The sequence below is a fragment of the Corallococcus sp. M7 genome (assembly GCF_054512695.1).
Genome location: NZ_CM137252.1, coordinates 4,782,746 through 4,838,581 on the forward strand (window position 1 = coordinate 4,782,746; position 55,836 = coordinate 4,838,581).

Genomic DNA, 55,836 nt, shown 5'->3' on the forward strand with positions numbered 1-55,836 from the left:
GACAGGCCCACCGCGACGTCCAGGCCGTGGTCGCCATTGGCGAGCCGGCGCGGTCCGACCTGGAGGTCGAGCTGGGGGTTCTCGCGCAGGAGCGGCGCGGCGCTCGCCAGGGGCCCCTGGGCGGCGCGCACGCGGGCCCGGGCCTCGACCAGCGCCGGGGCGTGCTCGCGCGCCAGGGCGAAGACGTCCTGGAGGGTGATGCGGGAGGGCTCCGCGCCACCAGGGCGCGGCCAGAGCATGACGGCGGCCAGCCCGAGGGCGGCCGTCGCGGAACGGATGGACACGGCAGAAGACCTCTTCGGAAGAAGGCGGCCGCGCGCACCCATGAACCCGGGCAGGAGGCCGGGTACACCGGTGGCGGGGCGCGTGCGAACGACGGCGGACGCGGGCCTTAAACGAGAGGGGCTATCGGGGGATGGAGGATGTCATCCGCGTCGGCGGAGGACGGCTCCGAGGCTTCGGGTGCGAAAGGTGGCTCCCGGAACACGGAGTCCACCAGGCCCGGCAGCGGTACGGCGACGGCCAGGGGTTTCACGTGCGAGCAGCAGGCGCAGTCCACGCAGGTGGGGGCGCACTGGCCCTGCGCGTCGTCATCCGCGCAGCCCGTGAGGCATGTCTCCGCCTGCTGCGCCGGCCCGAAGGCATGCGCGAGCCCGCCCCCGATGGGAGCGAGCAGCATCAGGCAGATGAAGAGCCAGAGTCGGAGCACTGGAGCGGTCTTCTAGCACGCTCCGGTGCAAGTGCACACGTCGTGAGGGCAGGGCGGGCGGCGCGAGGAGCGCTGCTCAGCCGCCAATGCCCTTGCGCAGCCGGGCCCAGTCGAAGTTGGCCGCCGGGTCGTCCTTGCGGCCCTTGGGCACGGCCACGTCCTTGTGCCCGAGGATGTTCTTCATGGGCACGTCGTACTCCTGCTTCAGGTAGCCCACGAGCTTCGTCAGCGACTTGTACTGCGCCTCCGTGAAGGCCGTCTTGCCGCTGCCGTCGTTGACGATCTCGATGCCGATGGAGCGCGCGTTCACGTCCGTGGGCACGCCGTGCAGCTCTCCCTTGCCCGCGTGCCACGCGCGCTTGTCGTCACCGACCAGCTGGTAGATCTTCCCATCGCGGTCCAGCATGTAGTGCGCGGACACCTTGCTGTCCTTGTTGCGCATCCACGACAGGTCCCCGGTGCCGTTGTTGGTGCCGGTGTGGTGCAGCACGATGGTGTCGATGTCCGCGCCGTTGCGCGAGTCGCTGTTGGGCGAGGGCGCGCTGATGACCGCGGGCTTGGTGAACTTCCCGGGCTCCGTGGGCGGAGGCGTCGTCGTCTTGAGCGCCTTCGTCAGCGCCGCCGCCGTCTGCGTCCCGTAGTAGCCGGTGGCGGAGATCTTGTGGTCCGTCTGGAACTTCTTCACCGCCGCCTCGGTCGCCGGCCCGAAGGAGCCGGTGCCCGTGTTCATCTGCGCCTGCGTCATGTAGCCCAGCTTCACCAGCCCCTGCTGCAACTGCTTCACCTTCGCCCCGGAGTCACCCTTGCCCAGGCCGGCCGGAGGCGCCGTGAGGGCCGTGGACGCAGCGGCGGCGCGAGTGGGCGCGGCGGTGCGGGGGGCCGTGGCGGCGGTGCTCGCGGGCGCGGTGGCGGTGGCGCGGGTAGGCGTGGCGCGGACGGTCATGGTGTAAGATTCCAGGAATAGTGGATAGCTGCTGCTTTCGCGATTATCGGCCTCGTGTGCGGGAAGTTGTGTGCCGGAAGTGAAACGAACCGGTCAGCCGCCGGCGGCGCGGCGCGGAGACTCGGCGCGCCCGGCCACGTCGCCCCGCACCTGCGAGTACGGATCCAGCGGGTCCCCACCCAGCGCCTCCAGCGCCACCAGGGTGCCCAGGCCCATGCGCCGCGCGTGATCCAGCAGCAGGCGCGTCACCACGTGGTCCTCCAGCGCGTGGCCGGTGGAGTCGAACACCGTGTTGCGCTCGCGCCAGCCCTCGAACTCCTCCGGCTGCTGCACCACGGTGGCCAGGTCCGGGCCAATCTGGTCCGGGTGGAGCTGCTGGCACTCGCCCTCCAGGCGCGCCTGGGCGGGGAAGTCCGGCACGACGAGGCTGCGTCGCAGGAGCGCCAGGGGCAGCTCCGCCTTGCCCGGCTGGTCCGCGCCCACGGCGTTGACGTGCGCGTGTGGCCGGAGCGCGTGGCCGGAGATGACGGCCCCCGCGCCCGGGGCGACGGTGGTCGCGGTGCAGAGGATGTCCGAGCGCATCTCCAGGTCCGGCAGCAGCGTGGGCCGCACGTCCAGTCCCAGGAACGCCACGCGCCGCACGAAGGAGCGCGCCGCGTCCGGGTCGATGTCGTGCACCAGCACCTGCTCCAACCGGAACACGCGGCTGAGCGCATGCAACTGGGACACGGCCTGCGCGCCGCAGCCCACCAGCCCCAGCACCCGGCTGTCCGGTGACGCCAGGTAGCGGCTGGCCACCGCCGACGCCGCGCCGGTGCGCAGCGCCGTGGCGAACACGCCGTCCATCACCGCCACCAGGTGGCCCGTCTTCACGTCATAGACGCTGTGGGACGCGACCAGCGTGGGCAGCCCCGAGTCCCCCCGGTTGCCAGGGAGGGAGGCGGACACCCTCACGGTCAGACTGTCCCCGCGCCGCAGGGCGGGCATCCAACCCATCGTCCCGGAGGGGCGCGAGTCGCTCACCACCTGGAAGCCCTCCCGCTTGGGGACCTGCAGGACGGACTCGTCGAATTCCCGCAATGCCACGGTGAGCGCGTGGATGAGTTCGTCCATCAGGACGTCCAGCCCCACGCTCTCCACGAGCGTGCGCAAGTCAGTGGGACCGAGCAGGAGGGTGCGAGGAGCCGGGAGCGTCATGTGCGCGGAGTCTACGCCCCTGACAGGAATTGCAACGGGTCAGTTTTGATTTCGAATTCCTGTCTTGCTGTGGCTTTTGGATACAGGTGCAGGGAACAAGGTGGCGAGGGGGCCATGTTGGAAGCGGGCGCTCGAGAACCACGGAAACACGCCGCTCCAGCCGCTCCACCCCAACGCCCGAGTGAACGCCGCCTTGAAGCCCTCTGGTCCCAGGACGCCCGTACTCACCGCCGTCGCCGACCTGTCCCACCGCCGCGCAGATGAATCGCCGGATGCGCCTCGCGCGCGCGTCCTCCTGGTGGATGACACGCCGTCGAACCTGCTCGCCCTGGAGGCCATCCTGGAGCCGCTCGGCCAGCAGCTGGTGTCGGTGCGCTCTGGCGACGAGGCGCTGAAGGCGCTGCTGTTGGACGAGTACGCGTGCGTGCTGATGGACGTGCAGATGCCGGGGCTGGACGGCCTGGAGACGGCGCGACTGGTGCGCACCCGCGAGCGCACGAAGCACCTGCCCATCCTCTTCGTCACCGCGCTCAGCCGCGAGGCGGCCTACGTCACCCGGGGCTACGAATACGGCGCGGTGGACTACCTGCTCAAGCCCGTGGACCCGGACATCCTGCGCGCCAAGGTGTCGGTGTTCGTGGAGCTGTACCTGCGCGGAGAGAAGCTGCGGCAGCAGGCGCTGGAGCTGGCGGAGCGCCGGCGCGTGGAGGAGGAGATGCAGCGCGCGACGGAGCTCGAGCAGCAGCTGGTGGGAATCGTGGGGCACGACATCCGCACGCCGCTCGCGGCCATCCTCACCACGGCCAACGCCCAGTTGTCGCGCGAGGTGCTGCCGGACGCCCAGCGCAAGGCCTTCGAGCGCGTGGCCCGGGGCGGCGAGCGCATCCAGCGCATCGTGGACCAGTTGCTGGACTTCACCCGCGCGCGCGTGGGCGGCGGCATCCCGGTGGTGCCGGGCGCGGGCGACCTCAACGAGCTGTGCCGCAAGCTGGTGGACGAGCTGCGCGCGGCGAAACCCGAGCGCTCCATCCTGTGTGACTTCGCCCGCGACAGCCTCCCGGGCGTGTGGGACCTGGACCGGCTGGCGCAGGCGGTGGCCAACCTGCTGGACAACGCGCTCAAGTACAGCCCGAAAGACACGCCCGTGCGCCTGCGCACCTTCGAGCAGGGCGCGGACACCGTCTATCTGGAGGTCCAGAACGCCGGGGCTCCCATCCCCGCGCATCTTCTGCCCACGCTCTTCCAGCCCTTCCGCCGCGGCGACGGCGCGGACCCGCGCGAGAGCCTGGGGCTGGGGCTCTACATCGCGCGCAGCATCGTGGAGGCGCACGGCGGGACCCTCCGGGTGGAATCCACCCCGGACGTCGGGACGATCTTCTCTCTGTGTCTTCCGCGTCAGGCTTTGGTTGAGACGCGCGCGCACTCCGCGTGCGCGGGCGTCCCCGAGCCGATGACGGCTTGAAACACAAGGCGGCTCGCGTCACGGACAGCGCATTGCAGTGGTGGCTGATTACTCCAGGCAAAGCCATACAACAATCCATCCACATCAAAACCTCTCATAAGTTGAGGCAAGCATGTGGAGGGTTTGCTACAATGCCAGACGTCCGGGAGGCAGTCCGTCCGGGCGCAAATAGTGTCCGCTTTGGGGAGGGTGCGCGACAAATGAACGACAACTCGACGTGGATTCCCGTGGATGGAAGCGACCCGATGCGTGCGTGGGTGCGACGCCCCGCCTCTGGAACGGGTCCGGCCCTGCTGTTGCTGATGGTGGAGGCGTTCGAGGGAAACGCCCACCTGAAGCTGATGGCCGAGCGCTTCAGTGAAGAGGGCTACGTGGTGGTGGTGCCGGACCTCGCCTCTCGCGGGGAGCCCGAAGAGGTGGACCTGAAGCCCGTGGTGGCCTGGGCGCGTTCGCTTCCGGAGGTGGTGGGACTCCGGGGGAAGAAGCAGGTCGGCGCGCTGGGCTACGGGCTGGGTGGGACGCTGGCCGCGCAGCTGGCGGCGCACGCGCACGTGGACTGCGCGGTGGCCTACTGCGCGCCCGGCATGGAGGACGTGCTCGCCCAGGCGGGTGAGAGCGCGGCCCCCATGGTGCTCCACTACGCGGAGTGGGACGGCTTCGTGCCCCCGGCCGCGGTGGCGCGGGTGAAGCAGCACGTGAGCGTGGACGTGGAGCTGTACGTGTACCAGGGCGTGCGTCACGGGTTCTTCCGCGAGGGGTCGCCGGCCTGGAACCGCCCCTCGATGATGACGGCGCACACGCGCACGATCGCGCTGCTCAAGCGCGTGATGGGGCCGCGCTACGACCTGGCCGCGCTGTGGGACAAGCACACGGAGCTGGAGTTCGCCGTCCGGGACGCCGCCGCGACCATGAAGACCATGGTGGCGCACCCGTACGTCAACAGCGTCCCGGTGATGACGGGCGGCGTGGGCGCGGAGTACCTGCACCGCTTCTACGAGCACCACTTCGTGCACTCGAATCCCAAGGACACGAAGATGTCCCTGCTGTCTCGCACCGTGGGCGCGGACCGCGTGGTGGACGAGTTCATCCTCAGCTTCACCCACGACATCGAGATGGACTGGATGCTCCCGGGCATCCCGCCCACCGGGAAGTTCGTGGAGGCGGCCTTCGTCGCGGTGGTGAACTTCCGCGGCGACAAGCTCTATCACGAGCACATCTACTGGGATCAGGCGTCGGTGCTGGTGCAGCTGGGCCTGCTGGACCCCAAGGGCCTGCCCGTCACCGGCGTCGAGGCCGCGCGCAAGCTGCTGGATGAGACCCTCCCGTCCAACACCCTGATGGAGAAGTGGGACGAGAGCTCGCAGGACAGCCGCAAGGCCGGCTGACGCCGGGGTGACGCCCGCGCCCCGGGTTCGTCATTACCCAGGGCGCGGTGTCTGACTTTCAAGGGCTTTCGATGCGCGGAGCCATTGCGCCGGCTCCTCTGGAATGTCCACAATGAGCCACCTCGCTGGATGGTCCAGGGGGGCTTCGTTTCCCAGACTTCCTCTGGACTTGGCGCCGCTCTCGGATGCGACTCTCCCTTTCCCAGAAGCTCACGTTGGCGCCGCTGCTCGTGGCGCTGTTCTTCACCGTACTCTTCTTCGGGTACCTCATCCCGCGCGTCAGCTCCGCCTTCGAGGAGCAGGGCCGGGACGTGGGCGGCGCGCTGCCCGCGGCGCTGGCGGCCACGCTGCCCGCGGCGATGCCCGGGGGCCAGACGGAGGCGCTCCAGACGGTGCTGGAGCAGGCGGTGCGCCACCACCAGGTGGCCTACGTGGCCGTCTTCGACGGGACCGGGCAGATGCGCGCGGTGGCGGGCGAGTACGCCACGGCGATGCGGGAGCTGCGCGACCGGCTGGGCCGCGCGCAGGGTGAAGCGACGTTCTACGTCCGCGACGCGGAGCTGCTGGACGTGAGCTCGCGCTTCGCGAACGGGGCGGGCACCGTGCACGTGGGCTTCAACCGCACGGCGGCGCGCGCGCAGGTGCGGGCCATCACCACCGGGGTGAGCGTGGTGATCATCCTGGCGCTCTCGCTCTTCGTCGTGGTGGGCATCCTGCTGGCGCGCCGGGTGGCGGCGCCGCTGGTGCAGCTGACGGAGGCGGCCCAGCGCATCGCGGAGCACGGCGACCTGCGCGAGACGGTGCGCGTGGACGGCTCCGACGAGGTGGCCCAGCTGTCGAAGGCCTTCAACATGATGGTGTCCAAGGTGAAGGACCTCTTGCAGCAGCTGCAGGGCTCGTCGGACCTGCTGCGCGGCTCGGTGGACCACCTGAACGACTCCGCGAGCCGGCAGAACGAGATGGTCTCCCGCCACGCCGCCGCGCTCCAGGAGACGCAGGTGACGGCGCAGGAGATCCGCCAGACGTCGGTGGTGGCGTCCCGCGCGGCGGAGACGGTCATCGACGTGGCGGAGCGCGCGGAGGTGCTGGGCAAGACGGGCGAGATCGCCATCACCGAGAGCATCGAGGGCATGGTGGCCCTGCGTGCGCAGGTGGAGCAGATCGCCGAGCGCATCATGGCCCTGGGCGAGCGCACCGAGCAGATCTCCGGCATCACGGAGACGGTGAAGGACCTGGCGGACCAGTCCCACCTGCTCGCGGTGAACGCGGCCATCGAGGCGGCGCGCTCCGGGGAGCACGGCAAGGGCTTCGCGGTGGTGGCCCGGGAGATCCGCGGTCTCGCGGACCAGTCCATCCGCGCGACGAACCAGGTGCGCGGCATCCTGGCGGACATCAGCACCGCCATCTTCGCCACGGTCGAAATCACCGCCGCGGGCACGCAGCGCATGGAGACGGGCCTGGCCCAGGTGCGCACGTCCGGGGACACGCTGCGCCAGCTGTCCTCCATCGTCCGGGACAGCGTGGTGTCCGCCCGTCAGATCTCCAACACGGTGAACCAGCAGGCCACCGGCATCGAGCAGATCTTCACCGCCGTCAACGAGCTCAACACGGTGATGGGCGACACGGTGAAGCGCATCGCCACCACCAGCGAGTCCGCCGTGTCGCTCAAGCTCCTGTCGGAGCGCGTGGCGGCGATGGTGCGCGACTACCGGCTGTAGCCGGGCGGAGGCGGGGCAGGAACCGCTCCACCACCTGGGCCACGGTGCGCGTGGTGGCGGCGCCGGGTTCGTTCACCCGGGCCGCGAGGAAGGCGGCCCCCAGCCGGGCCACCGACGACACGACGAAGAGCACGTGCAGGTTCACCCAGAGGTGGCCGCCCAGCATGAACTGCTGGGGCACGCGTGCCGCCAGCGCCCCACCCAGGGCCGCCGCCGCCGCGTAGGCCAGCCCGCCCGCGGTGGCGAACGCCGCCAGGTAGAAGGGCCGGCCGTGGCGCGGCGCCACCGTGAGGGGCAGCGCGAAGATGGCCAGGCCGTGGCCGCTCCACAGCGCGCCCGCCAGGAGCACGTCGAACAGCAGCGGCCAGAGCGTCCCCGCGGAGGGCAACAGCCACAGCATGGGGATGGCGCTGATGCCCAGCGAGCAGAGCATCAGCACCGGCTGCGCGCCCAGCCGGTCGATGGCGCGGCCCCACAGGGGCGCCGTCAGCACGCGCACCCCCGCCACCGCCGCCGCGTGCAGGGCCATGATGACGAAGGTCATCTTGAGGTTCTGCAGGCTGTGCAGCGCGAAGAAGGGCGCGGACACGCCCACCGCCGCGTTCCACGCCACCTGGTACAGGAGCACCCGCCGGGCCCCGTCGTCCTTCCAGGGCAGCAGCGCCGCCTTGAGCTCCAGCTTCGGCGCGGTGCCCGGGGGCGCCGGGTCATGCTGCGCGGCCATCATCAGCGTGGTGACGACGCCCATGACGCACGCGGCGAGCGCCAGCAGCGGCAGCGCCATGCCCACCCCGTCCAGCCCCTTCAGCCGGTCCATCAGCAGTCCCGCGGTGAGCGACGCGCCGGTGCCCATCAGCGTGGTGAGCGCGGTGCGCTTGCCGAAAAAGCGGCCCCGCACGGCGCCGGGGACGAGCTCCCCCATCCACGCCACCCACGCGTTGTTGCCCACCACCGCCAGCACCGCGGACGCCCCGGCCACGGCGAGCAGCAGGTGCTGCTGCCCCTCCAGGGACAGGCCCAGCCACGGCAACAGCGCCAGGGGCAGCAGGGACAGGCGGGACAGGCACACCGCAGTCAGCGCCACCCGCCGGTGACCGAAGCAGAGGGTGAGCCAGGCGGCGGGGAACTGCACGAACTGCGCGAAGAACGGCAGCGCCGTCATCACGCCCACCAGGAAGGGCCCCAGCTTCAGCGCGATGGCCCACGCGGTGAGCACGGTGGGACCCGCGCACGCGGTGAACACCTCCGCGAACATCCCCTCCACGATGGACACCTTCAGCGACGCCCTCAGGCGCCGGTGCAGGGGCGGCCCCGGTGGCCGTCCGGCGGCGGAGGGGCCCCCAAGAGGGGCGCGGACGAGCCGGGCAGCGAGGCGCCAGGGCGGAAGAGGGGGACGCCGGTGGCGAGGGAAGCGAAGCTCTGGACGAGGCGGCGACGGAGGGCGGCGGACACTGGGATTCGTTTCCCACGGGCTCGCATTCCCTCTCAATCGGACCTCCAAGGAGTCTCCCGGGCCCGGCCGGACACCAACCGGCCTTATTCGTCGCTTTCCGCTGACTGTCCGCCCGCTTGGTGGGCAGGAGGGATTCAGGTGCAGTTCACGCGGTCTTGAACTATATGAACGGCCCGGAAGGAGACCGCGCACATGGATGTCGCTCACGAGCTGACGGAGTTTCTGGGGCAGGTGGAGCAGCGTCTGACCGAATTGCTCGCGGATGGCGACGTCGGCCCGGACGTGAAGGGCGACACGCTGATGGATGCGGCGCGCCATCTGTGCCTGGGGGCCGGGGGCAAGCGGGCCCGCCCCATGCTCGTCCGCCTCTTCGGTGGCGTGGTGGGAGTGCCGGCCGCCCGGCTGGTGGATGTGGGTGTGGCGGCGGAGATGATCCACTCGGCCAGCCTGCTGCATGACGACGTGGTGGACGCGGGCATGTTCCGCCGGGGCCGCCCGACGGTGAACGCGCGCTGGGGCAACATCGTCGCGGTGATGAGCGGCGACCTCATCCTGTCCACGGCGCTGTCGCGGCTGTCCCTCCTGGACGCGCGCCTGGTGCAGAGCGGCCTGGCCATCGTCACGGAGATGACCCGCGCGGCCATCGCGGAGGTGGAGGCGCGCGGCGACATGAACCTGCCGCTCACGCGGCTGCGCTACATCGCCGAGGGCAAGACGGGCTCGCTGTTCGGCTGGTGCGGCAAGGCCGCGGCGACGCTGGCGGATCAGCCGGAGGCGCAGGCGCGCTTCGACGCGTTCGGCCGGCACCTGGGCGTGGCGTTCCAGATCGCCGACGACATCCGGGACATCCTGGGCACGGACGTGGGCAAGCCCCGGTACGCGGACGTGCACTCGCGCACGCCGTCGCTGCCCATCCTGCTGGCGGTGTCGCGGGACGAGTCCCTGCGCCGCAAGCTCAAGGACGCGTGGGCGTTCTCCGTCATCACCCCGGAGCGCACCCGGGAGATTGGCGCCGCCATCGAGGCCACCGGCGCGGTGGAGGCGTCCATGGAGAAGATGAACGTCGAGATCGAAGCGGCGCTCGACAAGCTGGGGCCCTTCGCGAACGACGCCGCGGGCGCGGAGCTGATGAGCTGGGCGCACCGGCTGTCGGAGGGCATCGCGGAGCAGGTGAAGGGGCGCGCTGCATGAAGGGCTACCTGTGGACAGGGGGGGATCCCGGGAGCCAGAAGACCGTCGCGCCGCCGGTGAATGGCCGGCTGGCGCCATGGGAAGCCATCGCGGTGGAAGCGGTGGGCAACGTCATCGAGTTCTGGGGCTTCAAGCGCAACCAGGGCCGCGTCTGGGGCCTGCTCTACCTGCGCGGTGAGCCCCTGACCGCCGGCGAGATCGAGCGCGAGCTCGACCTGTCCAAGGGCGGCGTGTCCATGCTGCTGCGCGACCTGGAGCACTGGGGCGTCATCCAGCGGGTGCGCGTGCCGCAGGACACGGTGTGGCGCTACGCGGCGGAGACGGACCTGGTGCGGATGGTGACGCACGTGGTGGAGGAGCGCGAGGCGGCCTTCGTCACCCGCATCCGCGCGGACCTGTCCGAGGCGCGCCGGTTGGCCGAGGGCGCTGGCGGCGTGCAGGCGGAGAAGCTGCGGCGGCTGGAGCGCATGGCCGTGCTGGCCGACCACGTGGAGCGCGCGCTGCGGCTGTTCATCAAGACGTCGCGCCTGGACGTGGGCGGGGTGCTGGGCGCGTTCCGCGACGGCGCCCTGGCTCGTACCAAGGGCGAGCGGTAGAGGCGGGAGGACACGCAATGGATTCGCACTACGACCAGGTGATGAAGGCGCGCGAGCAGGCGGACGCGAACGCGCCCCGGCGCTACTTCGCGTACTCGACCATCCTGGACCGGGCCGCCTTCGACGAGTGGAAGCACCAGCACAGCTACGGCTTCTTCGAGCTGCCGGAAGGCCGGCTCGCCGAGGCGCTGGACGTGGACCTCGTCTATGACTTCCCGTCGCGCTGGTGGGGCGGCCGGGTGGCGGGCCTGACGGACGCGCCGGGTGCGCGGGTGTACGGCCGGCTCTTCGAGATCCCCGGCAAGGACTGGCCCATCGTCCAGCACAAGGAAGGCTTCGTCACCAGCATGTGCGTGGAGCGCACGGTGCGCGTGCGCGTGGATGGCCAGGAGGTGGAGGCCACCGCGTTCGTGACCAACCCGCGCCGCGCGTCGTCGGACGGTCCGGTGAGCCCGCGCTTCGTGGAGGCGCTGGTGCGCGGCGCGAAGAGCGCGGGGCTGCCCGCGGACTACGTGGAGAAGCTGGCGCGCGGCGAGTCCCGCTGAGTGATGGCCAGGCGGTCGGGGCGATGCGGTAGCGCGCCCCGGTCTGGTCGTCATTGACGTTCCGGCCCCACACCTCCCCAATGTCGATGAACGTCAGGCCCAGGGCGCCAGGTGCGCCTGGGCCCTGATCCGTTTTTGCCCGACGCGGCGCGGTCCGCCCTGGTGCACGGAGGCGAGGGCCTCCGGCGGGTGTTTGTCCACGTCCCCTGAAATCACCTTGCCGGACTTCCCTGAGCCGTCGTCGGCCTGATGGGATGTTCAGTGAGTTCCGCGCGTCGAGCGGGGGCCCCCGCATGCCCTTCGGAGCCTTCTCCTGCGTTATCCGGAGGCGCCAGGTGACACGCTGCCGACCCGCGTCCATCACGCCTGAGCCCGAAGGCGCTGGCCGGGTTGGACTTGCCAGGGTCCTCTTTTTTCCAGCCGCGTTTTCCGACTGAACCGGACCTGAACAAACCTTCAGCCAGTTTTTTCCGCCCCCTGAGCACCCCTGAACGGACCTGAACAAACCTTCAGGGAGTTTTGCCGCATCGGCAAATGGTCATGCCTACATGAACAAAAGGGCAGCCAGTCGTCCCCGGGTGATACATGAAACAAATAAAGACATATGCATGTAATTGATTGCATTGTTTGTCTTTGTTTTGCGTGTTTCATGTCTGTCTTTGGATTGTTGACCACTGGCCTCCGGATCAGAACGGCATGGACCGGGCTTGACGGCGGAAGGGCGTTGTGGCCTCATGAATTTGATTTCGATAATCAAAATCAACTGGAGGACGCGATGCTCGGTCAGGGATGCTGCAGGGCGGTGCTGGCGCGAGGCCCGTGCGCTGAAGTGACGCGGTGCAGCTGTGGGCATATCCATCTGGCGGTGGGGCCGGTGACGCTTCGCCTGGAGGAGGACGTCCTGCGCGCGCTGGGCCACACCCTGGTGGAGGCCATCCACCAGTTGGAGTTGCCGCACGCGCCCGCGCACGAGGCGGAAGCGCAGGAGCCGGCCCCCTCCGCTGCCCATGGGGCGCCCACCGGAGGGTGGAAGCAGTGAGCAGCGTCCGGGGGACGATCCGCTGGGGCGGCTTCGAGCGCTCCGCGCGGGACAAGCGCCTGTCGTCCGCGTCCACGGCCCCCGCGGGCCTTCCGTCCACGCAGCGGCTGTCGCTGCGGCTGGAGGAGGGGACGGGGATCGCCCGGCGCCAGGCGGAGCAGTCCACGTTCCTGGAGGCGCTCTTCCACGGTTCATGGAACGGCGGCGTCTATGGCCAGTTCGTGCGCGCGCGCCACTACGTGAACCACCTGCGCCAGCTGCACGTCGTCTACGAGGCGCTGGAGTCCGTGCTGCCGGCGCTGAAGGACGGCCCGCTCACGCGCGTGCTGCGGCTGCCGGAGCTGCGGCGGGCCTCCGCGCTCCTGGCGGATCTGGACTGGTTCTGCGGCGACACGCGCACCAGGCCCTTCGCCTGCGCGGAGACGCGGCTGCACGCCGAGCGGATCCGCGAGGTGGCGGCGGAGGTCCCGCACCTGCTCATCGCCCATGCCTGGGCCCGCTGCGTCCAGGACCTCTACACCGCGCCCCGGCGCTCGGAGCTCATCGCGCGGGCGTTCGAGCTGGAGAACGGCCGGGGCACGGCCTTCTACAACGCGGTGTCCGCCGCGGAGCTGCTCGCCTTCCAGGGCCGGCTCGTGGCCCGTCTGGACGAGGTCTCGCTGACGGAAGGGGAGGCCCAGGAGGTGGTGCAGGAGGCGCGGCTGGCCTTCCGCATCCAATCGCTCATCTGCGACGAGCTGGCGCGGGACGCGCCGGAGCTGGATGGGCTGGGCGGTACCCCTGGGTAGGGTTGCCCCAAACCCACGGAGGAGGTGGTCCGACCCACCGGCCCGCCTCCTCGCCTGGGAGGGCGATGTGCCGTTTCGTGACAGGCACGTTAGGATGGCGGAACGTGACACTCCAGATGACCTCTCCCATTGATCGCCGCGCTTTCCCTCGCATCCACGCGCCCCTCTACTCGCGCCCCGCGCGCATGAAGGTGGGCGACAAGAAGCAGGTGCTCGACGTCAGCCTCGGGGGCGCGCGCATCTACTCGGATGATCCGCAGGACGTGGGCTCGCGCCTGGATCTGGAGCTGTTCCTCCCGGACGGCAGCTCGCTGGAATGTACGGCGCGCATCGTCTGGGCCATCAAGTTACCCAAGGACGCCGTGGCCCGCTTCGAGGTGGGCCTGTCCTTCATCGACGTGCCAGAGCCCATCCTGGCACGCCTGAAGACCGTCCTCGTCGCCGACGAAGGCTGAAGCCAGCGCTACGCCGCCGACGCGCGGTCCAGCTCGCGCAGGTCGTCCGCCTCCAGCTTCAAGGAGAAGGCCCCGAGCAGCTCCTTCACCTGCGGCACGGACGTGGCGCTGGCGATGGGGACCTCCACCGTGGGCCGCGTCGCAAGCCACGCGAGCGCCACCTGCGACGGCGTGGCCCCCCGGCGCTCCGCCACCTTCTTCAGCGCGGCGACGACGCCCCAGCCCTTCGCGTTGCCGTACTTCTTGAGCACGTTGCCCGCGCGCGGTGACGACGGCGCCGGTTGCCCCTCCTGGTACTTGCCGGTGAGGAAGCCCGCGGCGAGTCCGAAGTAGGGCGCCACGGCCAGGCCTTCCTTCTCACTCACCTGCTGGAGCGCGCCCTCGAACTTCGGGCGCTCCACCAGGTTGTACTCCGGTTGAATCACCTGGTAGCGCGCGAGCCCCAGCCGCTTCTGCGTATCCAGCGCCGCTTGCGTGCGCTCCGCGGTGTGGTTGCTCAGGCCCAGCGTCTTCACCTTGCCCGCCTTCACCAGCGCGTCGAAGGCGCGCAGCGTCTCCTCGAGGGGTGTGTTCGGGTCGTCGTAGTGCGCGTAGTACAGGTCGATGCGCTCCACGCCCAGGCGGCGCAGGGACGCGTCCACGCTCTTCTCGATGTGCTCGCGCGTGAGGCCCTTGCCCAGCGCCGTCTCCGCGCCGACCTTCGTGGCCACCACCAGGCGGTCCTTCGCCTTGCGCGAGGCGATCCACTTCCCCAGCACCGTCTCCGATTCGCCGCCCACGTGGCCGGGGATCCACCGCGAGTACACGTCCGCGGTGTCCACGAAGTTGCCGCCACCCTCCACGAACGCGTCGAGCACGGCGAACGAGGTCGCCTCGTCCGCCGTCCAGCCGAAGACGTTCCCGCCCAGACACAGCGGGAACACCTCCAGGCCCGTCGCTCCCAGCTTCCGCTTTGCTCCTGCCGCCATGCCCCGGTCCTTTCGGTGAGGCCAGGGCTTCGTCCTACCCCGGCGTGAACCACACCACCGACAGCGGGGGCAGGGTGAGCGTCGCGGAGGCGGGCTGTCCGTCCCAGCCCGTGGGCTCCGTGTGCACCTGGCCCCGGTTGCCCATGCCGCTGCCGCCGTACTCCCCGGCGTCGGTGTTGACGAGCTCCACATAACGGCCGTGGAGCGGGAAGCCCACGCGATAATCCTCGCGAGGCACCGGCGACATGTTGGCCACGCACACCACGTGACGGCCGGGTGTGCGCGAGCGGCGCACGAAGGCCAGCACGTTCGCCGCGGACGCGTCCGGCTGCAGCCACTGGAAGCCCATGGGCTCGCTGTCCGAGTCGTACAGCGCGGGCACGTCGCGGTAGACGCGGTTCAAATCGCTCACGAGCTTCTGGATGCCCTTGTGGCCCGGGTCGTGGAGCAGGTGCCAGTCCAGGCTCTTGTCGTGGTTCCACTCCGCCGGCTGGCCGAACTCGCCGCCCATGAAGAGCAGCTTCTTGCCCGGGTGGGCCCACATCCACGCGAACAGCGCGCGCAGGTTGGCGCGCTTCTGCCACGCGTCACCCGGCATGCGCCCGTAGAGGCTGCCCTTGCCGTGCACCACCTCGTCGTGGCTCAGCGGGAGCATGAAGTGCTCGCTGAACGCGTACAGCAGGCCGAAGGTGAGCTGGTTGTGGTGGTACTGCCGGTAGACGGCGTCCTTGGAGAAGTACGACAGCGTGTCGTGCATCCAGCCCATGTTCCACTTGAAGTGGAAGCCCAGGCCGCCCTCGCTGACGGGCTGGGACACCTTGGGCCACGCGGTGGACTCCTCCGCGATGACGACCACGCCCGGGTGCTTGCGGCGGATGGTGTCGTTGAGCTCGCGCAGGAACTGGATGGCCTCTTCGTTCTCGCGGCCGCCCCAGCGGTTGGGGACCCACTCGCCGTGCTTCCGGCTGTAGTCCAGGTAGAGCATGGAGGCCACCGCGTCCACGCGCAGCCCGTCCACGTGGTACTCCTCCAGCCAGAACAGCGCGTTGGCGATGAGGAAGTTGCGCACCTCGTTGCGGCCGAAGTTGAAGACGAGCGTGCCCCAGTCCGGCTGCGAGCCCTGGCGCGGGTCCGCGTGCTCGTAGAGGGCGGTGCCGTCGAACTGGCCCAGCGCGTGGCTGTCGCGCGGGAAGTGGCCCGGCACCCAGTCCACGATGATGCCGATGCCCTCCTGGTGCAGGTAGTCCACCAGGTAGCGGAAGTCGTCCGGGTGCCCGAAGCGCGAGGTGGGCGCGTAGTAGCCACCGACCTGATAGCCCCACGAGCCGCCGTAGGGGTGCTCCGACACGGGCAACAGCTCCACGTGCGTGAAGCCCAGCTCCTTCACGTAGCGCGACAGCTCCGGCGCCAGCTCGCGGTAGGTCATGGGCCGGTCGCCGTCCTCCACCACGCGGCGCCAGCTACCCAGGTGGACCTCGTAGACGCTCCACGGGTGGTGGGCGGAGTCCACGTGCTTGCCGCGCGCCTCCAGCCACGCGCTGTCGCCCCAGGAGTAGCGCTGCAGGTCATGCACCACGGACGCGGTGGCGGGCGGCGTCTCCGTGCGGAAGGCGAAGGGGTCCGCCTTGAGCAGCGCGCCGCCGCCGTGGCCGGGGCGGATCTCGAACTTGTAGCGGGTGCCCTCGCCGACCTCCGGGACGAACAGCTCCCAGATGCCGGAGGACCCCATGCGCCGCATGGCGTGCAGGCGGCCGTCCCAGCCGTTGAAGTCCCCCACCACGGAGACGCCCCGGGCGGTGGGCGCCCAGACCGCGAACGACGTGCCCTTCACGCCGTTGTGGTGGATGAGGTGCGCGCCCATGCGCTCCCAGAGCCGCTCGTGGCGGCCCTCGCCGGCGAAGTACAGGTCCATCTCCCCGATGGTGGGCAGGAAGCTGTACGGGTCGCGCAGCGTGAAGACCTTCTTGCCCGGGTACTCCACCTCCAGCAGGTAGCTGAAGGGCTCCGTGCGGCCGTTGATGCGCGCCTCGAAGACGCCGCCGGTGCGGTGCTGCATGGGCACCTTGCCGCCGAACTCCGGCAGGACGTGGATGGCCACGGCCTCCGGGCGGTAGGCGCGCACCACCATCCCGTCACCGTCCGGGTGGACGCCCAACATGGAGTGGGGCTCGGGATGGCGCAGCTCCACCACGCGTTGCAGCTCCGCGTCCACCTGTGCTCTGTCCGCAGGCTTCCTCACTGGGCATCCTCCATCCGCAACAGGGCCTCGACGGGGATGCGCACCCAGTCCGGCCGGTTGGCGAGTTCGTAGCGCACTTCGTACAACAGCTTCTCCAGTTCGAAGGCGCGCAACATCACGTTGAAGGCCTCATCGCTGTCGGGCAGGAAGGCCGCGCCGCGCGTCGCCTGGCGGTAGCCCTCCAGGAACGCGTCGCGGGTGGGGCCCACGCGCCCGCGCGGCTGGCCGCCCTCCAGCGACACGGTGGCCTCCGCGTAGTCGAACGAGCGGATCATCCCCGCCACGTCGCGCAGGGCGCTGTACTTCTCCCGGCGCGCGGTGAAGGAGCGGGACGGCTCGCCCTCGAAGTCGAAGAACAGCCACTGGTTGTCCGAACGCAGCACCTGGCCCAGGTGCAGGTCGCCGTGGATGCGGATCTTCTGGCCGGAGGGCGCCACCTGCGCCAGCCGCTTCGCGTACGTGATGAGCCCGTCGCGCTTGTGCTCCAGGTCCGCGTGCAGCCGCCCGGCGTCCGCCAGCGTCACGCCCAATTCGCCCACGATGGACGCGCTCCAGCGCTGCAGGTCCTCCTGGAGCAGCGGCTCCGGGGAGAACGCCAGGTCGTCCGGCCCCGCGGAGGCGAACGCCTTGTGCAGCTCACCCAGCCGCGCGCCCAGGTCGCGCATGTCCCCGAGGAAGCGCTCGGAGAGCGCCTTCTCCTGGCGCAGCCGCTCCAGCGTGTACTTCCAGCCGTCCACGGCGTCCGGCACGAAGCGGTGCGCCAGCGCGAGCGTCGCGCCGGCGGGGCCCTCCAGGTTCAGCGCGCCCACCAGCTGCGGCGTCGCGCGGAAGTCCGTCTTCGTGGCGAGGAAGCGGCCCACCTCGTATTCGGGGTTCACGCCGGCCTCCAGCTTGCGGATGATCTTGACGATGACCCGCTCGCCCAGCACCAGCGAGGTGTTGCTCTGCTCCACGTTGAGCCGGCGCACGGAGAGCGGCTCCGGCAGCGCCACGCCGCTGTCCGTGGAGGCGATCCATTCACCCACCACGCGGCCGGAGCCGGAGGCCACCTGCTTGCCCTCGCGCGCGAGGTTGAAGACGGCGCGCACGCAGTCGTCGTCCTCCAGCGCGCTGACCAGGCCCTCCGGCGTCTGCCGGACCTGGAGCTGATAGCGCTCCGGGTTTCCCAGCTCGTAGACGACCTCGATGATGGCCAGGGTGAAGGAGCACGTGCCCAGCTCCATGGTCACGTGGTCCACCACGCTGACGCTCTTGATGGGCCACGCCTTGCCGGCGAACCAACGTTGGGCCTTGAGGAAGTCGGGCAGCTTGGTCAGGTCCAGGGGAGTCACTCGGGTTTACTCCTTCGCCTGCAGTGGCTTGTCCAACCGGAACCACAGGAACATGTAGGGCCCCATCGACAGCTGATAGGGCAGGTCGCTGATGCGGGGGAACGGCGTCTCTCCAATCAACTCCACGGGGATGCTGCCTTCGAACTCGCGCAGGTCCAGCACGCCCGGCTGCGCGAAGCGCGACAGGTTGCAGACGACGAGCACCGTCTGGCCCTCCCACTCGCGCACGAAGGCCAGCACCTTGCGGTTCTCCGTGGTGAGGAAGCGCAAGCTGCCCATGGCGAACACGGGGTAGCGCTGGCGGATGCCAATCATCCGCTTCACCCACTGGAGCAGGCTGGACTTCTGCCGCTCCTGGGCCTCCACGTTGATGGACTGGTAGCCGTAGACGGGGTCCGCGATGACGGGCGCGAAGAGGCGCGCGTAGTCCGCGCGGCTGAAGCCCGCGTTGCGGTCGCCGGTCCACTGCATGGGCGTGCGCACGCCGTTGCGGTCGCCCAGGTAGATGTTGTCGCCCATGCCGATCTCGTCCCCGTAGTAGAGGACCGGCGTGCCGGGCAGGGTGAAGAGCAGGCTGTGCATCAGCTCGATGCGGCGCCGGCCGTTGTCCATCAGCGGCGCCAGGCGGCGGCGGATGCCCAGGTTGATGCGCATGCGCGGGTCGGTGGCGTACTCCCGGTACATGTAGTCCCGGTCCTCGTCCGTCACCATCTCCAGCGTCAGCTCATCGTGGTTGCGCAGGAAGATGGCCCACTGGCAGGACTCCGGGATGTCCGGCGTCTGCTGCATGATTTCCACGATGGGCGTGCGGTCCTCGCGGCGCACCGCCATGAAGAGGCGGGGCATCACCGGGAAGTGGAAGCCCATGTGGAACTCGTCGCCCTCGCCGAAGTACACGCGCACGTCGGCGGGCCACTGGTTCGCCTCCGCGAGCAGCACCTTGCCCTGGTACTCGGAGTCGATCGTCTTTCGCAGGCGCTTGAGGAACGCGTGCGTCTCCGGGAGGTTCTCGCAGTTGGTGCCCTCGCGCTCGAAGAGGTAGGGCACGGCGTCGCAGCGGAACCCGTCCACGCCCATGTTGAGCCAGAAGCGCATGACGTCCAGCATGGCTTCCTGCACTTCGGGGTTGTCGTAGTTCAGGTCCGGCTGGTGGCTGAAGAAGCGGTGCCAGAAGTACTGCTTGGCCACCGGATCCCACGTCCAGTTGGAGCGCTCGGTGTCGGTGAAGATGATGCGCGCGCCCTTGTAGGACTCGTCCGTGTCGCTCCAGACGTACCAGTTGCGCTTGGGGCTGTTGGGGTCGCGCCGCGCCTCCTGGAACCAGGGGTGCTGGTCGCTGGTGTGGTTCACCACCAGCTCGATGATGATGCGCAAGCCGCGCTTGTGCGCCTCTTCCACCAGCCGCTGGAAGTCCGCCAGCGTGCCGTAGTCCGGGTGGATGCCGTAGTAGTCCGCGATGTCGTAGCCGTCGTCGCGCAGCGGGGACGGGTAGTGCGGCAGGAGCCACAGGCAGTCCACGCCCAGGTCCTGGAGGTACGGCAGCTTTTCAATCAGGCCCGGGATGTCCCCGTGGCCGTCCCCGTTGGAGTCATGGAATGCGCGGATGTGCAGCTCGTAGATGAGCGCTTTTTTGTACCAAAGCGGATCCAGGTCCATACGCCTCTCGGAAGGGGTCACTCGAAGTAGTCGAACGCGTGTTCGGTGCGGCGGTAGCGGTACACGGCCCAGATGGCCGCGGGCTGTTCGGGCGTCAGGCGCACCTGCACGTCCGGGCCCTGCCAGAGCGAGCGCTGATCAGCCATCAGCTCCTGCACCTGATAGGTCTCCTCCGCGGAGACGCCCAGCCATTCCATGGGCACGCGGAGCAGCGCTTCCTGCGGTGCGTACGGATCCAGGCTCACCGCCACCAGCACCGTGCTGAGCCCGTCTGGTGAACGCTTGCCGTAGAAGAGGACGCGGTCGTTGTCGGACTCGAAGAAGCGCAGCGCCTGGTAGTGCTGGAGCGCGGGGTGCTCCTTGCGGATGGCGTTGAGCTTCGAAATCCACCCGGAGATGTTCCCCGGCCGGTCCCAGTCCCAGGCGACGAGCTGGTACTTCTCCGAGTCCAGGTACTCCTCCTTGCCCGGCACGGGACGGCCCTCGCACAGCTCGTAGCCGGAGTACATGCCCCACACGGATGACAGGGTGGCGGCCAGCGCCACGCGCAGGCGGAAGGCGCCGGGGCCCGCGTTCTGGAGGTTCTCCGGGAGGATGTCCGGCGTGTTGGGCCAGAGGTTGCCGCGGAAGTAGTCCGCCACGGGCGGCTGGGTGATCTCCTCCAGGTACGTGCGCAGCTCGTCCTTGAAGAGGCGCCAGGTGAAGTACGTGTACGACTGGGTGAAGCCCACCTTGGCCAGGGCCTTCATCACCTTCGGGCGGGTGAAGGCCTCCGACAGGAAGAGCACGTCCGGGTGCTGGTCCTGCACCTCGCGGATGAGCCAGTGCCAGAACTGCATGGGCTTGGTGTGCGGGTTGTCCACGCGGAAGGTCCGCACGCCGTTGTCCACCCAGTGCAGGACGACGGACTTGAGCTCCTTCCAGAGGGCGTCCCGCGCGGGGCCCATCCAGTCGAAGTTGACGATGTCCTCGTAGCGCTTGGGCGGGTTCTCCGCCGTCTTGATGGTGCCGTCCGGGCGGTGCTGGAACCACTCCGGATGCTCCTTCACGTACGGGTGGTCCGGCGAGCACTGGAAGGCCAGGTCCAGCGCCACCTCGATGCCGTGGTTCTTCGCCGCGTCCACGAACGCGCGGAAGTCCTGCAGCGTGCCCAGCTCCGGGTGCACGGCCTTGTGGCCGCCCTCCGCGGCGCCAATGGCCCACGGGCTGCCCACGTCACCGGGCTCCGCGCGCAGGCTGTTGTTCTTGCCCTTGCGAGCGGTGCGCCCGATGGGGTGGATGGGCGGAAGGTAGACGGTGTCGAAGCCGAGCTTCTGGACGTACGGCAGCCAGGCCTGCGCGTCCTTGAACGTGCCGTGCGTCTTGCCGTCGCGCTTCGCGGAGCGGGGGAAGAACTCGTACCAGGCGGCGTTGCGCGCCTTCTCCCGGTCCACGAAGACCTCCAGCACCTTGTCGTACCGGCTGGCGAGCGTGCGGTCCGGATGCCGCGACGCCGCGTCCGCCAGCTCGGAGGACAGCGCGACGAGGAGATGGTCCGGCGTGGGCGGCGTGCGCAGGCGAGCCCCTGCCTCGGCGAGCAGCCGGTGGTCCTCCGCGGCCTTGCCCTTCGCGCGCGCGGCGGCGCCTTCCAGCAGGGCGGCGCCTTCCAGCAGCTCGCTCTTCACGTCGCGGCCGGCGTCCACCTTGCGCTTCAGCTCGTGCGCCCAGGTGCGGAAGAGATCCGGCCAGGCTTCAATCGTGAATTCGTAGCGGCCGTTCTTCGCGAGCGGGATGGAGCCTTCCCAGGCGTCGTTGTTCTTGAAGGCGAGAGGGACCTCCGCCCAGTCCGTCTTCTGGGCGGCGGGGGTGACCTGGCGCCAGCGGGCGACGGCCACGAGCACGTCGTGGCCCTCCTTGAAGATGTCCGCCCGGACGGTGAGGGTCTCCCCGGCGACGCGCTTGATGGCGTAGCGCCCCGCGTCCAGCTCCGGCTGGACGTTCTCGATGAACACGCTTCCGAGTCGTTCGGTCATATCGGCTGGCGGCCCCTTATAGGACTCTGAGTCAGTGGCTCCAGGCGGCATTGCGCGGGTGTTGTTGATTGAAGATGGCTGCTGCCTGGTCGCGTTGGCCTGTCAACGTTAGGAACGGAGGGAGCGGTCGCCCAGCCCGAGGGGCTGGGTGGATGGGCCCCGATGGTTGAAGCTGGGATCCGCCCCTCCGGTTGCGGTATCCGGGACGAACATGGCGCCCAACGACTCCGCTGCTCAGCAAGCGAGTGACCTGTCGGCCGACCGCGACCTGCTGAGGCAGGTGGCGCTCGGCAGTGCGGCCGCCATGCGGGATGTCTACGCGAGGTGTTCCGCGCGGGCGTTCGCCATCGGGGTGCGGCTGCTGCCCACGCGCGCGGACGCGGAGGAGGTGCTGCAGGAGACCTTCCTGGAGGTCTGGCGGCGCGCGCGTGAGTTCGACCCGGAGCGCGGCGGACTGGAGACGTGGGTCACGACCATCGCGCGCACGCGGTCCATTGATCGGCTGCGTGCGTTGGGCACGGTGTCGCGGATGGTGGAGGGTGTGGCGCAGCAGCCGCCACCGGTGAGCGCGACGCCGCCGTCACCGGATGACGCCGCGGGCGTGGCGCAGGACCAGGCGCGGGTGCGGGCAGCGATGGCGCGGTTGCCGCCGGAGCAGCGCGAGGTGGTGCTGCTCGGGTACTTCGACGGGCTGTCCCAGAGTGAGATCGCGAAGAAGACGGGCCAGCCGCTGGGGACGGTGAAGACGCGTGCGCGGCTGGCGTTGGAGAAGCTGGCGGTGCTGCTGGATGCGCCCGTGGTGAGCTCGCCGGGCTGAGTGCAGGACACCCGCCCTGTTCCGCGGGGACGGGCGGTGGGGCAGGCCCCGGCCGCGTCCTCCTTGCCGTGGTTGGGTGGGGCCCCAAACGTTGCGTCTGTTTGGCGAACCCGAGGGAGGGGGCGGACATGCGCAAAATGCGGGAGACGGGGTCAGCGTTGATGAACGCGCGGGAGATGCGGCTGGTGTTGGCCAGTGCGCCGCGCAACCTGATGGAGCTGTCCCGGCGTGAGCTGATGGGGATGGTGCGGCGCGCGCGCGGCCTGGTGGGCCAGTACGAGAAGCTGGCGCACCGGCTGCGCCGTGAGGCGATGCGCGTCCCCATGGGGAGCCGCGTGATGGGCGGGCGCATGGACACGCGGCGCAAGGCCGCCCTGTTCCGCAAGGCGCTGACGCGCTTCGAGTCACAGCTGCGGCGGATGGAGATGACGCCGGTGCGCAAGGCGCGGTCCGTGATGCGCAAGCGGCCAGCGGCGAAGAAGACGCTGCGGCCCGCGATCCGCGCCACGGTTCGGCGCAAGAAGACGGTGGTGGCGAAGAAGTCGCCGCGGCCCGCGGGCTATGCGCGCCGGGGCCCGGTGAAGGCGCGAGCGCACAAGGCGCGGCGCATCCCGGCGATGAAGGCGCAGGCGCACCGGACCGTGAAGGGGCGGGCGCCGGCGCGTCGGACCGCGACGCGGTAGCGGATTCAGGGGGAGGGAAGCCGGGTCGCGTCCAGCTCGTGGCCTGGCGAGGGGGAGGGGAGCTGGACTGTGTCCGCCCCGCTTGGGGGCGGACACGGTGGGCTCGAAGACGCGAGACCTGCTGACGGCCTGCTGACGACCTGCGTAGATGACGGCCCATGCGGAAATCCTGGCCGTACGCAGTGGTGCTGCTGGTGGTGTTCTTTGGCGTGCCGATGCTGTTGCGCCACTTCATCCCAGACCGACAGCAGGCGATGACGATGTTTACCGTCGTCATGCTGGCCCTGGCGGTACTCACGGCGCTCTACTTCCTTCCTCGCTACCGCCGGAGCAAGCAGCTCACGGACGAAGGGCTCCAGCTGTTGTCGGAGGGGCGGGTGGCCGCCGCGCTCGAGCGGTTCGAGGCGTCGCGGCCCCTGGCCAAGGTCCAGGTCATCCCCACGTACAACATCGGAATCGCCCGGCTCCAGCTCTGGCAACTGCCGGTGGCGAATCAGGAGCTTTCGAGCCTGGAGTCACGCAAGGATTTGACGCCGCAGTTCCGTGGGGTGTTGTCCGCGGCGATCGCGCTGGTCGACGCGCTCGAAGGTCGCCTTGCGCGGGTGGAGCCCCGGCTGACCGAGGCGAGGTCGCTGGTGGATTTTCCCTTGGGGTTCGCACCGCTTGCTTCGGCGGTGGTGGCGTGCCGCGAAGGACGCTGGGCCGAGGCCCACGTGCTGCTGGCCGATGCCTCGCTGGAGAATTTCAACGGACCGTTGCTCGGTTTGCGCAAGGTGCTGGAGGTCTGGTGCGTCGAGCAGCTCACCGGGGAAGCACGGCCGGTGGACGCCATCGCACTCTTCGGGGAAGCGTCACAAGACTCACTCCAGGCCGCGTGGCCAGAGCTCGTGGATTACGTGGTGAAACGGTCGCGCCTGCCTCCGGTCACTCCGGCGGCGACATCAGCGGACCGGTGAAGGCGACCTCCAGGCCCCCGTACTCCGAGGGGGCCAGGGTCATCTTCCAGCCGTGCAGCTCCACTACGTTGTGCACGATGTGCAGGCCCAGGCCCTGACCTTGGGGCTCGCGTGTCCGCGCCGCGTTGCCTCGGAAGCGGCGCTCCAGGATCCGGGAACGCTCCTCCTCGGAGATGCCCGGCCCATCGTCGATGACTCGCAGGTGGAAGGTCTGGTGGCGCGTCGTCTCCAGCACCACCGCCACGTGGCCGTCCTCGCGCCCGTACCGGATGCCGTTGAGCACCACGTTGCTCACCGCCTGCTCCAGCAATGTCTCGTCGCCCATCACCCAGGTGGGCGTCGCCGGGACTCCGCTCTCCAGGGCGATTCTCTGGGGCCTCGCGATGGGCTGGTGCCGGCCTAGCACCCGGGACACCAATGCGTTCAGGTCCACCGGCGCGTGCTGGACCTGCGGTGCTCCCGCCTCCAGCCTCGCCGCGGCTCCCAGGTTGTGCACCAGCGAGGCCATGTAGTGCGCCTCGCTCATCGCGGACAACATCAGGCCTGACTCCAACGGCTCACCCGAGCGCATCCGCTGCTGCATCGCGGCCAGGTGCCCCTGCAACACCGTGAGCGGCGTCATCACGTCGTGCGTCGTGTTCGCCAGGAAGTCCCGCAGCGTCTGCTCGCGCGCCTGCTGGTGCGCCATCCGTGCCTGGATCTCCGCTCGCGCCTGCTGGAAGACCCGGGCCAACTCGGCGATCTCGTCGCTGCCGCTCACCGTCACGGGCTGCTCGTAGCCGCTGCCGGATGAGGCTCGCACCTCGTCCGTCAGCCGGCGCAGGCGCTGCACCACCGGCCCCAGCGCCACCACCATCGCGGACAGGAGGATGAGCGTGGGCACTCCCCAGACGTACAGCGGCGGCAGTCCCACCTCCGGCGACTCCGCGGGCTCCACCCGGCGCGCGAGCACGTACTCGCAGGGGCCTCCGTCCCAGGGCATGCGCAACAGCAGGTCCTGCACCAGCGCGCCGTCCGCCTTCGAGTAGCGGCGCACGCCCACGCCGTCGTCCTGCACGCCCTTGCGCAGCTCGTCGTCCAGCGCCGGGGCCTGCGGGTTTCGCGAAACGAGCTGTCCGTCGAACGGGTAGAGGAACACCGGCGGCAGGCGCCGTCCCAGCGGCCCCCGGCGCGGCGGACCTTCGTCTCCGGGCCTGGGGCCTCCCGAGGCGGGGCCTTTGCCCGAAGGCTCGCTCGGCGCGACCGTGCCGTCGGGCAGGCCTTCGCGTTCCCACGGTGGACGCTGGGGGAGACGGGGGCGGACCATCCAGGTCTCGGGCGCGGCCTCGCAGCGCTCGCGGCCCCCGGACTGCATCTGCGACATCGTGGACGCGATGATGACTTCGTCCGTCGTGCGGCGGCGCACCGAGTGCTCCACCTGCACCAGGGCGAACACCGCGGGCACCGTCACCGCCACCGCCGTGAGCGCCAGCCGCAACCGCAGCTTCACGCATCCTCCCCGGGCACCAGGCGGTAGCCCACGCCCCACACCGTCTCCACGCACTTCACCGGCCCCAGCTTGCGCCGCAGCCGCGACACGTGGACGTCCAGCGTGCGCTCCGTTCCCTCACGCTCCGGATCCAACACGTGCTCCACCAGCCACTGCCGCGTCACCGCCTCCTGCGGCCTGCGCGCCAGCGCCGCGAGCAGCTCGAACTCCACCCGCGTGAGCTCCACCGGCCGCCCCTGCACCTGCACCGAGTGCCCCTGCAGGTCGATGCGCAGCGGGCCCACCTCCACCACCGCCTGCTCCTTCTGCAACGTGGGCCGGCGCAGGCGCGCACGCACGCGCTCCACCAGCTCCTCCGGCCAGAAGGGCTTGGTCATGTAGTCGTCCGCGCCCAGCTTCAGCGCCCGGACCTTGTCCAGCGTATCGTTGCGCGCGCTCAGGATGAGCACGGGCACTTCCGAGAAGGTCCTCAGCGCCTTGAGCATGTCCAGGCCGTAGGTGCCCGGCAGCATCAGGTCCAACACCACGAGGCTCACGTCCGGCAGGTCACCGGAGACCAGCAGCCGGCCCTCGCGCCACCACACGGGCTCGAAGCCCGCGCCGCGCAGGTGCCCGACAATCTGGGACCCGAGCTGATCGTCATCCTCGACCAGCAGGATGCGCTCGCCCATGTGCCTTGCCTCCCTTCGGACACACCACCCCGGACGACTCCGGGGTGGCCCGGCTCACCCTAGTTCAGGGCATGCCACCGTCGAAGCCCGGCGGGGGACCCATGCCGCCATCCCAACCGGGCGGGGGACCCATGCCACCGTCGCCACCCGGCGGAGGGCCGCCCGGGCCACCACCGCCGCCGCTGCCACCCGGCATGGCGCAGGACGCATTGCTCAGCGACGAGCGGATGACCAGCGTCTTGGACGCCAGCATCGCGCCGTCCGACATGCGCTGCGTGGCGAAGAGGTAGTCGCCCACCGCGTCGCCAGAGACCACCGTGTCGTTCTGGTTGGTCGTGTCGCGCTCGCCACGCGTGTTGTAGAGCGGCTGGTTGTTGACGATGTCGTCGCTCGTCGAGTCGTCGAAGAAGAGCTGCGACGTGACGAACTCCTGGCCGTTCACCCGCACCGTGAAGTGGATGTGGATGGTGCGGCTGCTGTACCAGCCGGGGAAGCACGTATCGAAGTCCACGCGCCCGTTGGCGTCCGTGGTCTGCACGCCCCGGAACCACCGCGCCGCGCGGGCCGTGGCGTCTCCGGACGTGCAGAAGTCGCTCGCGTCCTCGCCGGAGTACAGGCCCTCCGGGTCCGCGTGCCAGATGTCCACCGTGGCGTTCGGGATGGGCGTGCAGGACTCGTCCACGAGGAGGAAGGCCAGGCGCACCGGCAGGCCGTCATGACCCTCGCTGATGTCCTTGCGGTCCACCGTGGTCGCGTAGCAGGGCCCCAGCGTGGCCTCGCAGGTGAGGTTGCACACCGTGCCGATGCCGGACGCGAACGGATCCGGATACGCGGCGGCGGCCGTCATCGCCGCGGTGCCGCCCGTGGCCCAGAAGCCCGGATCCACCACGCCCGCGTCGGAACCCGTGCCCGCGTCGGCGCCGGTGTTCGTGTCGCCGCCCGTCGTGTCGTCGCCACCGCAGGCGACCAGCAGCTTCGCCACGGGAACCGCGGCCAGCGACAGGCCAATGCCGCGCAGGATGCTCCGGCGCGTGATGACCTTGGGGGAAAGGTCCTGAGGGGATTCGCTCTTCATCCGGGGTTCCTCCGGGAGCTCGGGAGCCAGGAGCGGCGAGAGTGCCGCCCACGGGGCCGCCCGGGGCTGACCGGACGGCGAACCGGGTTATCTCGGGAGAACCTTAAGCAATCCTTGCGCGGAAGGACCGCGACTCAGGAAAAGCGCACCCGGAAGGCGGCGAGCAGCGGACCCGCCGCCCGTCCGTCCGCCGTGGACTTCGGACCGCCCTCGGGGAGCGTCGTGCCCAGCTCCTCCAGCGCGGGCTTCATGGACTCGAAGGCGTGGAGCGCGTCCGCCGCGTTGTCGAAGAAGCGCGGATGCGACAGCCATCCAGAGATGCCGCAGGTGACGACGTGGAAGGACCGCGAGTCGTCCGATTCGTAGGTGAGGCGCGACAGGCCGCGGAAGCCCTCGTCCCGCACGATGGTGCCGCCCTGGCTGCCCATGCCCCCGAGCGTCGCGCCGCCCTCGTAGTCGCTCCAGCCCGCATCCGTGCTCATGCCCCACGCATAGCACCCCTTGCGCTGACGCGGGCGGAGTGACAGGGAGGCGCCGCGCCGTCGACCGTGGATCCGGTCTGGCGCAGCGAGCGCCGCTCCGGGTGGGGTTGCACGCAGGTTGTCGGCCTCCGCGCACCGACCAACGTTTGCGGTGTGGGGGGATGCGTCATGTCCGCGGAAACAATCCATGAGCCGCGCTACACCGAGGAGATCGTTCCCTTCCTCGCGGGTGACGGCCGCGCGCTGCACCTGGTGCACCTGCGCGGTGTCGAGAAGGCGGACAAGGGACCGGTGGTGCTGGTGCACGGCGCCGGCGTGCGCGGGAACATCTTCCGCGCGCCGGTGCGCCAGACCGTCGTGGATGCGCTGATTGAAGACGGCTACGACGTGTGGCTGGAGAACTGGCGCGCCAGCATGGACGTGGAGCCGGGCGAGTGGACCCTGGACCAGGCCGCCGTCCTGGACCACCCGCCCGCCATCCGCACCGTGCGGGAGAAGACGGGCGCGGACAAGATCAAGGCCGTCATCCACTGCCAGGGCTCCACCAGCTTCACCATGGCCGCGGTGGCGGGGCTCCTTCCGGAGGTGGACCTCATCATCACCAACGCGGTGTCGCTGCACCCGGTGGTGCCGAAGACGGCGAAGGTGAAGCTGCACTACGCCGTGCCGCTGGTCGCGCAGCTGACGCCCTTCCTGGATCCGCAGTGGGCCTACGGCGGCCCCACGCGCACGGCCCGGATGCTGACGCGCGTGGTGCAGGCCACGCATCACGAGTGCGAGAACCTGGTCTGCCGCTGGACGAGCTTCACCTACGGCACGGGCTTCCCGGTGCTCTGGCGCCACGAGAACCTCAACGCCCAGACGCACGACTGGCTCCAGCACGAGTTCGGCCCCGTGCCCTTCAGCTTCTTCAAGCAGATGGACCAGTGCGTGCGCGCCGGCCACCTGGTGCCCGTGGAGGGCTTCCGCGCGCTGCCGGAGGACCTGGGCGTGCGCGAGCCCCAGACGGACGCGCGCTTCGTCTTCTTCGCGGGCGAGCAGAACCGCTGCTTCCTCGCGGAGAGCCAGCGCCGCAGCTTCGAACACCTGGAGCACTTCCACCCGGGCCGTCACGCGCTGCACGTCCTGCCGGGCTACGGCCACCTGGACGTCTTCATGGGCAAGCGCGCGTCCCAGGACGTCTTCCCCCTCATCCTCTCCGAGCTGGATCGCCCGACGGTCCACTGACGAAAGGCAACGCCATGTTCCTGCCCCGACGCATCCAGACCCAGTACGGCCGCTACTCGCGGGTGGATGACATCCCGTACGCGCTGCCGGTGGACTCGAAGGGGGCACCGGCGATGGTGGCCGCCTTCACCGTGGACGCCCGCCGCGCGGCGGCCCTGCTGCCCGGCAACGAACTGCACCCGCTGCGCGTGTCGCGCGACCGGAGCGTGCTGCTCATCTCCGTCATCGACTACAAGCAGACGGACATCGGCGCGTACATCGAGTTCAGCATCGCGCTCGCGTGCACGCACGGCCGCAGGCCCGCGCCGCCGTTGTTGCCCCTGCTGTTCCAGAAGCGCTTCGGCGTGGGGCAGTACGTGATGGACCTGCCGGTGAACACGGAGGTCTCCGTGAAGGGCGGCAAGGGCATCTGGGGCATGCCCAAGCACCTGGCCCGGCTGGACTTCCGGGTGGAGAACGGCTCCGTGAGCAGCCGCTACGAGGAGGGCGGCCAGCAGGCGGTGCGCGTGCGCATCGAGCGGCCGAAGCTCGCGTGGCTGCCCTTGCGGATGGCGGCGGTGAACTACTGCGCCTTCCGGGGGATGCTGATGAAGTCCACCATCTACTTCCGGGGCCGCTTCGGCTTCCGGTTGGGGAAGCGCGCGTGGGGGACGCTGGAGCTGGGGGATCATCCGCGCGTGCAGGCGCTGCGGGACCTGAGCATCTCCCCGAGCCCCTTCCTCACCGGGTTCTTCCCGTCGTCCAGCGGCGTGCTGGATGACCACTGCGAGGCGTGGTTCCTCACCCAGCCCACGCTGCCTCCGGACACGTATCCGGAGGGGCTCAAGAGCGTGGTGGACCTGGGGCAGGACCAGACGCCCATGCCGCCCCCGGAGTCGGACGGCTCTCCGCCGAGGACGCTCCAGACCGTGGCGCCGGTGCCCGAGGCACGCCCACGCGGGGAAGCGCGGCCATGAAGGGCGGCGGCCGTCTGAATCTGGCGAACGCGTGCCTGCTGTTCCTGTGCACGTCCATGTACCTGGGCACGGGCTGGTCGCTGATCCTCTTCTCGTTCCCCATCGCGCCCCAGCTCACGGTGGACAACTACTACCTGCAGTTCGTGCCGCAGGTGCAGGCGGCCACGCGGTTCTTCACCTGGATGACGGCGGTGATGCTGCTGTCCGCCGGAGTGCTGGCGTGGCGCGAGCGCAAGACGGCCCTGCGCTGGTATCCGCTGGGCGTGGGGGTGGCGGTGGTGGTGGCCACGCTGCTCACGCGCATCTACATCTTCCCGTACAACGACGAGATGGCGGCGGGCATCACGTCGCCCGAACGGCTGAAAGAGGTGCTGGACGCGTGGATGCGGATGAACCGCATCCGCGTGGGGCTGTGGACGGTGCAGTGGCTGCTCACGCTGGGTTACTTCGTGCACCGGGTGCTGCGCGCGGAGCAGCCCGCGGGGGAGCGCTGGCGCATGGGCCTGTCCGTGCCGCCGCGCCGGGAGGCCCACGCATGAGCCCGGCCGCGTCGCAATGGCTGGAGCGCCAGGTCCGCGTCCGCGGACGCCCCTGGCGCTGGGCGCTCGCGGCCATCGGGTGGATCACCGTGGCGACGGGCGCGGCGCAGATGTTCATGCCGGGGCTGGAGTTGCGGCTGCTGCACGCGGATGCGTCCGCCGCGCCCGCGCACTTCTTCCGCATCGTGGGCATGTTCATGGTGCTGTTCGGCGGCCTGCTCCTGCACGGCCTGCACGAGCCCCGGGCGAACCCCGCCGCCTTCCTGTGGACCGGCCTCCAGAAGGTGGGGGCCTGCGGCATGGTGGCGATAGGCGTCGCGCGCGACGTGCTGTCGCCCCTGGCGCTGGGGGTGGCGGCGTTCGACGCGCTGTCCGCCGTGCTGGTGCTGGGGTTCTACGCGTCGCTGCGCCAGCGCGAGCAGATCATCACCGTGCTCAGGCCGCAGACGGAGGAAGCGGCTCCAGAGGTCACCAGCCCCTCCGTCAACGCGCTGCGGGTCGGGGAGGCCACCCGGAACAGCGTGCCTCCGCGGCGGCCCGTGCGCGCGTTCGGGGAGGGCGCGGCCGTCCCGTCCTTCCCAGCGGAGGCGCCCCGGCGCTCGCTGGTGCTCGCGGGCGGTGGCATGCGCGTCGCGTGGCAGGCGGGCGTGCTGCGCGCGCTGACGGACGCGCGGCTGTCCTTCTCCCACGCGGACGGCACTTCCGGCGGCATCATCACCCTGGCGATGTGGCTGTCCGGCCAGTCCCCCGCGGAGATGTGCGAGCGGTGGCGGACGCTGGACGTGAAGGACTTCGTGTCGCTGATGCCGCTGGATGAATACGCGCGGCCCTGGAAGCTCAGCGCGTTGGGGGACGCGGACGGCATCGTCCAGCGCGTCTTCCCGCACCTGGGCGTGGACGTGGCCGCCATCCGCGCGAACCGCGAGCGCTCCGGCACCTTCAACGTCTGCGACTTCACCCGGAAGACGAACGAGGCCATCCCGCACACGGAGGTGGACCGCGACATGCTGGTGGCCGGCATCTCCCTGCCGCTCTTCATGCCCCCGGTGGTGAAGGACAGCCACCTGTACCTGGACTCGGTGTGGATCCAGGACGCCAACGTGATGGAGGCCGTGCGCCGGGGCGCGGACGAGGTGTGGATCGTCTGGTGCATCGGCAACACGCCCCGGTACGCCGACGGCTTCTTCCGCCAGTACGTCCACATGATTGAACTGAGCGCGAACGGCGCGCTCTTCGCCCAGTTGGAGCAGGTGCGTGAGCTCAACGCGCGCATCCTCGCGGGCGAGCACGTGCCGGGCCACTCGCGGCCCATCACCGTGCACCTCATCAAACCCGAGCATCCGCTGCCCCTGGACCCGGACTTCTACGCGGGCCACATCACGGCCGAGACCCTCATCGACCAGGGCTACTCGGACGCCTGCCGCTACCTGGCGACAGCGGACGGCCAGGGCCTGCCCCTCACCCCGGAGATCACGCAGATGACCGAACCCGCCTACGACCTGACCTTCCGCGAGACCATGGCTGGTCCGCTCGCGATGGGCACCACCGACCCCGAGGCGGGCGCCCACGACGGGCGCTCCACGCCCTTCACCATGCACTGCACCATCACCATCGACGACATGGAGGCGTTCATCCGCGACCCGGACCACGCGGCCCGGCTGGTGGCGCACGTGCAATACAAGCCGCTGGGCATGGACCTGCCCGTGCGCGAGGGGAGCTTCAACCTCTTCCGCGCCACGGATGATCCGCGCACGAAGATCATGACCTACGGCCTGCGCTTCCAGGCGAACGGCCAGGACTACTTCCTGGACGGCACGAAGACGCTGCGTGACGACCCGGGCCCGGACCTCTGGCGCGACACCACGCGGCTCTACAGCTACCTGCACGCGGGCATGGACGCGCGCGGCCCGGTGGTGGGCGCGGGCGTCCTGGTGCTGGGCATGCGCGAATTGCTCCACCTGGTGTCCAGCATGCGCTCGTCACGCGGGGGCGTGGAGGGCGCGGAGGTGATGGCCCGCTTCGGCCACCTGTTCCTGGGCGCGCTCTGGGACCTCTACGCCCCGGAGGCGCCGGTGCGCGAGCGCGAAGGGGAGGCCACGCATGGCCACGAGGGATGAGCACTTCGACGTCGTCATCGTGGGGTCGGGCTTCGGCGGTTCGGTGATGGCGTGGCGCCTGGCGGAGGCCGGCCTGCGGGTGTGCGTGCTGGAGCGGGGCAAGGCGTATCCGCCGGGCTCCTTCGCGCGCAGCCCGCACGACATGCGCCGCAACTTCTGGGATCCGCGCAAGGGCCTGCACGGCCTGTTCAACCTCTGGTCCTTCCAGGGGCTGGGCGGGGTGGTGTCCGCGGGGCTGGGCGGCGGGTCGCTCATCTACGCGAACGTGCTCTTGCGCAAGGACGAGAAGACCTTCATCCACGAGGACCTCCATGACGGAGGCTACGAGGACTGGCCCGTCACCCGCGCGGACCTGGAGACGCACTACGACGCCGTGGAGCGGATGATGCACGTGCAGCGCTATCCGCTGGAGCATCCGCCGTACAACTCCACCGCGAAGACGCTGGCCATGAAGCTCGCGGCCGAGCGCCTGGGCCGCGCAGGCGACTGGCAGCTTCCACCGCTGGCCGTGACGTTCGGCAACCCGGGCGATGCGCCCGTCCCGGGCGAGCCCATCCGCGAGGAGCATCCCAACCTCCACGGCCGCACGCGCACCACGTGCCACCTCTGCGGCGAGTGCGACGTCGGCTGCAACACGGGCAGCAAGAACACGCTCGATTACACGTACCTGTCCGCGGCGAAGCGCGCGGGGGCGGAGCTGCGCACGCGCGCGGAGGTGACGGAGCTGTGGCCCGCGGAAGGCGGCGGCTACGTGGTGCGGTACCTGGACCACACGGACACGCCGGAGGACGTGCCGCGCGAAGGCCCCCAGTCCATGCTGCCGCGCAGCACCGTGACGGCGGACCGGCTGGTGCTGGCGGCGGGCACGTTCGGCACCCCGTTCCTGCTCCTGAAGAACCAGCGGAACTTCCCCGGGCTGAGCGGACGGCTGGGCACGCGCTTCTGCGGCAACGGAGACCTGCTGGGCTTCATGCGCCAGTGCCACGACTCGAGCACCGGCAAGCAGCTGCCGCGCATCCTGGAGGGAGGGCACGGGCCGGTCATCACCAGCGCGCTGCACTTCCGGAGCCAGGAGGAGGGCGGCACGGGCCGGGGCTACTACATCGAGGACGCGGGCTACCCGGAGTTCGTCAACTGGCTCTACGAGGGCGCACACCAGGTGCCGTTGCTGGAGCGAGGCCTCAAGCTGGCGTGGCGCCTGATCCGCGGGTGGACGGGGCGCACGCACGACTCCGACGTGAGCGAGGAGATCGCGGAGCTGCTCGGAGACTGCCTGGGATCCGCGACGTCGTTGCCGCTCCTGGGCATGGGGCGAGACATTCCCAACGGCCACATGCGGCTGACGGACGACGGGATGCTGGCCATCGACTGGCGGATGAGCGCCTCTCGCGAGTACTTCAAGGACGTGCGCCAGTCGATGGCGGACATCGCCCGGACGCTGGAGGGGAAGCTGGTGCAGAACCCGCTCAGCTACCTGAGCCGGGTCATCACCGTGCACCCGCTGGGCGGCTGTCCCATGGGACGCGGGCCGGACGACGGTGTGGTGGACGCGACGGGTGAAGCCTTTGGCCACCCGGGGCTGTACGTGGCCGATGGCTCGATGATGCCGGGCCCCGTCGGGCCCAATCCGAGCCTCACCATCGCGGCGCTCGCGGACCGGTTCGCGGATGCGCTCATCGATTCGTACCGCAGGGCCACCCGGGGACGTGCGTGGCAGGTGAAGGAGGAGGGGTCATGGCCGTCCGTGCCTCCGATGTGAGCCGCCTTCCGGGCCGGCGCGTCGAGCCCGCGCCCGCGCCGGAGACTCCGCCGGGCCGGAAGATGGTGTCGTGGTTCGACCCGACCGTGCTCGCGAAGTCGGGCATGAAGGCGCTGCTGTCCGGGACGTTCGGACGGCAGGCGGACCGGCGGCTGCTGGATGCCGTCTCCCGGCCGCAGCCGCTCTGTTTCGACTACTCGGTGGATGACACCGGCCACCCTCGCGACGAGCTGTGGTTGGACTACGTGTCGGACCTGGGCGACGGCTGGGACTCCACGTACACGGTGGCGTCCGCGGTGATGGCGCCGGAGTTGAAGCTCACGGACGCGTCCGGAAGGACGCATGTCACGCGGGGCGGCGACGTGCTCGTTTTCGGCGGGGACGAGGTCTATCCGACCGCGAGCGTGGACGAGTACCAGGCGCGCACGGTGGTGCCCTACGAGGACGCGCTGAACAAGCGACGCCACCGGCCACACCTGTTCGCGGTGCCGGGCAACCATGATTGGTATGACGGACTGGTGTCCTTCACGCGCCTGTTCTGCCAGGGCCGGCGCTCCCATGGCTGGCGCACGCAGCAGCAGCGCAGCTACTTCGCACTGAGGCTGCCGCACGGCTGGTGGCTGCTGGGCACGGACATGCAACTGGAGTCCGACCTGGACGCGCCGCAGGTGGAGTTCTTCCAGAAGGTGGCAGGGGAGATGCGCGGTACGGACCGGGTCATCCTCTGCAACGCGGAGCCGGCGTGGGTGAAGCAGCAGGTGATGCCTCGAGCGGGGCGCGGCTTCCTGGACCACAACATCGACTTCCTGGAGCAGAAGGTGCTGGGCAAGAAGGTGAGCGTCTTCCTCGCGGGAGACCTGCACCACTACCGCCGGCACGAGAACGCGGACGGACGGCAGAAGATCATCGCGGGTGGGGGAGGGGCGTTCCTGCATCCCACGCACCTGCCCAAGGTGGATCAGAGTCCAGGCGGCTTCGTGCAGAAGGCGAGCTATCCGCCGAAGCGGGACTCCCAGAGGCTCGCCTGGCGCAACCTGGCGTTCACCGCGCTCAACCCGTGGTTCGGCGTGTTCATGGGCGTCGTCTACATGCTGCTGGGCTGGGGCATTGCCGCGAACCTCAATGAAGGGGCGGTGGGTTCACCTTCGTTCCGGGAGGTCATCAACGCGGCGGTGCAGAGCACGGGCTCGCTGGTGCTGGGGGCGGGCGTGGTGCTGGGCACGTTCGCGTTCGCGGATGGCCGCCGGGGGCCGCGCTGGAAGAAGACCGCTGGCATCGTGCATGGCCTGGTGCACCTGGCCGTGGCGCTGCTCATCACCTGGGGCGTGTCCGCCGTCGCCGCGCCGCTGGCGGCGGAGCTTCAATGGAGCCTGCGGCGGGACTTCCTCAGCGGGCTGCTGCTGTTTGGCGGCGGTGCGCTGGTGGGGCCGCTGGTGGTGGGCGTGTACCTGCTGCTGTCGCTCAACGTGTTCTCCTGTCACCCCAACGAGGCGTTCTCGTCGCTGTCGATTCCGGACTGGAAGAACTTCCTCCGGCTCCACTTCGACGCGGACGGCCAGCTCACGGTGTACCCGGTGGGTTTCCGGCGGGTGCCTCGGCGGTGGACGCGCGGACGTTCCGCGGAGGAACCGGTGTGGGTGCCGGACCCGACCGACACGCGGGCGACACCGCCCCGGCTCATCGAGCCGCCCATCGTCATCGGCCGGACGAAGGCGCTTCCGGGGATGCTGGAGACCGGTCCACCTGGACCCACGGACATGCTGGTGGACGAACATCCGCCCGGCGGAGCGGTTTGAGTGGCGGGGCCTGAAGGCCTACGCTGCTGGCCCCATGAAGGCGATGCTCCTGTCCCTGCTCTTCCTCGGCGCCGCGCCGTCCGGCCCCGCGCCGTCGTCCCTGCCTCCCGAAGCGCTGGGGGCGCCCCCGCTCGTGGATACGTCTCCCACCGCGTGGTCGTGCACCATCGACACGCTGCGCGCGGGGAAGGAGTGCGTGTTCGAGGCGGAGAGTCCGCCTTCCAAGGGCGCGAACGCGGACGTGGAGTCCGCCAACATCAAGCTGTTGAAGGACGCGTCGCGCGCCCTCTGCTCGGAGGCCGTGAGCAACGCGCGCGACGGCACGCCCGACCCGAAGCTCGTCGCCGTCTGCGAGCGCAAGTACGCGGACGTCGTGGGCCGCTGCGGCATTGAAGGCAATACGCCGGTGGTGGACGCCAAGGGCCGCTTCGCGCCCGCGGCCCGCGCCTGCTACCGCGCGCTGTCCTCGGTGCTCCAGGACGTGCAGTTGATGGCCTCCGTGGCCTCCACCTGCTGTGAGTGCGCCGCGCGCAGCCAGTGCCCCGGCAACGGCGAGAGCTGCTACGCGGCCGTGTCGCGGCAGCAGGCCGGGCCCACCACGCTCGCGTGCATGGACGAGCGCTGCCACGACGCGTGCTCCATGATGCTGCCCCCGTCCGCGTCCATTCCGCGCCAGGCGCCGTCGCGCACAGGCCAGCAGCACACCGACTCCGCCTCGCTGTAGCGCGCCCACCGCGCCGTCGCACTTCAAGGAGCCTCGCGCCATGCCCCGTCTTCCGATGCTGACCCTCCTGGGTGCGCTCGCCACCGGCTGCGGTGCCTCGCACTCCCATGTCGCGCTGGAGGACCGCGCCCTCACGGACTCGCCTCCGCCGCGGACTCCGCCTCCCGCGCCCCGGAACTCCGTCGCCGCGGAGGAACCGCCTCCGTCGCCGCATGACGCCCGTGCGTTCCTGGCCCGCTACTCCACGCCCGCCGCGTGCGAAACCGCCGCCCGCAGGCTCCAGGCGACCTCTCGCGACGACGCGTGGCTCGCCCTGAAGGTGTGCGCGGAGGCTCCCGGCTTCACTCAACTGGGCGCCGTGCTGGGCAGCGCGTGGGCGGAGGACCTGCGCGTGCGGCCGGACGCCGCCAATCTCATCGCCCGCGTCGTGGCCCAGCGCGGCGGCAGCGTGGAGGGCGAGCTGCGCCTGCTCCACGCGCGCAAGGTGCCCATCTTCTCGCTCGCGTCCGCCGTCGCCCAGCCGGACACCTACCGCGGCCGCTACGTGCTCCTGCGCGCGCAGGTGGCCGACCAGCGCTCGGAAGGGGAGCGCCCCACGCTGTGGCTGGTGGAGCAGGGCCTCCAGTCCGTGGCCTCCCGCCGCGAGGTCGGCGTCGCCTACAACACCGACACCGTCATGGAGTCCTCCGGCGACCTGGGCGGACGCACGGCGCTCACCGGCGAGGGCCGCGTGGGCGGCTCCATCTTCACCCGCGAGAGCACCACCCAGTCCGCCTCCGAGCGCACCTACGACAACCTCTCCGAGGAGACCGGCCGCGAGGCCCTGGGCCGGCTGGCCGCGCCGGATCCCTTCCTGGAGACCCGCCGCGACTACGTCATCCTCGCGCGCTTCGACGGCCTGCGCGTCACCTCCGGCATGACCACCGACGACGAGGACGAGGGCCCCAAGATCCCCGTGCTCACCATCGTCAGCTACCACCTGCCGCAGGCGCTCGCCGTCTACTGACGCCAGCGCCCGTCCCTCAGCGCTTCACCGGCGCCGCCGTCGCCGTCGCCGTCAAATCGCGCGACGGCGTGCCGGAGTAGATCTCCACGTCGGTGGCCACCCACGACCCCAGCCGCTCGCCGTAGGTCGTGTGCACCAGGACGCCCGGTTGCAGCTGAGCGCGGGCCACGCGCTTGCCGTCGCGCAGGATTCGCGTGGACGGCGCCACCACGAACGGCCGCTCCACGCCGTCGTCGTCGCGCACCGTGAAGCCCCGCGCGCCCGAGAGCGTCACCGTGCCGTAGAAGTCCGGAACCTCCTCGGCCACCACCGAGCCCGCGCTTCCGCTTCCGCCGGTGCCTTCCTCGGTGGGGACCTCCGCCCGGGGCGAGAACACCGCGATGGGAGGCACCATGCCGCTCTCCGCGACGGCCCCGTCCCGCGACTGGCACGCGCTGACGCCCAGCACGAGCCCCCCGACGAACAGCCACCTCCCCCATCCCTGGCGCATGGCACCCACCTCGCGAGCGTTGGTGCTCCCAAGATGGGGCGGAAACCCGATCCGACAACCACCCCCGACAGGGAGGTCCGCCCCAGTGTCACCCGGCCCACGAGGACCGCGACCCCGAGTGGGGGCAGGGGAGCGCCGTCAGTCCGGGCCGGACACCAGCCCGTGCTTGCGCAGGAGCTTCCGCAGGTAGACGCGGTCGATGCCCGCCTCGCGCGACGCCTTGGAGACGTTGCCGCCGCACCGCTCCAGCAGCGTGCGCAGGTAGTCGCGCTCGAAGCCTTCGATGAGGCGCTCCTTCGCTTCCTTGAAGGGCAGCTCCAACGCCAGCGACAGTGTGTCCTCCGGGTCCAGGTCCGGCGACAGGGCAGGGCGCGGACGCGGCGTGTCGGGAATCTCCGGCAGCGCGGACTCGCCCAGGCTCACCACCCGGTCCACCACGTTGCGCAATTCGCGCACGTTGCCCGGCCACGGGTACTGGGCGAGCAGGGCGCGCGTCTGGTCCGACAGGGCGCTGGGCGGCTTGCCCATCCGCTCCAGCACGGTGTCGATGAGCAGCGGGATGTCCTCCGGCCGCTCGCGCAGGGGCGGCAGCGTCGCGCGCAGCACCGCGAGCCGGTGGAACAGGTCGCCGCGGAAGCGGCCCGCCTTCACCGCGCCCTCCAGGTCCTGGTGCGTGGCCGCCACCACCCGCACGTTCACCGAGCGGTAGTCATTGGCGCCCACCCGCTTCACCTGCCGGCGCTCCAGCGCGCGCAACAGCCGGGGCTGCACCTCCAGGGGCAGCTCCCCGACTTCATCCAGGAAGAGGGTGCCGCCGTGCGCGCGCTCGAAGGCGCCCGCCCGGTCCGCCTGCGCGCCGGTGAAGGCGCCCTTCACGTGGCCGAACAGCTCCGACTCCAACAACTGCGGCGCCACGCCCGCCAGGTCCACGATGACGAAGGGCCCCTTGGAGCGCCCGCCATGCGTGTGCAGCGCCTCCGCGCACAGCTCCTTGCCGGTGCCCGTCTCGCCCTGGATGAGCACGTCGGACTCGCCCTGGGCCACGCGCTCCAGCAGCGTGAACACCTCACGCATCCGGCGGCTCTGGCCCACCAGGTTGCCGAAGCGTTCGCGGTTGGACAGGGGCAGGGCGTGCGCCTTCTCTCCCTCCGGCACGAGCTTCAGCTCCGTGGTGCCCAGCGTGAGCACCGCGCCGGGGCGCACCTCCAGGGTGGTGAAGCGCATGCCCTCGCAGAACGAGCCGTTGCGCGAGCCGACGTCCACCGCCTGGATGCTGTCCTCGCGAACGTCCAGGAGCAGGTGGCTGCGGGACACCGCCCGGTCCGCGATGATCACGTCGGAGCTGGCGTCCGCGCCCACCCGGTAGCGCCCGGGCGCCAGCGGGTAGCTCTGGCCCGCGTCCGGGCCGGACAGCACCAGCAGCCGCACCCGTACCCGCGCCGAGCGCATCGCCGGCAGGGCGTCCGTCCGAAGCTGCCGGTCCTCCTCGCCGCTGTCGTCCCCGAAGCGCGCCACGGCGCGGACCATAACATAGGGAAACAGAAAGGCCCGGCCTCCCCGCACGCACCGACAAAGGTGCGTGCCTGGAAGAGGTCGGACCCGGGAGGAGTCCAGGAGCCTTGCGCGGCGGTCAGGCCGGCGGCTTCGCGTGCTTGTAGAAGAGCACCAGCGTGTAGCAGTGGAACTCGTTGTCGGAGGACTGGCAGACGACCCGGTCCACGATCTCCAGGTCCGCGTTGCTCTTGATCCAGCGGGTGACGTTCTCACCCAACTCTTCCCGCTCCTTGGCCTTCGTCGCGGAGAAGACCTTCACGCCCGTGAACATCGCCTGCCACTCCTTGTGGGTGGTGAGAAAAGGCTTGACCGGGGGTTATCGCACACGCCGTTTCGGGGTGTCAAAAATGCTGCGGTCCAAAAGTCGTGATCCGCGAGGGAGCGGGGGAGCGCCGTGGGGTGGGGGTTTGCAGGTGCACCGGCATGCATAGGTTCACCCGGTCGCACCCGGTTCGTGGATTGGGGCGGGGCCCGGGGCCATTTCCGGCTTCAGGGGCATGGGCGGAAAAAGGGGGCAGGACCGTGGACATGAAGACGAAGAAGGACCTGGCGGTCGATTTCATCAACACCATCCGCACCATGGAACCGAGTGCGCTCAACGCCCTCATCGTGAAGGAAGCGGGCGAGGAGCTGGCGCAGTTCTTCCTGAACTACAGCGCGAACCTCATCTCCAAGGATCCGTCCCGGGTGCTGGAGAACACGTCCTCGCTGATGCTGATGGGCTACCTCATCCGCACGTACGAGGAGAAGAACAGCCAGGCCAAGCAGGGCAACTTCCAGTCCTACGCGTACGCCTGAGGGCCTGTGCGCGCGGGCTCGACAGGCCCTGGGAGGCCTGTTAGGCACGCGTCGCCCATGCTCATCGACCTACACGCCCATTCCCACCTGTCCAAGGGGTGCGACCTGGAGCCGCGCGCCGTGCTGGAGCGGGCGGCCATGTTCGGCCTGGACGCGGTGGCGTTCACCGAGACGAACACCCAGGACGGCTGCGACGAGCTGTTCGAGATCGGCGCGAAGTCCAAGGTGAAGGTCTTCGTGGGCCTGGAGCTCGTCACGGACCGGGGCCAGTACCTGTGCTTCTTCCCGAAGCCGGAGCTGGCGCCGGAGCCCGTGCAGATGTGGGGCAGCAACCGGGAGAAGCCCTGGAGCGCCGCCGAGTGCCTGCCCAAGGTGAAGGCGCTGGGCGCCGCCATCGTCGCGGCCCGCCCCTTCGACCGCGACGTGCCCAACCCCGCCATGGACTACGTGCGCTCGCTGTCCGGCGTGCTGTGCGCCGTGGAGGGCTACAACGCCAAGGTGAAGCAGACGGCCAACGACCTGGCCGTGGAGGCCGCGGAAGTCCTCAAGGTCCCCTGCGTGGGTGGCAGCGACGCGCGCGGCTCCCTGGACGAGATGGGCCGCGGCGCCACCTTCTTCAAGCGCGACGTGCTCACCCAGGCGCAGCTGGTGGAGGAGCTCTTCAAGGGCGACTACTGGCCGGTGATGGCCGGTGAATTGCCCCGCCTTACCCGGCCGGGAGAGGCCCAGGCCCAGCGCAAGGGCGGTGGCGGCGGCGGCAAGAAGCAGCACCGCCGCGGCGGCCGGCGCTAGGCGCCAGGCACTCAGGGCAGGATGGATTTGCCTGCCTCTTCCGCGCGCACCAGCCTCCCGTCGGTGAGGAACACCTTGCGGCGCTCGCCGGTGTAGCGCCACTCCTCGTTCTTCGAGGTGCCCTCCAGCGTGCGGCGCACGGACTCCGGCGGGCCCCACGCCATGCGCACCGCCTCCGCGGGCATGTCCGGCACCAGCGTCTTGGTGCGCACGGCCTCCCTCACCGCCGCGGTGAAGCCATTGAGCTGCTCCGTGAGCGGGTGGGGGGACAGCGTGTTCCCCAACTCGGCGCGGAACGCGTCCTGCCGGTCGAGGTTGGGCGGCAGCACCATCACCACCTGCTCACCCGCGGGGGCGCCCTCCACCGTCACGTACACCCACGGCCAGGTGCGCGGGGAGTAGAGGACGCGCTCGGTGACGACCCACGCGGTGGGGAACTCCACCTTGGTGATCCGCACGCGCGAGCCGGCGGGGAGGGTGGCCTGGATGGGGCCGGGGTTGATGGGCTTGCCCTGGGTGTCGTCCACCAGCCGCACGTCCTCCGGCGGGTAGGGCGTGAGCAGCCGCTTGGACGCGTCCCCGAAGAAGGGCGTCAGGTAGGCGGAGACGCGCAGGTACTGCTCCGCGTCCGGGCCGCTGAGGCCGCGATCCAGCGCGGCGCGATCCTCGGGGGACATGCGGGTGGCGGACGCGCAGCCGATGGACACGGCGGCCACGAGCGGCACCAGGAACAACGACGACAGCGAGCGGAAGGAACGCGGCATGGCACCTGGAGGCGCGCGGGGTGGGACGGCGCGCGCCTTCGGGTGTCTGCTTAGCCTAGCGGATGGCCTGCGTCAGCGCTGGCGTGTCCGTCGCCGCGAGCTTGCCGTTGCGGCAGCCGCGCTGCGGAGGACACACGGGACCACGGCCGTGCGGGTCCGCGACCAGGAGGAACCGCCCCTGCCCCCGCGCATCCGTCAGCTCCGGATGGCCGCACAGCGCGCAGTGGCGGGGGGGACGCTTCGAGGGAGGAAAGGGCACGCGTGAAGTGTGCGGCCTCCCCGCGCCCCCAGCGAATTTTCAGCCGGGGGCGGTGGAACGCGGAAGCGCTACGACTTGTCGCCGGACGCGGACGACGTGCTCGGCGCGGCCGCGGGAGCGCTGGCCGCCGTGCTCGTGCTGCTGCTCGAGGATGCGGACGACGACGCGCTCGAAGACGAGGAGGACGATGACGACGAACCGCCGCCGTCCTTCTTCGTGGAGCCGTACAGGTCCGAGTACCAGCCGCCACCCTTGAGGTGGAAGCTGGAGCGGCTGACCTGCTTGCTCAGCGTGCCCTGGGCGCCGCACGCGGTGCAGGCGGGGGGCGTCGGGTCGGACATCTTCTGCAGGACGTCGATGGTCTTTCCACAGGCCGAGCAGCCGTACTCGTAGATGGGCATGGGGTGGGTACCTCGTCGGTGAGTCAGTGCGAAGGGGATTGGGCCTGGGCGGACAGCTGCTTGCGCAGGCCTTCCGTCAGGTTCAGGCGTTCAAAGGCGCGGGTCACCAGCTCCGCGGGCGCGCCGTGCTTGCGACCCACGACGTTGGCCAGCGAGTGGAGATCCGTGGCGTCCGGCAGGGCGTCCTTCGCCAGCCGCTCCAACTCCTTGCGGAGCGCGTCGGCGAAGCGCTTCTGGATGCCCAGGTCCACCAGGTACTTGTCCCGGCCGAGCAGATCCAACCGGTGGGTGAGGTGGCCCGTGGCCAGCACTTCGTTGCGGAAGCGCTCGCGCAGGGCCTCCACCACCTCTTCCATCTTGAGCGCGTGCGTGAGCCGCTGCAGCTCGCTGGGAGACAGGCCGAGCGCCCAGGCCACCCGGCCGGCGGCGCCGCGCTGGGACGCGTAGGCGGTCTCGATGTTGTGGCGCTCGCGGGCCTCCAGCGTCTCCATGATGCCGTGCTGGCGCAGCACGTTCTCCATGTCGACCTGGGTCAGCTCACCGCGCGGGCCGTTGTAGCGGTGCTCCAGCGTGCGCAGCAGTGAGAAGCGGTGCTCCGTGGCCTCGATGGCGGCCTCCAGCGTCTCCTTGCCCTCGGCGCGCGTCAGTTCAAAGAACGACAGTCGCTGGGCCTCCACGCGGGTGAAGCGGCCGCGGGGGCGGGGCAGCTCGCGCTTGAGGAAGCGCGGGGCCTCCTCTTCCTGGGGGGCCTGGGGCGCCGGGGTGGGCGCGGCGGCGTCGGCGTCGGCGTCCTCCGCGTCGGTGGTGCGCTTCTTGGGCGCGATGCGCTCCTGGACGGCGGCGGCCTCCGCCTTGGCGCTCTTGCGGCGGCCGGTCTTCGCGTCCGTCTCCTCGGAGGGCGGGGTGGGGAGCGCGAACACGGGCGTCGTGGGGGCGGGCGCGGGAGGCGGCGTCTTCTCCTCGCGCACCTGGGCCAGCTCCTGCGCCACGTCGTAGTAGCCGCACTCCTGGCGCTGGGCCGCGAGCGCCGGCGTCACGCCGCGCAGGATGTCCACCACCGCGAAGGGCCCCAGGGGGGACGTCTCCGGTTCACCGTCCGTGAGGGCGCGGACCCGGAAGTCCTCATCCTCCGTGAGAAGCGCGAGCGCTTCGCGGACCTGCTGTGCGGGGGCCGGAGCCTTCGCGCGTCGGCAGAAGTCCGACACCGCCACCGCCACCGGGGTGGGTACGTCATCGGGCTGCCGTCTTCTCTGCCAGGGACTGATCATGGAAAGGTTCGGAAAATTGCTCGTTTACGAGGGCGGATGCCTCTATCTTCGCGGCCAGACAGGTGTCAATGAGCCAGTCCGGCCTCAATGTAAACAGCCCACGCGCGGCGCAAGCCGAAGACACCGAAGTCCATGGTAGTCAGCGGGGGAGCGGGCGCTTGCCAGGGCCGGCCGGCCAGAATGACTTGCGGGAGCAGGCATCCCCACCCCAACACATGGGGTGCTCCAGAGATTGCAGATGACGACCCATCACCACAGCCACTCCCACTCCCACGGCCCCTCGGACAAGGACAAGGACGAGGTGCTGGCGCGCTACATGGCCCAGCACGGCCTGAAGAGCACGCGCCAGCGCAGCCTCATCATCGACACCTTCTTCGAGGTGGGCGGTCATCTGTCCGTGGAGGAGCTGTGGAACAAGGTGCGCGAGCAGGACACCAAGGTGTCCGTGGCGACCGTGTACCGGACCATGAAGCTGCTCAACGAGTGCGGCCTGGCCCACGCGCGCAACTTCGGTGACGGGCAGACTCGCTACGAGGCGGCGGCGGGGCGCGAGCACCACGACCACCTCATCTGCACGAGCTGCGGCACCATCGTGGAGTTCGAGAACGACCGCATCGAGACGCTCCAGGACGCGGTGGCGCGCAAGCACGGCTTCACGGTGACGTCGCACAAGATGGAGCTGTACGGCTTGTGTCGCGAGTGCCAGCTCCGGGGTGGCCCTCCGGAGTCAGAGGCCTGAGCGCGGTGAGCCCGGTGCGACGACGCACGCCCTGGCGCGCGGTGGCGCTGGGCGCGCTGTGCCTCCTGGGCTCGTTGGCGGGCTGCCGCCACGGTGGGCCGGTGGACGCCGGGCCTGCCTTCTACCGGGCGCTGTGGCTGCCGTCGGTGGGGCCCACGCGCTACGACCCCCGCCAGCTCCCCGGCAAGGTGGTGCTGGTGTCCTTCATGGCCACCTGGTGCTTCCCGTGCCTGGCGGATCAGCCCACGCTGACGAAGCTCCAGGAGACCTACGGCCCCCAGGGCTTCCAGGTCGTCGCGGTGGGGATGGACATCGACGAGGGCAAGGTGCTGGGTCCGTTCGCGAACCACTACGCCTTTCCCTACCCGGTGCTCCTGTCCGACGAGCGGATGCGCGCGGGGGAGAGCGCCTTCGGCCGCATCCGGGCGCTGCCCAGCACGGTGCTGCTGGACAGGCACGGCCGCGCGGTGGCCGCGTGGCAGGGGATTGAAGGCCAGGCGGACGTGGCGAAGGCCATTGAAAAGCTGCTGAAGGCGGACTGATTTCCGCCCTCGCCCGGGGTGCTACAGGGCTGGAGCGGAATTCTTGCGGGCAGGGGGGCCGCTGGTACCTTCGCCGGCGCTCATGACGTCCCGGCGAAAGCTCCTGATGGTGGCGGCGGTGGTGGCGGTGGCCTTGAGCCTCGCTTCGGTGGCGGACGCCAAGGGCTTCCGGCGCTACCTGCGCCTGCGCCAGGACGTGGAGGCGCTCGACGAGCGCAACCGCGCGCTGGCCGCGCAGAACGACGCGCTCCGCAAGGAGATCGCGGCGCTGCGCAAGGACCCCGCGACGCTCGAGCAGTCGGTCCGTGAGGAGCTCGGCTACGTGAAGCCGGGCGAAATCGTCTTCCACCTGGAGTCGCCATGACCTCGCTGTCCGTGGTGCCCTCTCCCGCGAAGCTCGTGCGCGCGTTCTTCCGAGCCATCCCCGCCGCGGTGGCGCTGGCCACGTTCGTCCACCTGGCGCGCGGCGGCTTCCGGGACCTGCACACGCTGGGCTGGACGGAAGCGGCGCTGGTGATGGGGCTGCTCGTCGGCATCGGCATGGCGGCGTGGCGCCGGGCCATGCGCTCCTCGGTGGGCGCGGTCATCGACCTGCGTGACGACCTGGAGCTGGGCGGCGGGCTCATCTCCGCGGCCTTCATCGTGGTGGCCATTGGCGGCGGGGAGCTGTTCCCCATCGTCTACCTCTTGATGGCGTTCCTGGTGGCGTTCCTGCCGCGCAACGCGGGCATGACGCTTCTGGGCGTGGCGCTGGTGTACGACGGCCTGGTGACGCTGGGCGGGCCGGTGGTGAACGTCACCGGGTTCCTGACGCACGCGGCGTTCCTGGCGCTGTTCGCGGGGCTGTACCACCTGGTGCTGTCCACGCGGATGGCGGTGGCGAAGCGGGCGGAGTCGGACGCGGTGCAGAAGCGCATCCGTGAGGTGGAGGAGCGCGCGCGCACCTTCCGGCTGGTGTCCTCCGGGACGCAGGACAGCTTCAGCGGGATGAACTCCGACGAGAAGTGGCTGGTCGCGTCGGTGAAGGAGATTGAGGGCGCGGTGCACGCGGCGCTGGAGATCGCGGAGACGGGCCTGCGCACGGACACCTGCGCGGCGTTCCTGCTCACGTCGGACGACCGGAGCCTGAAGCTGTACGACTGCCGCTCGGGTTCGGAGCGGGTGCAGCGCGAGAAGTTCAACGCGGGCGAGGGCATCATCGGCGGCGTGCTGAAGCGCCGCGCGCCGGTGCGGATGAACTCGCCGCAGGGGCTCAAGGGCGTCACGTACTACGAGGGCGGTGGCCCCACGGTGCAGGCGCTGCTGGCGGTGCCCATCCTGGAGGGCAGCGGGCTGGTGCGCGGCGTGCTGGTGGCGGACAAGCTCAAGAACGAGCCGTTCACGGACCAGGACGAGAAGATGCTCACCACCATCGCGGGAGAGGTGCTGCGCTCCATCGAGGTGGAGCGGGTGATGAGCTACATCCGCAAGACGCGCGATGAGAAGGACCGGTTCTTCCGGGCGATTGAAGAGCTCAACCGCGCGGGCAGCCCGGACCAGGTGTTCGTGGCGGTGCTGGAGGCGACGCGGCAGCTGGCGGGCCTGGACTTCTGCGCGGTGACGCTGGTGTCGGAGGTCGAGGGCAAGCGGGTGCACCGCGTGGCGCGGATGACGGGCGTCACGGCGCAGGGCAAGGCGCTGGAGGGGCAGACGTTCCAGGACAACAATGGCCTGGTGGCGAACGTGGTGCGCTACGGGGCGCCGCTGCCGGGGCGGGACATCAAGGCGATGGACCGCCAGGTCATCTTCGATGAGGAGACGCAGGTGCGCGGCCTGGGCGCGCTGAAGATCTTCCCGCTGGTGGCGGGGGACCGCATTCTGGGCACGCTGGTGGCGGGGTCGCGCAAGAAGGCGGCGTTCGAGCAGGACGTGCTGCGGATGATCGAGGTCATCGCCATCCAGGCGGCGCAGGCGGTGTTGCGCGCGCAGCTCTACGAGCAGATGGAGCGGATGGCGACGACGGACGGCCTCACGGGCCTCTTGAACCACCGCACGTTCCAGTCGCGCGCGGACGAAATCCTGGCGCAGGCGCGGCGGTACAACCGCAAGTGCTCCATCATGTTGACGGACGTGGACCACTTCAAGAGCGTGAACGACACCTACGGCCACCCGACGGGCGACCAGGTGCTCAAGGGCGTGGCGCGCATCATCAAGACGCTGGCGCGGGACACGGACGTCGTCGCCCGCTACGGCGGCGAGGAGTTCGTGATGGTGATGCCGGAGACGGACGTGCAGGGCGCGAAGATCATCGCGGAGCGCATCCGCGAGGCGGTGATGGCGGAGGTGTTCCAGACGGAGATGGGCCCGCTGCGCATCACGATGTCGCTGGGCATCGCGACGTTCCCGGACAACGCCATGGAGAAGCAGCAGATGATCGACCTGGCGGACCAGTGCCTGTACCACTCGAAGCGCAACGGCCGGAACCAGTCCGTGACGGTGGCGCAGATGCAGGGTGGCCGGAAGCTGGCGGCGGTCGCGGAGTAGGGTGGCGGTGTCGGTTCCCCTCGCTGTCACCACCAGCACGAAGACGGATGCGGCCACGGTGCGCGAGGCGCGGGCCGTGGCGCAGCGGTGGAGCCTGCCGTTCCTTCCGCGCCGCTCCGGTGAGGGCATCGCGCCCTGGCTGGGCTCCAAGGTCGATGCGCTGCTCGTCGTGGGCGGCGATGGCGTGACGCTGTGGGCGCCGCAGGGTTCATTCGGCTTCCACGCGGGCATGGCGCACCTGCGGCGCATGCGGCTGCGGCAGGGGCAGCGCGATGATGCGTTCCTCAAGGTCGCGGAGATCGTCCCCGGGGATGCCGTGCTCGACTGCACCCTGGGGCTGGCTCAAGACGCGCTGGTGGCTTCGCTTGCCGTCGGGCCCACGGGCCGTGTCGTCGGCCTGGAGAAGAGCCTGCCCCTGTGCGTCGTCGCCGCGGAGGGGCTCCAGCGCTACGACCGGGGCGCGGACTCGTGCGCCATCGAAGTGATCCACGCGGATGCTCACGCGTACTTGAAGACGCTGCCCTCGAAGTCCTTCGACGTCGTGTTCTTCGACCCGATGTTCGCCAAGCCGAAGAAGGCCCAGCCCGCCTTCGACGTCCTGCGCCGCTTCGCGGAGCATGCCCCCCTCACTCCTGAAGCGGTGGAGGAGGGGAGACGTGTCGCTCGCCGGTGGGTCGTCGTGAAGGGCGCCCGTCACACCGATGACCTGAAGAAGGTGGGCATCCAGCCGGAGCCCACCTCGCGCTTCAGTGACGTCATCTGGGGACGGCTGCCCGCGACGCCCTGAGCTACTCCTTCTCCGACCCCTTCGGCGGACCCTCACTGCCCATGGGGGACATCTTGCTCGACAGCGCTCCAGCCTGCTCGTGCGCCATCAGGTCGCGCGGCGAGCGGTAGTACTGCATGGGCGAGTGGTGCAGGAAGTTCGACACGCGGCTCGTGTAGAGACACGCGTACTGCTCCACCTGGTAGCCGAAGCGGCTGTTCTCGTTGCCCTCCTTGAACAGCAGGCCCCAGTACGGGTTGAAGCCCTCCTCGACGTCGCGCTCCAGCGTGTCCGCGATGCCGTTGGTCTCCTTCAGCGAACGGCGCAGCTTCTCCAGCTCCGCCTTCACCTTCTTGCGCAGCTCCTCCACCTCCTGGCGCTCCGGAGCCGACAGCTCCTCGCGCTCCAGCCTGCGCTCCAGGGTGTTCAGCACCGTCTTGCGGTGGTTCACCTCGTCGTCCAGCCGCGCTCGCGTCAGCTCCACCTCGGACAACGTGGTGATCTCCTCGCGCCGCGCGTCCGTGTAGGTGATCTCGTCCTCAATCTCCTGGACGATCATGCACGTGCGCCACAGCGACGACTTCTTCGACTTCAGGATGTCGCCGTAGATGTGGTCGCCCACGTAGAGGATGTGCTCGCCCCGGTAGCCGGTGAACTCCTCGAACTGGGCCAGGTTGCCGCCCGAGTACACCGTGCCGCGCTCCAGCGACTTCGCCTCGCCCACGACCTTGCCGGCCTCCGTGGAGGAGTCCAGCTCCAGGAACGGCCGCGCTTCCGTGAAGAAGGCCGGCTTGCCCGCCGCCGTCACCACGAAGTCGAAGTAGTTGCGCCAGCTGGGGTATTCCGGCAACTGCCCGTCCAAGAGGTAGCGCATCACCGCGTTCGTGTAGTCCCACGCGGAGTTCGTTAGCAGGAACAACCGCTTCCCGCCCGAGCGCAGCTTGTGCAACGCCGGACCCAGCTCCGGATCCAGGAACACGTAGCGCGCCAGGTCCTTGCGGATCTCCCGCTTGAGCGAGTTGTCCCGGTGCACCGTGTCGATGGCTTCCCGGATGTCGTCGTAGAGCTTGCCGTAGTTCACGGTGTGCCCCAGCGACTCCATCAGCTCGATGATGCCCGAGTACAGGCACGTCTCCGGCAACGCGAAGAGCGTGTCGTTCCACGCGAACTGCGGGTTGCGCAGCCGCACGCGCTTGTTGCGGTACAGCTCCTTCCACGCGTCGCGCTTGAGCGGACGCAGGCCGTGGTACGCGCGCCCCACGTGACCGAAGCGGTCCATCTTCAGGACGTTGCCGTTGACGCGGTCCACCGCCAGGCCGCGCATCACGAAGTGGTGATCGTAGAGCAGGCCTCCCACGAACGGCGGGTAGCCGTACTCGCTGATCAGCTTCGCGAGCGTCATGTCAAACGACAACTGCTCCAGCCGGCGCATGTGGTAGATGGCCAGCGTGTAGTCCATGTCGAACCCGATGAGCTCGATGTGGTCCATGCGCAGGTTGCGGTTGACGAACACGTCCCGCGAATGCGGCACCTGGTCCGCGGCCTCGCGCGGCGTGGTGAGCAGCCGGCCGAGCACATCGTCGGTGAGCAGGTCCCTCGCCCGGCGGGCCGCGTCGTCGGCGTGCTCGCGGCGGATGGAGGAACGGAAGCTCCCGTGCAGCGGATCCACGGAGGGTCCGCCCGGGATGGGCCTGACAGTCGAGAGTAGGGGCGACACGGGACCTCAAGACATAACACGCGCCGCACACCCTTCGCCCGCGTCCTTGCGGGCTTCGCACGGGGCTGGCACGCTCTGTCCAACGATGCGCACCCCACGTCCATCCCCGGCCTCCGCCGAGGACCTCCACGCGCGCCTGGCCGCTCGAATCACCGCGCTGGAGGACCGGGTGCGTCGTCTGGAGGCCCGGCTCGCCCTGGAGGCCCGCAAGCCGCCCGTCGTCCGCACCCGCGCCAGCGCCTCCGCCGCCACCGTCCGCACCGCCAGGCCCCGTCCCCGTTGCCCCGGCTGCACCCTGGAGCTGCCCCGGGGACGGCGCGGTGAGTCGTGCGTGTGGTGTGGCTTCATGTTCGCCGCCGTGACCCGCCGCCGCGCCAGCACGCCCAAGGCGCCCCGGAAGCAACGATGAGCGGGACGTACCGGCTCATCGGCCGCACCGAGGCAGGGGACCTCGCGGAGCTGTACGAGTCCGTGCTGCTGCCCACCATCCCCGTCGCGGTGAAGCTCTTCCTGCCGCGCACCTCCGACCCCGCCTATGCCCGCTCGCTGGCGGAGACGGTGCGGCTGCTCCAGCCCGTGCGCCACCCGGGCCTCCTCCATGTCGTGGACGTGGGCTTCGTGCGCCAGCGGCTCGCCGTGGTGCGCGAGGACGTGGACGGCTTCACGCTGGGCGTCGCGCTCCAGCGCCTCAACACGAAGGAGGTGCTGCTGCCGCCCACGGTGGCGCTGTCCATCGTCATCCAGTTGCTGGAGACCGTGCAGCTCGCGCACGACGCGGGCGCCGTCCACGGGGCCATCACCCCCGGCAACGTGCTCCTGTCCCGCGACGGCTTCCCGGCCATCTGCGACTTCGGCGCGCTCCAGGCGCTCCTGTCCGTGCCCCAGCTCAAGCGCACGTTCGCGCACCGGGGCCGCAGCGCCTACCGGGCACCGGAGGTCACCCGCGGCGAGACGCCCACGGAGGCGTCCGACGTGTACTCGCTGGGCGCCATCGCGTACGAGCTGCTCACGCTGCGCGAGGCCGTGGTGCCCGGCAGCGGCGTGAGCACCCGCCGCGAGACGCTGCCTCCGCCCAGCCGGTTGGACCGGCGGATCAACTCGCGGCTGGATCCGGCGATCATGCGCGCGTTGGATCCGGCGCCCCAGCGGCGCTTCCGCTCGTGCGGCGAGTTCGCCCAGGCCCTGCGCAACTTCCTCTCCGCGGGCGGCGGCCTGCCCGGCGCGGAGGAGGTGGCGCGCTTCGTGTCGGAGCTGTTCCCCAACGAGGTGAGCCTCGCCGCACCCGGGCCCGTGCCGTTCGCGGAGCCCTTCCAACTGGAGCCCGTCTCCGGCGCGGAGATGGACGACCTGCACGCGGAAGAGCTGGAGGCCTCCATCGTCCAGCGCGCGCCGTACAGCCGAGCGCCCACGGAGCAGGAGGCGTCCGCCGAGACGCAGGAGGCCGCGCCCGGCTTCGAGGCGTTCCGCCCCGAGGACTACGCGCCGGATGGTGACGCGCCCGCGAACGACGAGCCCGAGCCGACGAGCGGAGCACGGAGCACGGACCCTTCACACGCGGGGCCGCTGGAGCAGGGCTGGGACGCGCCGCCAGGAGTCCTCGCGCAGAAGTCCCGCCGTCCGGACAGTCCGGCGTCCGCGCGCGCGGGACGCAATCCGCGCGTGAAGGTCATCGAGGACTTCTCCGGTCCGGCCCTCGGGGACGATGAACCGCCCGTGCCCACCGGCCGCCGCGCCGCCATGCGCCCCGGTCCGGCCCTCGGGGACGACGAACCGCCCGTGCCCACCGGCCGCCGTGCGGCCATGCGCCCGGGGCCGCCCCTGGGCGGAGATGAACCCGTTCCTCCCTCCGGCCGCCGCGCCGCCATGCGCCCCGGCCAGCCCGGGAGTCCGGAAGAAGAACCGCCGAAGCGCCCGGCCCTGCGCCCCGCGAAGGGGGCTGGCGGCAGGGCTCCCGGCCAGGAGACGGCGATCCTCCCCGCTGGCGGGGGAGTGCCCGCCGCCGCTGATCGCCGGGGCCGCGCCGAACCCACCGAAGCCCTTCCCGCCGAACCCCGCTCGGAGCGCCGCATGGCTCCTCCGAAGGCGGAGGGCCGCGCGCGCTCCGACATGGCCGTGCCCGCGCCGTCGGACCGGCACCTGCCGGTGAACCAGCGCTTCGACACGGTGGAGACGCCGCGCATGGACGCGGTGGACGCCGGCACCCGCCGCAAGCGCCTGCTCTTCATCGCGGGCGGCATCGCCCTGGTGGGCCTGTTCATGTTCGCCGTCGCCGCGTGGCGGCTGGGCCTGGAGCCGGTGCGGGAACCGGAGCTGCCCCGTTACGACCCGAACACGCCCGCGCCGCCCGCGAACCCGTCCGCGCTCAAGCCCATCGCGCCTCCACCGCCCGCGCCGCCGCCCAACCCGGGCGCGCGGGACATCGAGGACGAGGACGCGGAGGGGGACACCGCCGAGCCCGGCGTTCCTCCCAAGAACCAGCGCGCATTCCTCACGCTGCGCACGAACCTGCCGGCGAACGTCTTCATCGACGGGGCGAAGGTGCGCCGCGCGACGCCGCTGCTGAACTACCCGGTCCGCGTGGGCACTCGCGACATCCGCGTGGTGGCCATCTCCACCGGCGAGCAGAAGGACTTCCAGCTCCGCTTCTCGCGGGGCCAGCACCAGAAGCTGGACGAACAGTTCCAGCCTCCCCCCACCAGGCGGTGAGTTCCGTGGAGCGCACGCGCATCTTCGTCGTCGAGGACCAGCCCCAGCTCCTGAAGAACCTGGTCAAGGTGCTGGGCACCTTTCCGGAGCTGGAGATCGTGGGCACGTCCCAGGACGGCGAGCAGGCGGTGGACGACATCGTCCGTGAACGCCCGCAGCTCGTCCTGCTGGACCTGGAGCTGCCCAGCCTCAACGGCATCCAGGTGACCCAGAAGGTCAAGCGCCGCGCGCCCGAGGTGGAGATCCTCATCCTCACGTCCTTCGAGGACGAGCAGAAGGTCTACGAGGCCATCCAGGCCGGTGCGTCCGGCTACCTGGTGAAGCGAGTGGGGCCGGAGAAGATCCGCTCCGGCATCCAGGAGGTCATGGACGGGGGCACCGTGCTGGAGCCCATCATCGCCCGGCGCTTCTGGAACTACTTCCAGTCCATCCAATCCAAGCCCGCCCAGAAGCCCGCCGAGCTGCCCTGGGGGCTGACGGCCGTGGAGCTGGACGTCCTTCGCTACGTGGCCAAGGGCCTGTCCAACGCGGAGGTGGGGCGGGTGATGACGCTGGAGCGGCGCACGGTGCGCACGCACCTGTCGCATATCTACCGGAAGATGGGCGTCAACTCCCACGTGGACGCGGTGGTGATGGCCCTGCGTCAAGGTGTCGTGGATCTCTAGCCGCGCCGTGGTTACGGTGTGGCACCTATGTCCAAGGCATCCCCGCGGTCCACCGCCGTGCGCGCGGTGGACCCCACGCTCGCAGCGCTCTTCGACGTTCACGAGGCAACCCTGCCCAACGGCCTCAAGGTCCGCCTGCTGGCGAACCATCAGGCCCCGGTGGTCAGCCTCTACACCTTCTTCCAGGTGGGCAGCCGCAACGAGCGGCCCGGCATCACCGGCATCAGCCACCTGTTCGAACACATGATGTTCAACGGGGCGAAGAAGTACGGCCCCAAGATGTTCGACAAGACGCTGGAGTCCAACGGCGGCCGCTCGAACGCGTACACGTCCAATGACATGACCGTGTACTACGACGACTTCAGCGCGGACGCGCTGGAGACGGTGCTCGACCTGGAGTCGGACCGGATGCGCTCCCTGCGCATCTCCGACCAGACCCTGGCCAGCGAGCGCCAGGTCGTGATGGAGGAGCGCCGCGTCCGCGTGGACAATGAGATCCCCGGCATGATGGACGAGGAGTTGGGCACGCTCGTCTACAAGGCGCACGCGTACCGCTGGCCCGTCATCGGGTGGATGGCGGACATCGAGAACATCACCCGCGAGGACTGCCAGGAGTACTTCCGCACGTACTACGCGCCCAACAACGCGGTGCTCTATATCGTCGGGGACATCGACCCGAAGAAGACGCTCGCGCTGGTGAAGCGCTACTACGGCAACATCCCGCGCGGCCCCACGCCCGCGCCGGTGCTCAACGCGGAGCCGGAGCAGAAGGGCGAGCGCCGCGCCGTGGTGCGCCACCCCGCGCAGTCGCCGTCCGTGATGATCGGCTTCCGCGGCCCCGCCGCCAGCGACGAGGACACGCTGGTGCTGGACGTCGTCCAGTACATCCTCACCAAGGGCGAGGGCAGCCGGCTGGTGAAGTCGCTCGTGTATGACCAGAAGGCCGCCGTGTCGGTGATGCTCGACTGGAGCTGGCGCATCGACCCGGGGACCATCCTGTTCTACCTGGAGCTCAAGCCGGACTCGGACGCGGCGAAGGTGGAGGCCCTGCTGTACGCGGAGCTGGAGCGGCTTGCGCGCGAGGGCGTCACCGACAAGGAGCTGCAGAAGGCGAAGAACAACCTGCGCGCGGACCACCTGCGGGAGCTGTCCACCAACAGCGGCCGGGGCCACGCCCTGGGCCACTACGAGGCCCTGCTGGGCGACTGGCGCGAGGGCCTGTCCCTGCCGACCTTCTACGCGTCCGTCACGGCGGAGCAGGTGAAGTCCGTGGCCGCGAAGTACTTCGCCCCCGAGCGCCGCTCGGTGGTCACCCTCCATCCCGAAGCCGGCGCCGAAGAGGCCGGTGACGAAGCGGCGGAGGCGTAAACCATGGCCTCCCGAAAGATCGCCAACGTGAAGAGCACCGTCCGCAAGGCCGCCAAGGCCGTGCGCAAGCAGGCCACCGCCGCTCGCAAGAAGGTCGCGCAGGCGAAGAAGGCCGTCCCGGCCCAGGCCAGGAAGCTGAAGAAGCTGGTGAAGGCCGCGCCCGCGCCGAAGTCCGCCGCCACCGGCGAGCTGAAGCTGCCCGCGCTGCATGAGAGCACGACGTCCACGGGCCTGAGGGTCATCGCCGCCGAGCGCGGGCCGCTGCCGCTCGTCTCCGTGCGGCTGGTGATGCGCGCGGGCGGGGTGTGGGACCCGCAGGGCAAGGACGGCCTGGCGGACTTCACCGCGCGCCTTATGCGCCGGGGCACGAAGCGCATGGACGCGGATGGCATCAGTGAAGCCATCGAGTTCGTGGGCGCCAGCCTCTACGCGGGCGTCAACGAGGACGTGCTGTCCGTCTACCTCACCACGCCCGCGGAGCACTTCTCCGCGATGCTGGA

At 70.2% G+C, this 55,836-nt stretch carries 54 protein-coding genes (2 of these 54 only partly in view); 32 read left to right on the forward strand and 22 right to left on the reverse strand.

The features are described from left to right. The 4 genes from ACX114_RS19205 to ACX114_RS19220 form a co-directional block, all read right to left on the reverse strand. Positions 1-284, reverse strand: the start of a protein-coding gene (locus ACX114_RS19205) for a TolC family protein (protein WP_459299784.1). The gene continues 946 nt to the left of window position 1, outside the view; 284 of the gene's 1,230 nt are visible here — the first part of the coding sequence; the start codon lies at positions 282-284; its stop codon lies off the left edge, out of view. A gap of 107 nt (positions 285-391) precedes the next feature. Continuing rightward, positions 392-709, reverse strand: a complete 318-nt coding sequence (locus ACX114_RS19210; RefSeq protein ID WP_459299786.1) for a hypothetical protein — start codon at positions 707-709, stop codon at positions 392-394. A 76-nt stretch (positions 710-785) separates the two neighbouring features. Beyond that, a complete protein-coding gene (locus ACX114_RS19215; protein ID WP_459299788.1) occupies positions 786-1,652 on the reverse strand; it encodes a peptidoglycan recognition protein family protein in 867 nt (288 codons plus the stop codon). Between the two features lie 93 nt (positions 1,653-1,745). Continuing rightward, entirely contained in the window at positions 1,746-2,849 is a 1,104-nt protein-coding gene (locus ACX114_RS19220) for an ornithine cyclodeaminase family protein (protein WP_459299790.1), read from the reverse strand. 193 nt (positions 2,850-3,042) lie between these two features. Here ACX114_RS19220 and ACX114_RS19225 point away from each other — a divergent pair, with 193 nt between their 5' ends. The 3 genes from ACX114_RS19225 (at position 3,043) to ACX114_RS19235 (ending at position 7,414) form a co-directional block, all read left to right on the forward strand. Then, entirely contained in the window at positions 3,043-4,311 is a 1,269-nt protein-coding gene (locus ACX114_RS19225) for a hybrid sensor histidine kinase/response regulator (protein ID WP_459299792.1), read from the forward strand. A gap of 200 nt (positions 4,312-4,511) precedes the next feature. After that, on the forward strand, positions 4,512-5,696 hold the full coding sequence (locus ACX114_RS19230; RefSeq protein WP_459299794.1) for an alpha/beta fold hydrolase: 1,185 nt from the start codon (positions 4,512-4,514) through the stop codon (positions 5,694-5,696). Positions 5,697-5,881: 185 nt separating this feature from the next. Further along, positions 5,882-7,414: a methyl-accepting chemotaxis protein gene (locus ACX114_RS19235; protein ID WP_459299796.1), complete on the forward strand. Its 1,533-nt coding sequence runs from the start codon at positions 5,882-5,884 to the stop codon at positions 7,412-7,414. On the opposite strand, the gene ACX114_RS19240 is transcribed toward ACX114_RS19235, so the two are convergent. Next, positions 7,362-8,687, reverse strand: coding sequence for an MFS transporter (locus ACX114_RS19240; RefSeq protein ID WP_459299798.1), 1,326 nt, complete (start codon positions 8,685-8,687; stop codon positions 7,362-7,364). The genes ACX114_RS19235 and ACX114_RS19240 overlap by 53 nt on opposite strands. A 372-nt stretch (positions 8,688-9,059) precedes the next feature. Between ACX114_RS19240 and ACX114_RS19245 the strand changes: the two genes are divergently transcribed. From ACX114_RS19245 to ACX114_RS19270, 6 genes are all read left to right on the forward strand, one after another. Further along, entirely contained in the window at positions 9,060-10,058 is a 999-nt protein-coding gene (locus ACX114_RS19245) for a polyprenyl synthetase family protein (RefSeq protein ID WP_014397151.1), read from the forward strand. After that, on the forward strand, positions 10,055-10,654 hold the full coding sequence (locus tag ACX114_RS19250) for a GbsR/MarR family transcriptional regulator (RefSeq protein ID WP_459299800.1): 600 nt from the start codon (positions 10,055-10,057) through the stop codon (positions 10,652-10,654). Before ACX114_RS19245 ends, ACX114_RS19250 begins: the two co-directional genes overlap by 4 nt. Before the next feature lie 17 nt (positions 10,655-10,671). Further along, the gene (locus ACX114_RS19255; RefSeq protein WP_120590935.1) at positions 10,672-11,199 is read left to right on the forward strand and encodes a gamma-glutamylcyclotransferase; all 528 of its coding nucleotides are present in this window, start codon (positions 10,672-10,674) and stop codon (positions 11,197-11,199) included. Positions 11,200-11,974: 775 nt separating this feature from the next. Then, positions 11,975-12,238, forward strand: a complete 264-nt coding sequence (locus ACX114_RS19260) for a hypothetical protein (RefSeq protein ID WP_206794976.1) — start codon at positions 11,975-11,977, stop codon at positions 12,236-12,238. Then, a complete protein-coding gene (locus ACX114_RS19265; RefSeq protein ID WP_459299803.1) occupies positions 12,235-13,026 on the forward strand; it encodes a biliverdin-producing heme oxygenase in 792 nt (263 codons plus the stop codon). Before ACX114_RS19260 ends, ACX114_RS19265 begins: the two co-directional genes overlap by 4 nt. A 104-nt stretch (positions 13,027-13,130) precedes the next feature. Next, positions 13,131-13,481 carry a PilZ domain-containing protein gene (locus ACX114_RS19270; protein WP_459299805.1) on the forward strand — a complete coding sequence of 117 codons (351 nt, stop codon included), beginning with the start codon at positions 13,131-13,133 and terminating at the stop codon, positions 13,479-13,481. Between the two features lie 8 nt (positions 13,482-13,489). On the opposite strand, the gene ACX114_RS19275 is transcribed toward ACX114_RS19270, so the two are convergent. The 5 genes from ACX114_RS19275 to ACX114_RS19295 are packed head-to-tail and all read right to left on the reverse strand — an operon-like array spanning position 13,490 to position 21,687. Beyond that, on the reverse strand, positions 13,490-14,449 hold the full coding sequence (locus tag ACX114_RS19275; protein ID WP_459299807.1) for an aldo/keto reductase: 960 nt from the start codon (positions 14,447-14,449) through the stop codon (positions 13,490-13,492). A 34-nt stretch (positions 14,450-14,483) separates the two neighbouring features. Beyond that, positions 14,484-16,688 (reverse strand): 1,4-alpha-glucan branching protein GlgB, encoded by a 2,205-nt coding sequence (gene glgB / locus ACX114_RS19280; protein WP_459299809.1) that lies wholly within the window; start codon positions 16,686-16,688, stop codon positions 14,484-14,486. Next, the gene (locus tag ACX114_RS19285; RefSeq protein WP_459299811.1) at positions 16,685-18,019 is read right to left on the reverse strand and encodes a phosphotransferase; all 1,335 of its coding nucleotides are present in this window, start codon (positions 18,017-18,019) and stop codon (positions 16,685-16,687) included. Before ACX114_RS19285 ends, glgB begins: the two co-directional genes overlap by 4 nt. A 6-nt stretch (positions 18,020-18,025) precedes the next feature. Further along, on the reverse strand, positions 18,026-19,675 hold the full coding sequence (gene treS / locus ACX114_RS19290; RefSeq protein ID WP_459299813.1) for a maltose alpha-D-glucosyltransferase: 1,650 nt from the start codon (positions 19,673-19,675) through the stop codon (positions 18,026-18,028). Positions 19,676-19,692: 17 nt separating this feature from the next. Then, positions 19,693-21,687, reverse strand: a complete 1,995-nt coding sequence (locus ACX114_RS19295; protein WP_459299815.1) for an alpha-1,4-glucan--maltose-1-phosphate maltosyltransferase — start codon at positions 21,685-21,687, stop codon at positions 19,693-19,695. A gap of 211 nt (positions 21,688-21,898) precedes the next feature. Between ACX114_RS19295 and ACX114_RS19300 the strand changes: the two genes are divergently transcribed. The 3 genes from ACX114_RS19300 to ACX114_RS19310 all read left to right on the forward strand — a co-directional run bounded on the left by ACX114_RS19300 (position 21,899) and on the right by ACX114_RS19310 (position 24,143). Then, positions 21,899-22,504, forward strand: coding sequence for a sigma-70 family RNA polymerase sigma factor (locus ACX114_RS19300; protein WP_459299817.1), 606 nt, complete (start codon positions 21,899-21,901; stop codon positions 22,502-22,504). Between the two features lie 128 nt (positions 22,505-22,632). Further along, complete coding sequence (locus ACX114_RS19305) at positions 22,633-23,187, forward strand: hypothetical protein (protein ID WP_459299819.1); 555 nt, start codon at positions 22,633-22,635, stop codon at positions 23,185-23,187. A gap of 158 nt (positions 23,188-23,345) precedes the next feature. Next, a complete protein-coding gene (locus tag ACX114_RS19310) occupies positions 23,346-24,143 on the forward strand; it encodes a hypothetical protein (protein WP_459299821.1) in 798 nt (265 codons plus the stop codon). On the opposite strand, the gene ACX114_RS19315 is transcribed toward ACX114_RS19310, so the two are convergent. The 4 genes from ACX114_RS19315 to ACX114_RS19330 form a co-directional block, all read right to left on the reverse strand. Next, on the reverse strand, positions 24,112-25,632 hold the full coding sequence (locus tag ACX114_RS19315) for a sensor histidine kinase (protein ID WP_459299823.1): 1,521 nt from the start codon (positions 25,630-25,632) through the stop codon (positions 24,112-24,114). The two genes, ACX114_RS19310 and ACX114_RS19315, sit on opposite strands and share 32 nt — an antisense overlap. Beyond that, positions 25,629-26,303 (reverse strand): response regulator transcription factor, encoded by a 675-nt coding sequence (locus tag ACX114_RS19320; protein WP_459299825.1) that lies wholly within the window; start codon positions 26,301-26,303, stop codon positions 25,629-25,631. The genes ACX114_RS19315 and ACX114_RS19320 overlap by 4 nt, the downstream gene beginning before the upstream one ends. A gap of 64 nt (positions 26,304-26,367) precedes the next feature. After that, a complete protein-coding gene (locus ACX114_RS19325; RefSeq protein WP_459299827.1) occupies positions 26,368-27,378 on the reverse strand; it encodes a dioxygenase family protein in 1,011 nt (336 codons plus the stop codon). A gap of 134 nt (positions 27,379-27,512) precedes the next feature. After that, a complete protein-coding gene (locus ACX114_RS19330) occupies positions 27,513-27,860 on the reverse strand; it encodes a hypothetical protein (protein WP_459299829.1) in 348 nt (115 codons plus the stop codon). A gap of 168 nt (positions 27,861-28,028) precedes the next feature. On the opposite strand from ACX114_RS19330, the gene ACX114_RS19335 reads away from it, so the two are divergent. The 8 genes from ACX114_RS19335 to ACX114_RS19370 are packed head-to-tail and all read left to right on the forward strand — an operon-like array spanning position 28,029 to position 37,984. Further along, the gene (locus ACX114_RS19335; protein ID WP_459299831.1) at positions 28,029-29,087 is read left to right on the forward strand and encodes an alpha/beta fold hydrolase; all 1,059 of its coding nucleotides are present in this window, start codon (positions 28,029-28,031) and stop codon (positions 29,085-29,087) included. A gap of 14 nt (positions 29,088-29,101) precedes the next feature. Beyond that, positions 29,102-30,043: an acetoacetate decarboxylase family protein gene (locus tag ACX114_RS19340; protein WP_459299833.1), complete on the forward strand. Its 942-nt coding sequence runs from the start codon at positions 29,102-29,104 to the stop codon at positions 30,041-30,043. Continuing rightward, on the forward strand, positions 30,040-30,582 hold the full coding sequence (locus tag ACX114_RS19345; protein ID WP_459299835.1) for a hypothetical protein: 543 nt from the start codon (positions 30,040-30,042) through the stop codon (positions 30,580-30,582). Before ACX114_RS19340 ends, ACX114_RS19345 begins: the two co-directional genes overlap by 4 nt. Beyond that, positions 30,579-32,699, forward strand: coding sequence for a patatin-like phospholipase family protein (locus ACX114_RS19350; RefSeq protein WP_459299837.1), 2,121 nt, complete (start codon positions 30,579-30,581; stop codon positions 32,697-32,699). The genes ACX114_RS19345 and ACX114_RS19350 overlap by 4 nt, the downstream gene beginning before the upstream one ends. Beyond that, entirely contained in the window at positions 32,683-34,458 is a 1,776-nt protein-coding gene (locus ACX114_RS19355; protein WP_459299839.1) for a GMC oxidoreductase, read from the forward strand. Before ACX114_RS19350 ends, ACX114_RS19355 begins: the two co-directional genes overlap by 17 nt. Next, entirely contained in the window at positions 34,434-36,254 is a 1,821-nt protein-coding gene (locus ACX114_RS19360; protein WP_459299841.1) for a hypothetical protein, read from the forward strand. The genes ACX114_RS19355 and ACX114_RS19360 overlap by 25 nt, the downstream gene beginning before the upstream one ends. Positions 36,255-36,288: 34 nt before the next feature. After that, positions 36,289-36,978 (forward strand): hypothetical protein, encoded by a 690-nt coding sequence (locus tag ACX114_RS19365; RefSeq protein ID WP_459299843.1) that lies wholly within the window; start codon positions 36,289-36,291, stop codon positions 36,976-36,978. Positions 36,979-37,018: 40 nt separating this feature from the next. Continuing rightward, entirely contained in the window at positions 37,019-37,984 is a 966-nt protein-coding gene (locus ACX114_RS19370) for a hypothetical protein (RefSeq protein WP_459299845.1), read from the forward strand. Positions 37,985-38,000: 16 nt separating this feature from the next. Here the strand turns inward: ACX114_RS19370 and ACX114_RS19375 are convergent, their stop codons facing one another. The 3 genes from ACX114_RS19375 to ACX114_RS19385 form a co-directional block, all read right to left on the reverse strand. Beyond that, positions 38,001-38,474, reverse strand: a complete 474-nt coding sequence (locus ACX114_RS19375) for a hypothetical protein (RefSeq protein WP_459299847.1) — start codon at positions 38,472-38,474, stop codon at positions 38,001-38,003. Between the two features lie 138 nt (positions 38,475-38,612). Then, positions 38,613-40,001 (reverse strand): sigma 54-interacting transcriptional regulator, encoded by a 1,389-nt coding sequence (locus ACX114_RS19380; protein ID WP_459299849.1) that lies wholly within the window; start codon positions 39,999-40,001, stop codon positions 38,613-38,615. 103 nt (positions 40,002-40,104) lie between these two features. Then, entirely contained in the window at positions 40,105-40,299 is a 195-nt protein-coding gene (locus tag ACX114_RS19385; protein WP_014397120.1) for a hypothetical protein, read from the reverse strand. Positions 40,300-40,550: 251 nt separating this feature from the next. On the opposite strand from ACX114_RS19385, the gene ACX114_RS19390 reads away from it, so the two are divergent. Together ACX114_RS19390 and ACX114_RS19395 are read left to right on the forward strand one after the other, a co-directional pair. Next, on the forward strand, positions 40,551-40,826 hold the full coding sequence (locus ACX114_RS19390; RefSeq protein WP_043321624.1) for a hypothetical protein: 276 nt from the start codon (positions 40,551-40,553) through the stop codon (positions 40,824-40,826). 57 nt (positions 40,827-40,883) lie between these two features. Next, the gene (locus ACX114_RS19395; RefSeq protein WP_206794924.1) at positions 40,884-41,618 is read left to right on the forward strand and encodes a PHP-associated domain-containing protein; all 735 of its coding nucleotides are present in this window, start codon (positions 40,884-40,886) and stop codon (positions 41,616-41,618) included. 11 nt (positions 41,619-41,629) lie between these two features. Here the strand turns inward: ACX114_RS19395 and ACX114_RS19400 are convergent, their stop codons facing one another. From ACX114_RS19400 to ACX114_RS19415, 4 genes are all read right to left on the reverse strand, one after another. Continuing rightward, complete coding sequence (locus ACX114_RS19400; RefSeq protein ID WP_459299852.1) at positions 41,630-42,382, reverse strand: hypothetical protein; 753 nt, start codon at positions 42,380-42,382, stop codon at positions 41,630-41,632. A gap of 55 nt (positions 42,383-42,437) precedes the next feature. Continuing rightward, a complete protein-coding gene (locus tag ACX114_RS19405) occupies positions 42,438-42,641 on the reverse strand; it encodes a hypothetical protein (RefSeq protein WP_120530714.1) in 204 nt (67 codons plus the stop codon). A gap of 68 nt (positions 42,642-42,709) precedes the next feature. Further along, complete coding sequence (locus ACX114_RS19410) at positions 42,710-43,042, reverse strand: FmdB family zinc ribbon protein (protein WP_459299854.1); 333 nt, start codon at positions 43,040-43,042, stop codon at positions 42,710-42,712. A gap of 23 nt (positions 43,043-43,065) precedes the next feature. Continuing rightward, entirely contained in the window at positions 43,066-44,310 is a 1,245-nt protein-coding gene (locus ACX114_RS19415) for a hypothetical protein (protein ID WP_459299856.1), read from the reverse strand. A gap of 238 nt (positions 44,311-44,548) precedes the next feature. Here ACX114_RS19415 and ACX114_RS19420 point away from each other — a divergent pair, with 238 nt between their 5' ends. The 5 genes from ACX114_RS19420 (at position 44,549) to ACX114_RS19440 (ending at position 48,901) form a co-directional block, all read left to right on the forward strand. Continuing rightward, positions 44,549-45,049 (forward strand): Fur family transcriptional regulator, encoded by a 501-nt coding sequence (locus tag ACX114_RS19420; protein ID WP_459299858.1) that lies wholly within the window; start codon positions 44,549-44,551, stop codon positions 45,047-45,049. A gap of 5 nt (positions 45,050-45,054) precedes the next feature. Beyond that, positions 45,055-45,591, forward strand: a complete 537-nt coding sequence (locus ACX114_RS19425) for a TlpA family protein disulfide reductase (protein ID WP_459299860.1) — start codon at positions 45,055-45,057, stop codon at positions 45,589-45,591. An 82-nt stretch (positions 45,592-45,673) separates the two neighbouring features. Continuing rightward, positions 45,674-45,955, forward strand: a complete 282-nt coding sequence (locus ACX114_RS19430) for an FtsB family cell division protein (RefSeq protein WP_120551597.1) — start codon at positions 45,674-45,676, stop codon at positions 45,953-45,955. After that, the gene (locus ACX114_RS19435) at positions 45,952-48,114 is read left to right on the forward strand and encodes a sensor domain-containing diguanylate cyclase (protein ID WP_459299863.1); all 2,163 of its coding nucleotides are present in this window, start codon (positions 45,952-45,954) and stop codon (positions 48,112-48,114) included. Before ACX114_RS19430 ends, ACX114_RS19435 begins: the two co-directional genes overlap by 4 nt. 7 nt (positions 48,115-48,121) lie before the next feature. Further along, positions 48,122-48,901: a class I SAM-dependent methyltransferase gene (locus ACX114_RS19440; protein ID WP_459299865.1), complete on the forward strand. Its 780-nt coding sequence runs from the start codon at positions 48,122-48,124 to the stop codon at positions 48,899-48,901. A 1-nt stretch (position 48,902) separates the two neighbouring features. Here the strand turns inward: ACX114_RS19440 and ACX114_RS19445 are convergent, their stop codons facing one another. Continuing rightward, positions 48,903-50,597: an HAD-IG family 5'-nucleotidase gene (locus tag ACX114_RS19445; RefSeq protein ID WP_459299867.1), complete on the reverse strand. Its 1,695-nt coding sequence runs from the start codon at positions 50,595-50,597 to the stop codon at positions 48,903-48,905. A gap of 85 nt (positions 50,598-50,682) precedes the next feature. On the opposite strand from ACX114_RS19445, the gene ACX114_RS19450 reads away from it, so the two are divergent. The 5 genes in view from ACX114_RS19450 to ACX114_RS19470 are tightly spaced (at most 27 nt apart) and all read left to right on the forward strand, a layout consistent with a single transcriptional unit that may run on beyond the window. After that, positions 50,683-51,006, forward strand: coding sequence for a hypothetical protein (locus ACX114_RS19450; protein ID WP_459299869.1), 324 nt, complete (start codon positions 50,683-50,685; stop codon positions 51,004-51,006). After that, positions 51,003-53,303, forward strand: coding sequence for a serine/threonine protein kinase (locus tag ACX114_RS19455; RefSeq protein WP_459299871.1), 2,301 nt, complete (start codon positions 51,003-51,005; stop codon positions 53,301-53,303). Before ACX114_RS19450 ends, ACX114_RS19455 begins: the two co-directional genes overlap by 4 nt. Positions 53,304-53,308: 5 nt before the next feature. After that, positions 53,309-53,968, forward strand: a complete 660-nt coding sequence (locus tag ACX114_RS19460) for a response regulator (RefSeq protein WP_459299873.1) — start codon at positions 53,309-53,311, stop codon at positions 53,966-53,968. Positions 53,969-53,995: 27 nt separating this feature from the next. Continuing rightward, positions 53,996-55,336: a M16 family metallopeptidase gene (locus tag ACX114_RS19465; RefSeq protein WP_459299875.1), complete on the forward strand. Its 1,341-nt coding sequence runs from the start codon at positions 53,996-53,998 to the stop codon at positions 55,334-55,336. A gap of 3 nt (positions 55,337-55,339) precedes the next feature. Beyond that, positions 55,340-55,836 carry the 5' end (the start) of a M16 family metallopeptidase gene (locus tag ACX114_RS19470; protein ID WP_459299877.1) on the forward strand. The gene runs 1,006 nt beyond the window's last position, so the window shows 497 of its 1,503 coding nt (coding positions 1-497); the start codon lies at positions 55,340-55,342; the stop codon falls past the right edge of the window.

Bases quoted from the DNA above. Each gene is read 5' to 3' on its own strand.
- ACX114_RS19215 (WP_459299788.1), bottom strand. From the start codon at position 1,652: ATGACCGTCCGCGCCACGCCTACCCGCGCCACCGCCACCGCGCCCGCG.
- ACX114_RS19220 (WP_459299790.1), bottom strand. From the start codon at position 2,849: ATGACGCTCCCGGCTCCTCGCACCCTCCTGCTCGGTCCCACTGACTTG.
- ACX114_RS19230 (WP_459299794.1), top strand. From the start codon at position 4,512: ATGAACGACAACTCGACGTGGATTCCCGTGGATGGAAGCGACCCGATG.
- ACX114_RS19235 (WP_459299796.1), top strand. From the start codon at position 5,882: ATGCGACTCTCCCTTTCCCAGAAGCTCACGTTGGCGCCGCTGCTCGTG.
- ACX114_RS19245 (WP_014397151.1), top strand. From the start codon at position 9,060: ATGGATGTCGCTCACGAGCTGACGGAGTTTCTGGGGCAGGTGGAGCAG.
- ACX114_RS19250 (WP_459299800.1), top strand. From the start codon at position 10,055: ATGAAGGGCTACCTGTGGACAGGGGGGGATCCCGGGAGCCAGAAGACC.
- ACX114_RS19255 (WP_120590935.1), top strand. From the start codon at position 10,672: ATGGATTCGCACTACGACCAGGTGATGAAGGCGCGCGAGCAGGCGGAC.
- ACX114_RS19260 (WP_206794976.1), top strand. From the start codon at position 11,975: ATGCTCGGTCAGGGATGCTGCAGGGCGGTGCTGGCGCGAGGCCCGTGC.
- ACX114_RS19275 (WP_459299807.1), bottom strand. From the start codon at position 14,449: ATGGCGGCAGGAGCAAAGCGGAAGCTGGGAGCGACGGGCCTGGAGGTG.
- treS (WP_459299813.1), bottom strand. From the start codon at position 19,675: ATGGACCTGGATCCGCTTTGGTACAAAAAAGCGCTCATCTACGAGCTG.
- ACX114_RS19295 (WP_459299815.1), bottom strand. From the start codon at position 21,687: ATGACCGAACGACTCGGAAGCGTGTTCATCGAGAACGTCCAGCCGGAG.
- ACX114_RS19300 (WP_459299817.1), top strand. From the start codon at position 21,899: ATGGCGCCCAACGACTCCGCTGCTCAGCAAGCGAGTGACCTGTCGGCC.
- ACX114_RS19305 (WP_459299819.1), top strand. From the start codon at position 22,633: ATGCGCAAAATGCGGGAGACGGGGTCAGCGTTGATGAACGCGCGGGAG.
- ACX114_RS19310 (WP_459299821.1), top strand. From the start codon at position 23,346: ATGCGGAAATCCTGGCCGTACGCAGTGGTGCTGCTGGTGGTGTTCTTT.
- ACX114_RS19320 (WP_459299825.1), bottom strand. From the start codon at position 26,303: ATGGGCGAGCGCATCCTGCTGGTCGAGGATGACGATCAGCTCGGGTCC.
- ACX114_RS19325 (WP_459299827.1), bottom strand. From the start codon at position 27,378: ATGAAGAGCGAATCCCCTCAGGACCTTTCCCCCAAGGTCATCACGCGC.
- ACX114_RS19330 (WP_459299829.1), bottom strand. From the start codon at position 27,860: ATGAGCACGGATGCGGGCTGGAGCGACTACGAGGGCGGCGCGACGCTC.
- ACX114_RS19335 (WP_459299831.1), top strand. From the start codon at position 28,029: ATGTCCGCGGAAACAATCCATGAGCCGCGCTACACCGAGGAGATCGTT.
- ACX114_RS19340 (WP_459299833.1), top strand. From the start codon at position 29,102: ATGTTCCTGCCCCGACGCATCCAGACCCAGTACGGCCGCTACTCGCGG.
- ACX114_RS19345 (WP_459299835.1), top strand. From the start codon at position 30,040: ATGAAGGGCGGCGGCCGTCTGAATCTGGCGAACGCGTGCCTGCTGTTC.
- ACX114_RS19350 (WP_459299837.1), top strand. From the start codon at position 30,579: ATGAGCCCGGCCGCGTCGCAATGGCTGGAGCGCCAGGTCCGCGTCCGC.
- ACX114_RS19355 (WP_459299839.1), top strand. From the start codon at position 32,683: ATGGCCACGAGGGATGAGCACTTCGACGTCGTCATCGTGGGGTCGGGC.
- ACX114_RS19360 (WP_459299841.1), top strand. From the start codon at position 34,434: ATGGCCGTCCGTGCCTCCGATGTGAGCCGCCTTCCGGGCCGGCGCGTC.
- ACX114_RS19365 (WP_459299843.1), top strand. From the start codon at position 36,289: ATGAAGGCGATGCTCCTGTCCCTGCTCTTCCTCGGCGCCGCGCCGTCC.
- ACX114_RS19370 (WP_459299845.1), top strand. From the start codon at position 37,019: ATGCCCCGTCTTCCGATGCTGACCCTCCTGGGTGCGCTCGCCACCGGC.
- ACX114_RS19375 (WP_459299847.1), bottom strand. From the start codon at position 38,474: ATGCGCCAGGGATGGGGGAGGTGGCTGTTCGTCGGGGGGCTCGTGCTG.
- ACX114_RS19380 (WP_459299849.1), bottom strand. From the start codon at position 40,001: ATGGTCCGCGCCGTGGCGCGCTTCGGGGACGACAGCGGCGAGGAGGAC.
- ACX114_RS19385 (WP_014397120.1), bottom strand. From the start codon at position 40,299: ATGTTCACGGGCGTGAAGGTCTTCTCCGCGACGAAGGCCAAGGAGCGG.
- ACX114_RS19395 (WP_206794924.1), top strand. From the start codon at position 40,884: ATGCTCATCGACCTACACGCCCATTCCCACCTGTCCAAGGGGTGCGAC.
- ACX114_RS19400 (WP_459299852.1), bottom strand. From the start codon at position 42,382: ATGCCGCGTTCCTTCCGCTCGCTGTCGTCGTTGTTCCTGGTGCCGCTC.
- ACX114_RS19410 (WP_459299854.1), bottom strand. From the start codon at position 43,042: ATGCCCATCTACGAGTACGGCTGCTCGGCCTGTGGAAAGACCATCGAC.
- ACX114_RS19415 (WP_459299856.1), bottom strand. From the start codon at position 44,310: ATGATCAGTCCCTGGCAGAGAAGACGGCAGCCCGATGACGTACCCACC.
- ACX114_RS19420 (WP_459299858.1), top strand. From the start codon at position 44,549: ATGACGACCCATCACCACAGCCACTCCCACTCCCACGGCCCCTCGGAC.
- ACX114_RS19430 (WP_120551597.1), top strand. From the start codon at position 45,674: ATGACGTCCCGGCGAAAGCTCCTGATGGTGGCGGCGGTGGTGGCGGTG.
- ACX114_RS19435 (WP_459299863.1), top strand. From the start codon at position 45,952: ATGACCTCGCTGTCCGTGGTGCCCTCTCCCGCGAAGCTCGTGCGCGCG.
- ACX114_RS19450 (WP_459299869.1), top strand. From the start codon at position 50,683: ATGCGCACCCCACGTCCATCCCCGGCCTCCGCCGAGGACCTCCACGCG.
- ACX114_RS19455 (WP_459299871.1), top strand. From the start codon at position 51,003: ATGAGCGGGACGTACCGGCTCATCGGCCGCACCGAGGCAGGGGACCTC.
- ACX114_RS19465 (WP_459299875.1), top strand. From the start codon at position 53,996: ATGTCCAAGGCATCCCCGCGGTCCACCGCCGTGCGCGCGGTGGACCCC.